The 57671-nt window shown below is 44.0% G+C and carries 47 protein-coding genes and 1 pseudogene (1 of these 48 running past the window's edge); 42 read left to right on the forward strand and 6 right to left on the reverse strand.

All coding sequences use genetic code 11. From position 1 onward, the window contains the following. The first annotated feature begins 86 nt into the window (after window positions 1–86). Both DSM465_RS0109365 and DSM465_RS0109370 read left to right on the forward strand, forming a co-directional pair. Window positions 87–1451: a D-serine ammonia-lyase gene (locus tag DSM465_RS0109365; RefSeq protein WP_029761212.1), complete on the forward strand. Its 1365-nt coding sequence runs from the start codon at window positions 87–89 to the stop codon at window positions 1449–1451. 69 nt (window positions 1452–1520) lie between these two features. Continuing rightward, window positions 1521–2078: a sugar O-acetyltransferase gene (locus tag DSM465_RS0109370; protein WP_008880002.1), complete on the forward strand. Its 558-nt coding sequence runs from the start codon at window positions 1521–1523 to the stop codon at window positions 2076–2078. Window positions 2079–2141: 63 nt separating this feature from the next. Here DSM465_RS0109370 and DSM465_RS0109375 read toward each other — a convergent pair whose 3' ends face one another. From DSM465_RS0109375 to DSM465_RS0109385, 3 genes are all read right to left on the reverse strand, one after another. Then, the gene (locus tag DSM465_RS0109375; RefSeq protein ID WP_029761214.1) at window positions 2142–2792 is read right to left on the reverse strand and encodes a cyclase family protein; all 651 of its coding nucleotides are present in this window, start codon (window positions 2790–2792) and stop codon (window positions 2142–2144) included. 972 nt (window positions 2793–3764) lie between these two features. After that, window positions 3765–4739: an agmatinase gene (gene speB, locus DSM465_RS0109380; protein WP_008880004.1), complete on the reverse strand. Its 975-nt coding sequence runs from the start codon at window positions 4737–4739 to the stop codon at window positions 3765–3767. A 166-nt stretch (window positions 4740–4905) separates the two neighbouring features. Then, complete coding sequence (locus tag DSM465_RS0109385; protein WP_029761215.1) at window positions 4906–6300, reverse strand: sigma-54 interaction domain-containing protein; 1395 nt, start codon at window positions 6298–6300, stop codon at window positions 4906–4908. Window positions 6301–6893: 593 nt separating this feature from the next. Here DSM465_RS0109385 and DSM465_RS0109395 point away from each other — a divergent pair. From DSM465_RS0109395 to DSM465_RS0109410, 4 genes are all read left to right on the forward strand, one after another. Next, on the forward strand, window positions 6894–8231 hold the full coding sequence (locus DSM465_RS0109395; RefSeq protein WP_029761217.1) for an aspartate aminotransferase family protein: 1338 nt from the start codon (window positions 6894–6896) through the stop codon (window positions 8229–8231). Between the two features lie 289 nt (window positions 8232–8520). Beyond that, a complete protein-coding gene (locus DSM465_RS0109400) occupies window positions 8521–9939 on the forward strand; it encodes a sodium:solute symporter (RefSeq protein WP_029761218.1) in 1419 nt (472 codons plus the stop codon). A 122-nt stretch (window positions 9940–10061) separates the two neighbouring features. Further along, the gene (locus DSM465_RS0109405) at window positions 10062–11477 is read left to right on the forward strand and encodes an aldehyde dehydrogenase family protein (protein ID WP_029761219.1); all 1416 of its coding nucleotides are present in this window, start codon (window positions 10062–10064) and stop codon (window positions 11475–11477) included. Window positions 11478–11599: 122 nt separating this feature from the next. After that, window positions 11600–12364 carry an enoyl-CoA hydratase gene (locus tag DSM465_RS0109410; RefSeq protein ID WP_029761220.1) on the forward strand — a complete coding sequence of 255 codons (765 nt, stop codon included), beginning with the start codon at window positions 11600–11602 and terminating at the stop codon, window positions 12362–12364. A gap of 93 nt (window positions 12365–12457) precedes the next feature. On the opposite strand, the gene DSM465_RS0109415 is transcribed toward DSM465_RS0109410, so the two are convergent. Next, window positions 12458–13591, reverse strand: a complete 1134-nt coding sequence (locus DSM465_RS0109415; protein WP_029761221.1) for a GntR family transcriptional regulator — start codon at window positions 13589–13591, stop codon at window positions 12458–12460. Window positions 13592–13916: 325 nt separating this feature from the next. Between DSM465_RS0109415 and DSM465_RS0109420 the strand changes: the two genes are divergently transcribed. The 5 genes from DSM465_RS0109420 (at window position 13917) to DSM465_RS0109440 (ending at window position 22019) form a co-directional block, all read left to right on the forward strand. Beyond that, entirely contained in the window at window positions 13917–15317 is a 1401-nt protein-coding gene (locus DSM465_RS0109420; protein ID WP_011887540.1) for an extracellular solute-binding protein, read from the forward strand. A 73-nt stretch (window positions 15318–15390) separates the two neighbouring features. Continuing rightward, on the forward strand, window positions 15391–16326 hold the full coding sequence (locus DSM465_RS0109425; protein WP_008880013.1) for a carbohydrate ABC transporter permease: 936 nt from the start codon (window positions 15391–15393) through the stop codon (window positions 16324–16326). A gap of 21 nt (window positions 16327–16347) precedes the next feature. After that, window positions 16348–17172 (forward strand): carbohydrate ABC transporter permease, encoded by an 825-nt coding sequence (locus tag DSM465_RS0109430; protein ID WP_008880014.1) that lies wholly within the window; start codon window positions 16348–16350, stop codon window positions 17170–17172. A 40-nt stretch (window positions 17173–17212) separates the two neighbouring features. Further along, window positions 17213–20347 carry an alpha-mannosidase gene (locus DSM465_RS0109435; protein ID WP_029761222.1) on the forward strand — a complete coding sequence of 1045 codons (3135 nt, stop codon included), beginning with the start codon at window positions 17213–17215 and terminating at the stop codon, window positions 20345–20347. A gap of 430 nt (window positions 20348–20777) precedes the next feature. Continuing rightward, window positions 20778–22019, forward strand: coding sequence for a dicarboxylate/amino acid:cation symporter (locus DSM465_RS0109440; RefSeq protein ID WP_029761223.1), 1242 nt, complete (start codon window positions 20778–20780; stop codon window positions 22017–22019). Between the two features lie 86 nt (window positions 22020–22105). Here DSM465_RS0109440 and DSM465_RS18930 read toward each other — a convergent pair whose 3' ends face one another. Next, on the reverse strand, window positions 22106–22237 hold the full coding sequence (locus DSM465_RS18930) for a Mur ligase domain-containing protein (protein WP_230459218.1): 132 nt from the start codon (window positions 22235–22237) through the stop codon (window positions 22106–22108). Window positions 22238–22465: 228 nt separating this feature from the next. Here DSM465_RS18930 and DSM465_RS19430 point away from each other — a divergent pair, with 228 nt between their 5' ends. Continuing rightward, the gene (locus DSM465_RS19430; protein ID WP_008880018.1) at window positions 22466–22627 is read left to right on the forward strand and encodes a hypothetical protein; all 162 of its coding nucleotides are present in this window, start codon (window positions 22466–22468) and stop codon (window positions 22625–22627) included. A gap of 301 nt (window positions 22628–22928) precedes the next feature. On the opposite strand, the pseudogene DSM465_RS20360 reads toward DSM465_RS19430, so the two are convergent. Then, a pseudogene (locus DSM465_RS20360) lies at window positions 22929–23315 on the reverse strand (hypothetical protein); the annotation flags it as partial. Between the two features lie 419 nt (window positions 23316–23734). Here DSM465_RS20360 and iolG (DSM465_RS0109455) point away from each other — a divergent pair. The 30 genes from iolG (DSM465_RS0109455) to arfA form a co-directional block, all read left to right on the forward strand. Beyond that, complete coding sequence (gene iolG, locus DSM465_RS0109455; RefSeq protein ID WP_008880019.1) at window positions 23735–24787, forward strand: inositol 2-dehydrogenase; 1053 nt, start codon at window positions 23735–23737, stop codon at window positions 24785–24787. Window positions 24788–24866: 79 nt separating this feature from the next. Beyond that, on the forward strand, window positions 24867–25856 hold the full coding sequence (locus DSM465_RS0109460; protein WP_051358527.1) for a Gfo/Idh/MocA family protein: 990 nt from the start codon (window positions 24867–24869) through the stop codon (window positions 25854–25856). Window positions 25857–26098: 242 nt separating this feature from the next. Then, window positions 26099–27607, forward strand: a complete 1509-nt coding sequence (locus tag DSM465_RS0109465; protein ID WP_011887535.1) for a sugar ABC transporter ATP-binding protein — start codon at window positions 26099–26101, stop codon at window positions 27605–27607. Between the two features lie 8 nt (window positions 27608–27615). Beyond that, window positions 27616–28605: an ABC transporter permease gene (locus tag DSM465_RS0109470; RefSeq protein ID WP_008880023.1), complete on the forward strand. Its 990-nt coding sequence runs from the start codon at window positions 27616–27618 to the stop codon at window positions 28603–28605. Between the two features lie 50 nt (window positions 28606–28655). Then, window positions 28656–29612, forward strand: a complete 957-nt coding sequence (locus DSM465_RS0109475; protein ID WP_008880024.1) for a sugar ABC transporter substrate-binding protein — start codon at window positions 28656–28658, stop codon at window positions 29610–29612. A gap of 45 nt (window positions 29613–29657) precedes the next feature. Further along, window positions 29658–30668: a LacI family DNA-binding transcriptional regulator gene (locus DSM465_RS0109480; protein ID WP_029761226.1), complete on the forward strand. Its 1011-nt coding sequence runs from the start codon at window positions 29658–29660 to the stop codon at window positions 30666–30668. Between the two features lie 239 nt (window positions 30669–30907). Further along, on the forward strand, window positions 30908–31930 hold the full coding sequence (gene iolG / locus DSM465_RS0109485; RefSeq protein WP_029761227.1) for an inositol 2-dehydrogenase: 1023 nt from the start codon (window positions 30908–30910) through the stop codon (window positions 31928–31930). 69 nt (window positions 31931–31999) lie between these two features. Next, window positions 32000–33919 carry a 3D-(3,5/4)-trihydroxycyclohexane-1,2-dione acylhydrolase (decyclizing) gene (gene iolD, locus DSM465_RS0109490; protein ID WP_029761228.1) on the forward strand — a complete coding sequence of 640 codons (1920 nt, stop codon included), beginning with the start codon at window positions 32000–32002 and terminating at the stop codon, window positions 33917–33919. 83 nt (window positions 33920–34002) lie between these two features. Beyond that, window positions 34003–34899, forward strand: a complete 897-nt coding sequence (gene iolE / locus DSM465_RS0109495; protein WP_008880028.1) for a myo-inosose-2 dehydratase — start codon at window positions 34003–34005, stop codon at window positions 34897–34899. A 13-nt stretch (window positions 34900–34912) separates the two neighbouring features. Next, the gene (iolB, locus tag DSM465_RS0109500) at window positions 34913–35737 is read left to right on the forward strand and encodes a 5-deoxy-glucuronate isomerase (protein ID WP_011887533.1); all 825 of its coding nucleotides are present in this window, start codon (window positions 34913–34915) and stop codon (window positions 35735–35737) included. A gap of 37 nt (window positions 35738–35774) precedes the next feature. Next, window positions 35775–36785 (forward strand): 5-dehydro-2-deoxygluconokinase, encoded by a 1011-nt coding sequence (gene iolC, locus DSM465_RS0109505; RefSeq protein ID WP_029761229.1) that lies wholly within the window; start codon window positions 35775–35777, stop codon window positions 36783–36785. Window positions 36786–36805: 20 nt separating this feature from the next. After that, entirely contained in the window at window positions 36806–38266 is a 1461-nt protein-coding gene (locus tag DSM465_RS0109510; RefSeq protein ID WP_008880031.1) for a CoA-acylating methylmalonate-semialdehyde dehydrogenase, read from the forward strand. A 78-nt stretch (window positions 38267–38344) separates the two neighbouring features. After that, window positions 38345–39232, forward strand: a complete 888-nt coding sequence (gene fba / locus DSM465_RS0109515) for a class II fructose-1,6-bisphosphate aldolase (protein WP_029761230.1) — start codon at window positions 38345–38347, stop codon at window positions 39230–39232. Window positions 39233–39408: 176 nt separating this feature from the next. Continuing rightward, window positions 39409–39591, forward strand: coding sequence for a hypothetical protein (locus DSM465_RS19855; RefSeq protein ID WP_029761231.1), 183 nt, complete (start codon window positions 39409–39411; stop codon window positions 39589–39591). Then, on the forward strand, window positions 39588–39731 hold the full coding sequence (locus DSM465_RS19860; protein ID WP_230459219.1) for a transposase: 144 nt from the start codon (window positions 39588–39590) through the stop codon (window positions 39729–39731). Before DSM465_RS19855 ends, DSM465_RS19860 begins: the two co-directional genes overlap by 4 nt. Window positions 39732–39996: 265 nt before the next feature. Continuing rightward, window positions 39997–40062 carry a hypothetical protein gene (locus DSM465_RS20265; RefSeq protein ID WP_327992886.1) on the forward strand — a complete coding sequence of 22 codons (66 nt, stop codon included), beginning with the start codon at window positions 39997–39999 and terminating at the stop codon, window positions 40060–40062. 321 nt (window positions 40063–40383) lie between these two features. Continuing rightward, window positions 40384–41385 carry a substrate-binding domain-containing protein gene (locus tag DSM465_RS0109525; protein WP_008880034.1) on the forward strand — a complete coding sequence of 334 codons (1002 nt, stop codon included), beginning with the start codon at window positions 40384–40386 and terminating at the stop codon, window positions 41383–41385. Between the two features lie 18 nt (window positions 41386–41403). Then, window positions 41404–43191 carry a cache domain-containing sensor histidine kinase gene (locus tag DSM465_RS0109530; protein ID WP_029761232.1) on the forward strand — a complete coding sequence of 596 codons (1788 nt, stop codon included), beginning with the start codon at window positions 41404–41406 and terminating at the stop codon, window positions 43189–43191. 13 nt (window positions 43192–43204) lie between these two features. Next, window positions 43205–44407 carry a response regulator transcription factor gene (locus tag DSM465_RS0109535; RefSeq protein ID WP_029761233.1) on the forward strand — a complete coding sequence of 401 codons (1203 nt, stop codon included), beginning with the start codon at window positions 43205–43207 and terminating at the stop codon, window positions 44405–44407. 285 nt (window positions 44408–44692) lie between these two features. Further along, window positions 44693–45769: a multiple monosaccharide ABC transporter substrate-binding protein gene (gene chvE, locus DSM465_RS0109540; protein WP_008880038.1), complete on the forward strand. Its 1077-nt coding sequence runs from the start codon at window positions 44693–44695 to the stop codon at window positions 45767–45769. Between the two features lie 73 nt (window positions 45770–45842). After that, window positions 45843–47384: a multiple monosaccharide ABC transporter ATP-binding protein gene (gene mmsA / locus DSM465_RS0109545; RefSeq protein ID WP_011887528.1), complete on the forward strand. Its 1542-nt coding sequence runs from the start codon at window positions 45843–45845 to the stop codon at window positions 47382–47384. Between the two features lies 1 nt (window position 47385). Further along, entirely contained in the window at window positions 47386–48609 is a 1224-nt protein-coding gene (mmsB, locus tag DSM465_RS0109550) for a multiple monosaccharide ABC transporter permease (protein ID WP_029761234.1), read from the forward strand. A gap of 119 nt (window positions 48610–48728) precedes the next feature. Then, the gene (locus tag DSM465_RS0109555; RefSeq protein ID WP_011887526.1) at window positions 48729–49823 is read left to right on the forward strand and encodes a GntR family transcriptional regulator; all 1095 of its coding nucleotides are present in this window, start codon (window positions 48729–48731) and stop codon (window positions 49821–49823) included. Window positions 49824–49914: 91 nt separating this feature from the next. Next, window positions 49915–50601, forward strand: coding sequence for an L-ribulose-5-phosphate 4-epimerase (araD, locus tag DSM465_RS0109560; protein ID WP_029761235.1), 687 nt, complete (start codon window positions 49915–49917; stop codon window positions 50599–50601). Window positions 50602–50616: 15 nt separating this feature from the next. Next, on the forward strand, window positions 50617–52311 hold the full coding sequence (locus DSM465_RS0109565; protein WP_011887524.1) for a ribulokinase: 1695 nt from the start codon (window positions 50617–50619) through the stop codon (window positions 52309–52311). Between the two features lie 16 nt (window positions 52312–52327). Further along, window positions 52328–53818: an L-arabinose isomerase gene (araA, locus tag DSM465_RS0109570; RefSeq protein WP_008880044.1), complete on the forward strand. Its 1491-nt coding sequence runs from the start codon at window positions 52328–52330 to the stop codon at window positions 53816–53818. Window positions 53819–54317: 499 nt separating this feature from the next. Beyond that, a complete protein-coding gene (locus DSM465_RS0109575; RefSeq protein WP_008880045.1) occupies window positions 54318–55625 on the forward strand; it encodes an ABC transporter substrate-binding protein in 1308 nt (435 codons plus the stop codon). 126 nt (window positions 55626–55751) lie between these two features. Beyond that, window positions 55752–56684 carry a carbohydrate ABC transporter permease gene (locus tag DSM465_RS0109580; RefSeq protein ID WP_008880046.1) on the forward strand — a complete coding sequence of 311 codons (933 nt, stop codon included), beginning with the start codon at window positions 55752–55754 and terminating at the stop codon, window positions 56682–56684. Window positions 56685–56687: 3 nt separating this feature from the next. Beyond that, the gene (locus DSM465_RS0109585; protein ID WP_008880047.1) at window positions 56688–57533 is read left to right on the forward strand and encodes a carbohydrate ABC transporter permease; all 846 of its coding nucleotides are present in this window, start codon (window positions 56688–56690) and stop codon (window positions 57531–57533) included. A 39-nt stretch (window positions 57534–57572) separates the two neighbouring features. Next, a protein-coding gene (gene arfA / locus DSM465_RS0109590) for an arabinosylfuranosidase ArfA (RefSeq protein WP_029761236.1) crosses the window boundary here: on the forward strand, window positions 57573–57671 show its 5' end (the start). Its footprint extends 1410 nt past the window's final position; only the first 99 of its 1509 coding nucleotides appear in the window; its start codon is at window positions 57573–57575; the stop codon falls past the right edge of the window.

Here is a 57671-nt window from a genome sequence, read left to right on the forward strand (position 1 = left end):
AAAATCAAGTACATCTTTTGGTGATGAACCTCTATTATACTAGAAATAGATGTTTTTTACATCGCATATGGACAAGGAGGAGCCAGATGGAGAACGGGATTGTGGCAGGCAAAACGATCGAGAAATGGGTAAAGGAACTTCCGTTGCTGGAACAGATGATGCAGACGGAAGAAGTGTTTTGGACAAATCCAAACTATCATTCATTTGATCAAGCTGCTCGACATCTTTCGCTCGGTGAACGCGATGTTAAGGAGGCCGAAGAGCGGTTAGCGCGCTTTGCCCCGTATATCGCTAAAGTGTTTCCGGAAACGCGAAACACTAGTGGAATCATTGAATCGCCGTTAGTGAAAATTCCAAAGATGCAACGATATTTGGAAGAGACGTTTCGGCAACCAATCGAAGGAGAAGTATGGCTCAAATGCGACAGCCATCTTCCTATTTCCGGATCGATCAAGGCGAGAGGGGGGATTTATGAAGTTTTGAAACATGCCGAAGACCTCGCGCTCGCAAACGGCATGATTTCTGTAGAAGATGACTATACGCTCCTAGCTAACGAGGAGTTTCGACAGTTCTTTTCCCGCTATTCGCTTGTTGTCGGCTCGACGGGAAATTTAGGCCTTAGCATCGGGATCATCGGAGCACGGCTTGGATTTCATGTGACGGTTCATATGTCGTCGGATGCCAAACAATGGAAGAAGGAGTTGTTGCGAAGCAAAGGGGTGACGGTGGTCGAACATCTCACCGATTATAACAAAGTGGTAGAAGAGGCGAGAAGACAATCGGCTGAGGACCCAACATCGTATTTTATCGATGATGAGAATTCAACTCAGTTGTTTTTAGGATACGCAGTGGCAGCGTTGAGGTTGAAACAACAATTAGAGGATATGAACATCATCGTCGATGAAGAACATCCGCTGTTTGTGTACCTTCCTTGTGGAGTGGGCGGCGGACCGGGTGGGGTGACGTTTGGCTTAAAACTTGTGTATGGAGATCATGTGCATTGCTTTTTCGCCGAACCGACCCACTCGCCTTGCATGCTGCTTGGGCTGATGACAGGAGAACACGATCGCGTATCGGTGCAGGATTTTGGTATTGATAACAAGACGGAAGCCGACGGACTAGCGGTCGGCCGGCCGTCGGGATTTGTCGGAAAGATGTTGGAAAACGCTATCAGCGGCGTATATACAGTGGACGATTCCACTCTTTATCAGCTGCTTGCGGCGATGATTGATACGGAGAAGATCCGATTAGAGCCGTCGGCATTGGCAGGGGTCGCAGGGCCTGTTCGTTTGTGTCAAGACCAAGCGGCGCACATGTATCTCGAGCAGCACCATTTGAAAGAAAAAATGAACCAAGCCACCCATATTTGCTGGGCCACGGGTGGAAGTATGGTGCCTAAGGACGTGATGGACGCCTACTATAAGGAAGGGAAACGCCGGCAAAGAGGGTGATGCCATCCTAACAAGGCAAGACAGGTTAGGTTTCGCACAGGAAATACGTTTGCAGATGGAGGTTATCTGATGAGCACAGAAAAAGAAAATATGTTGGCTGGCCGCTTGTACAATCCTGCCGATCCGCAGCTCGTGAAAGAGCGGGAGCGGGCGAGACGACTCGTTCGCTTGTATAATGAAACATTGGAAACAGAATATGAAAAGCGGGTTCAGTTGTTAAAAGAATTGTTCGGCTCAACAGGAGAACAGCTGTACATCGAACCGAACTTCCGCTGTGATTATGGATATAACATCCATGTCGGTGAACATTTTTTCATGAACTTTGATGGCGTCATTTTAGATGTCTGTGAAGTGCGGATCGGCAATCATTGTTTTATCGGTCCTGGCGTGCACATTTATACTGCGACGCATCCGCTTGACCCGCACGAGCGGAACAGCGGCCGCGAATACGGAAAACCGGTCACTATCGGCGATAACGTTTGGATCGGGGGCCGGGCTGTGATCAACCCGGGCGTCACAGTCGGTGACAACGCTGTCATCGCCTCAGGCGCCGTTGTGACGAAAGACGTTCCCGCTAACGCGGTCGTTGGCGGAAATCCGGCGAGAGTCATCAAGTGGATCAAATAACGAAAGATAGCGCGCCCCGCATCAAAAAAGATACGGGGCGTTTCATATGTTTGATTCCCTCTGTCACTCCCACTGCACCGCCACTGCCCGAACAGGTGAACCGTCGCAGCCAGGCAAGGAAAGGGGCAGGGCGATAATGTACGGGTCATCAAAATCGATTTGATCAAAGTTTGCGAAATTTTCCCCAATCACCCCATTGGCGCCGAGAATAAGTTCATGGGCGCGAAATGAAGAGCCGTCCGGTGGATCGATGTTCAGGGCATCGATAAAAAATGTGCGAACACCCCGTTCGAGCATCGCTTCAATGACATCCGGCGCGACGTATGGGTGGCGAAAATACCGCTCCGTTCCGACGTATGACGACCAACCGGTGTGAAACAAAACGATCGTTCCCGGCGACAACTTTGGCATATACACGGCGGCATCCATCATCGTCACCGCTTCTCCTTCCGTTTTCCCCGTGGCATCGATCACAACGCCGCGACCTAAAAAATAGGTGAGCGGCACATCATCCAACCGCCAGCCGTGCTCGCAAAAGTGGAACGGTGCATCGACATGGGTGCCGCTATGCGAACCGAGCACAAGGCGGCTGACATGGTAACCGTCAGCGGAAAATGTCGCTATCGGTTCGAGGTGCGGCTTTGGATCTCCCGGATAAACGGGAGTTTGGGATGTCAGCGGCATGGAGAGGTCGATAAGTTTTTTGATGTTCATTTTTCGTCGTTCCCTCCCAACCTCTTTTTGACCAAGAGCTGTTTGTTGCTCACTCATCGTAGTGTGGAAAGCTTTTGTTAATGCTTGACATCGGCACAGATCTAAAGTTGTTTGAACGATTTCTGCTCGCCCATGTATGTTAGCTATGGTCATTTCCTCTCCATCCGCTCCTTAAATCGAAGATAAACGAAAAAAACGGAAAGATGAAGACGTTTCTGTTGGATTGCTTGCATCGATATAAACCGTGTTATGATTGATTACTTGTGCCATGGGGAATTTCATGAAAGGGGGATTCCCAGGCGAGTGAGGCAGCAAGAATCTCGGCCTCGCGAACTGTCAAATATCTGGCTCGTTTCGAAAAAGACACGTCCAACAAATCAGCAGACTGACGCATCCAAGGGCCGTATCCACCAATACTAGTTCGGATTCCGGAGAAAACGAGGCTTTTTCAAAAGGGGGAAATGGACTTTTCGGTCATTTTCGATACAACATAAGAGATTAGTATATATTTTCCATGCATTCGTAAGCTATGTAAGAAATGTTTGAAACAGCTGGCTCATAGGTCGAAAATCGAGTCATCTTATGCCCAAGTCGTCTCTTTAAGTACCCCTGGATTGTAGCGTACAAAATCTTTTTCGCGTTGTATCTCTTTTTTAATAAAACATAATTAGCGAGCACAATGACAAACACAGGAATGAATAATGTGGCCATCAGCATAATGAAGTGAAAGAGGCAGGGGAATCAATCCTTTGTTAATAAACCGTTAAATTTATTTTAATATTAAGAATAAAAAATGCACTGATTTCGTCCTAAGGACGAAATCAGAAGTATGACGGACAACATCCGAGCGGTTTGTTATATTGGCTGATGTTAACATATTTTGTTTCAGGAAAAGCGGCGAATCCTCTTCCTTTGTCCTATTCTTCACTGATGTACGCCAGGGAAGGCCGCTCCTTTTCAACCAAATGGTTTTTATGGTGTTGTCGCTGCTGACAAATTGTTGGCCTGTGACCGCTTTTTCTTTAATGCCACAAGCGTAATCATCTCGTACATAATTGCAGAGGCCAATGCTGCTGTAATTTCTCCGCTGTCGTAAGCAGGCAATACTTCGACGAGATCAAATCCGACGATGTTTAGCCCATCGAGTCCTCTTACGTATTCAAGCGCCTCGTAGCTCGTCGGCCCGCCCACTTCTGGTGTGCCGGTACCTGGCGCAAACGCAGGATCAACAAAGTCTATATCGTAGGAAACGAAAACGGGTTTGTTCCCAACGCGTTGATGAATGCGACGCATCACTTCTGTAAAACCAATTTGGCGGACTTCTTTCATCGGAATGACTTCAAAACCAAGCCGCCGTGCGTCTTCGATATCATCGGCGCTGTAAAGCGGTCCGCGCATACCGACTTGAATGGAATGATCTACATCGAGCAATCCTTCCTCAACAGCGCGGCGGAACGGCGTACCGTGCATATATTTTTCTCCATAGTAATGATCCCACGTATCGCTATGCGAGTCAAAATGAACGAGTGCGACAGGCCCAAAGCGTTCGTAAAAAGCGCGCAAGTGTCCCAATGTAATAGAGTGGTCACCGCCCATGAGAATCGGGATGATATCTTTCTTCAACAATGGGCGCAGCTCTTCAACGATACGATCGTATGTGCGCAGCACATTGCCGGGAACGACATCCACATCCCCGTAATCGACACCCGAACAATAAGCAAAAATATCAATATCCATGTCGGGATTGTAAGGGCGAAGCAGGACGGAAAAATTTCGAATATGCTGCGGGCCGTATCGTTGACCAGTGCGGTTTGAGGCCGCGGTATCAAACGGCACACCGAGCACAACAAAATCCACATGGTCGGTTGTTTTGACCTGTTCTAATCGCATAAAGGTACGAACCCCGCAAAAACGGGGCGACTGGGAAGAATCTTTTGGTTTGTACATGTCCCAACCTCCTTAGGAAGTGAAAATGCTCTCAAATTCGTTTAAGCAAAACACGTGCCAAGAAGGGAAAAACAAACCATTCGCAAACGGCTTCGTTTCTTTAATAATGATGAGCCCGTCTCTTACAGATTTTTGAAACGAAACAACGGGGTGGGAGCTATGAATCTTAATTCATTTTTGAATCAATACGGTACTTTTTTAACTTTCGTACGACCGTCGGTTGACTAATGCCAAGATAATCAGCCATCTCGTATGTTGTTTTGCATTGTTGGGCTGCACGCAGCAGCCATTGCCGTTCTACTTGTTCAACGGCTTCTTTTAGTGTCGATGGTTCACTTCTTTTTTCTGCTAGTGAAGGGGTTGACGCAACCTCTGAATGCTTCTGGACAGAAAAAGGAAGATATTCCGGATAAATGGCTTTTGTTTCGGAAGTAATGACCAATCGTTCGATCATATTTTCCAACTCCCGCACATTGCCTGGCCAGTGATAATGAACGAGATGGTCCACAATGGACGGATGGAAGTATTTATCCATATGGTATTTTTGATTACACTTTTCTAAAAAGTATTGCGCTAACATAAAAATATCTTCTTTTCTCTCGCGCAGGGAAGGGACATAAATCGGGATCACATGTAAGCGATAAAACAAATCTTGGCGAAAAATTCCCTGTTTTACCATCTCCTCTAAGTTTCGATTGGTGGAGGCGATTAAGCGGAAATCAACGGTTCGTTCTTTTACTCCGCCAACGCGTATCACTTTTTTCTCTTGCAGTACTTTGAGTAGTTTGGCTTGCATGGAAAGTGGAAGTTCGCCAATTTCATCAAGGAAAAGCGTTCCTTGGTCAGCTAATTCGATCAATCCTGGTTTTCCGGTTTTTTGTGCGCCAGTAAACGAGCCTTTTTCGTACCCAAACATTTCTGATTCGAACAGTGACTCGGGAATCGCGCTGCAGTTCACTTCAATAAATGGTTCGTTTCGACGGGAGCTGCTAAGATGAAGGAAACGGGCAAACACGTTTTTTCCGACTCCAGACTCACCGAGGAAAAGAACAGTCGCATCGGACTGGGCGACACGGCGCACTAACTTCCAAACTCGTTCCATCGCTTTGCTTTGGATGACAATATTTTGTGGTTTCAATTCCTCGATTTCGGTTTGATAATGTTCCATCTGTTTTCTCAGCTTTTCGTAGTCTTCTTTCAAGCGTTCCAGCTCGGTTAAATCATGGGAAAAGCTGATCACACGTACAATGCGGTTTTGTTGATCAAACACGGGTACGCCTGTCGCCATGACAACCCGCCCGGTTGTGGTTTGCTGCATCAATTGGACCTCTTTTTTCTCTCGTAATACTCTGGCTGTAACGGAAGGACAAAAGATATTTTCTTTTTCCAATTGATAAACAGACTTTCCCACTAAATATGAGACATCTTTTCCGTAAATGGATAAGCAATTCGGGCTGGCGCGAAGAACAATGCCGTTTTCGTCTGTAATCACAATATTGTCTGTGGATGATTTTAATATCGCATCCAACTCTAGTTCCAAGATGTCGGTGACACGTTGCATAGTTTCCCTCCTCGTAAGTCTATCGACCTTTCTATTACTAACTTTATCAAAGAAGTGAAAAACCCTTTTTTCTGGCTGTAGATTTGCCGTGAAGTTTTTTGGGGATTTTTTCTCTTGGAAGTTCCAGTAGAAGAAGTGGCTGCGATCATTATGGAGCCGGTCCAAAGAGAAGGGGGGCGCTATTTGATGGAAATCTAGTTGTACAGTTAAAAAGCTCCAAGAATCACGTCCGTACCACTTTTTCGTGGTACGGTTTTTTCATTTGACAAGCACTATGATGCTAAAGGGGGCTGAAGAAAAAGTGATCTGATATTGATTCAAAAATGAATTTTTTGATTCAAAAACGAATTAGATCGGTTGGTAGGATGTGGGGGAGAGCCATGATAGGAACTGATTAAAGCAGGAGGGATAGGGATCGATATAGAATATTGACTGAAAATATAAAAAAGACAAAAAGATGGCACGAAACTTGCGAATCTGGTCTATGAAAATACACATCCCCCCAACCACCGCTTTTCATGCTTAGATGGGGGAGCAATACTTTGTTCATGTGGGGTTCTATGAATCAATCATTTGATTGAAGGAGGATGTACATGAAACAGGGCAACTGGATGCCTCTCTTTCACAAAATGCATGATTTGCTTGCGCCAACGATGGCGAAAGATCATCCGAACTTGCCGGTGATCAAGGAAGAAGGTTGCTACTATTACGGATTGGATGGAAAAAAATATCTTGATTTTACTTCTGGTATTGCTGTGGCCAATACGGGTCATCGTCATCCAAAGGTGGTGCAGGCCATCAAAGAGGCGGCAGACCGCCTAATGCATGGTCCAAGCGGCGTCATCATGTATGAGTCGATTCTCCGCTTGGCCGAGGAGCTTGCTGACATTATGCCTGAAGGGCTTGATTGCTTCTTTTTTGCGAATAGCGGAACGGAGGCAATTGAAGGAGCCATAAAACTAGCCAAGCATGTGACGCGAAGGCCGTATGTCATTTCCTTTACAGGGTGTTTTCATGGACGATCATTAGGAGCGCTTAGCGTCAGTACATCGAAAAGTAAATACCGGAAATACTTGCAGCCCAACGGCTTGACGTATCAACTTCCATATGCCAACCCAAAACATTGTCCAGCAGGAGAGGATCTGGACGTGTACTTCGCCCGTAAGCTTGAACGTGATGTGGCGTCTTTATTTGCCCATCAAGTGACGCCGGAAGAAGTGGCATGCATGATTGTCGAGCCGGTATTGGGAGAAGGGGGATATATCGTTCCTCCGAAAGGATGGCTACGCAAAATGAGGGAAATTTGCGACCGCCATGGTATTTTGCTTATTTTTGATGAGGTGCAGACAGGATTTGGGCGTACAGGGGAATGGTTTGCCGCTCAAACATTTGGCGTCACTCCGGACATTATGGCCATTGCGAAGGGGATCGCTTCTGGACTGCCGCTAAGTGCAACAGTGGCTTCGAAAGAATTGATGAAACAATGGCCGCTCGGCAGCCATGGGACAACTTTTGGCGGCAACCCCATTGCATGTGAGGCGGCGTTGGCAACGTTAGAAGTATTTCGAGAAGAAAAGTTGTTGGAACGTTGTAGGAAAATGGGGGAATACGCACGAAAAAAGCTGGACGTGTTAAAAAGGAACCATCCAGTCATTGGAGACGTGCGTTCGATTGGACTCATGATCGGCATCGAAATCGTCCATCCGCACACCCTCGAACCAAATGGAGAAGGAGTCATGAATATTTTAAACCGTTGTCTGCAAAAAGGAGTTCTCTTTTATCTATGCGGTAATCAAGGTGAAGTGATTCGTATGATCCCACCGCTGATCGTGACAAAAGAACAGATTGACGAAGGATTAAGCATGTTGGATGAAGCGTTGACAGAATATGAAGCAGAAATCGGTGTACATTCATTCGTGTCTGGAAAATGAAAGAGATTTTTGGGGGCGTGTCATCTACGGCTTAAAGGTAAAAAGCGATAGAACTACTTGGACTGACGGATTCAAGGATGGATATCACACCTCACTCAATGAATGCAGTCTGCCTTTAGAAGCAAAAAGTGTTTAGGAGGGGGCTCACCATCCAACGGTTCTTGAACGAGAGATGGAGAGCACCTTCTATCATTTTCTTCAGCTGAAGGAGCCTCTTTCTTTGATCGCATTGATGATTGAGTCACCGAAAAGGGAGAGGCTTTTGACAAAAGAGGATGGGGGAATGGCGATGAGTACACTGGATACAGGGGTTCTTTTATGTTATTTTCTCGTATTGGTTGTCGCAGGGATTTTGGGGGCAAGGCGTGCGAAGACAGCGGAAGATTTTGCATTGGCGGGACGAAATCTTGGGCTATTTGTTTATCTTGGCTGCCTGTCCGCTGTGATTTTGGGTGGTGCTTCAACGATTGGGACGGCGAAGTTAGGATATCAATTTGGGATTTCAGGCATGTGGTTTGTCTTTATGATCGGCTTGGGCATCACGGTGCTCGGTTTGTTTTTTACGAACCAAATTTACGGCGCCAATGTGACAACGATTAGTGAGCTCCTTGGGCGCCGGTACAACCAGGAAACTCGTTTGATCAGCGCGTTAGTTGCGGCCATTTATACGTTGATGGTGTCTGTGACACAAGTGATTGGGATGGGCACCATCATTCATGCCGTTTTAGGTTGGGACATGACTGTTTCGATGTTAGTCGGGGGCGGAATTGTGTTGTTTTACACGATTCTCGGAGGAATGTGGAGCGTGACGATGACGGACATCATTCAGTTTATCGTCATGACCATTGGTATTTTCTTTATTATGTTGCCGATAAGTTTGTCCCATGTCGGCGGATGGGAATCACTTTTGGACCAATTGCCAGCATCCCATTTTGATCTCACCTCCATGGGATGGGCGAATATTTTCCAATATTTCTTGCTCTATACATTAGGAATGGTTGTATCACAAGATATTTGGCAGCGAGTGTTTACGGCAAGAACGAAGAAAATTGCTCGGAGTGGTGCGGTATATGCTGGGCTATACAGCGTTGCCTATGCACTAGCGTTAAGCGTCATCGGTATGTGCGGCGTGATTGTTTTCCCAAATATTGGCGATCCGCAAAATGTATTTGCCAGCATGTCATTACAGATGTTGCCACACGGTTTATTAGGGCTCATTTTGGCAAGCGTATGTTCCGCTCTTATGTCCACTGCCTCAGGAACGTTGCTTGCTTCCTCTACCCTCTTATCACATGATATTTTGAAGCAGTATTGGTTAAAAGATATCAGCGATCAGAAGTTTGTTCTGTTGTCTAGAATCATGACATTAACGATTGGCATCATTGCGATTGCCTTTGCCATTTGGATTCAAGACGTGCTTGTCGCGTTGGATGTCGCCTATGCCATTTTGTCAGGAGCCATTTTCGTCCCAGTGATTCTCGGTTTTTTCTGGAAACGTGTTACAGCGAAAGCCGGTTTTTATTCCATCGTCCTTAGTTCCATCGTTGTGTTAGTTGGGCTGGCGGTAGAGGGATTAAGTTCAACCTATCCGATTATGTATGGAATTGGAGCGAGCATCGTTTCCATCATTGTTTTGTCCTATTTATTCCCGTCTTCAAATTTGGATACAGGCAATGAGGCTTTAGAGGAGCGTCAAAGCGTCCTTTGACCATTCAAACGGTTTTCGGATTGGAAAGAGGATTCCTTTCAACAAATGACGAACTAAACAATGATGGACATGATATTTTATGCAATACAAGTTTAGAGGGGGATGGAAGAGTAGTGGAAAGAATGAAATTATACATCAACGGCGAATGGCGGGAAGCGAAGTCTTACACTGAACTGAAATCACCGTATTCACGCGAGACGATTGCCGAAATCCCAGCAGCAACGGAACAAGAAGTGGATGAAGCGATCGCTGCGGCGTACGCGAAGCGGCAGACAATGGCCGCCATGCCGGCCTATGAGCGGGCAGCGATTTTAGAACGGGTCGTCGAGCAGCTGAAAGAGCGGCAAGAAGAGGCAGCGAAGCTGATCGCGCTGGAAGCAGCCAAACCGATTACGACGGCGAAAGGAGAAGTCGCCCGCACGATTCAGACGTATAAATTTGCCGCCGAAGAAGCGAAGCGCGTCCATGGGGAAACGTTGCCGCTTGACGCGGCGCCGGGTGGGGAAAATCGCATCGCCATGACCGTTCGTGAACCGATCGGCGTCATCGGGGCGATCACCCCATTTAACTTCCCGATGAACTTAGTCGCCCATAAACTTGGGCCGGCTATCGCTTCAGGCAATACCGTTGTGTTGAAACCGGCTAGCCAAACACCGCTGTCGGCCTACTTTATCGCCGAGCTATTTGAGAAAGCGGGCTTGCCGAAAGGGGCGCTCAACGTCGTCACCGGAAGCGGCCGAACGGTCGGCGATGCAATCGTCACCGACCCGCGCATCAGTATGATTACGTTCACCGGCAGCCCGGAAGTGGGCATCGCGATCCGCAATAAAGCGGGCTTAAAGCGGGTTACGTTGGAACTTGGCTCAAACTCAGCCGTGATCGTCGACGAGCAGGTCGATCTGAATCGCGTCATCCCGCGTTGCGTATTTGGTGCTTTCACGTTCCAAGGGCAAGTGTGCATTTCGCTTCAGCGCATCTATGTCCATGAAAATCGCTATGATGAGTTCGTCGAAAAATTCGTCGCCGAAGCGAAGCGGTTAAAAACGGGAGATCCGCTTGATCCAGCGACCGATGTGTCGGCATTAATCACGCCAGGCGATGTCGATCGGGCGCTCTCTTGGATTGAGGAAGCGAAACAAGGCGGCGCAAATGTCGTTCTTGGCGGTGAGCGTGACGGCAACATTCTGCTTCCGACGGTCATTGTCGATGCCAAACCGACAATGAAAGTGTCATGTCAAGAAGTGTTTGCTCCGATCGTTTTGATCAACCGCATTCGCTCGATCGACGAGGCGATTGCGCTTGTCAATGACTCGCGCTACGGTTTGCAGGCGGGCATCTACACGGATAATGTTCATACCGCGTGGAAAGCGGCAAAACAGTTGCACGTTGGCGGCGTGTTGATCAACGACATCCCGACATTTCGCGTCGATCACATGCCGTATGGCGGCGTAAAGGAAAGCGGATTTGGCCGCGAAGGGATTCGCTATGCGATAGAAGAAATGACCGAGTTGAAGTTGATTATTTTCAACGAAAATTGAAATGTGGGAACAGGGGCGTTCTTTATAAAAAGAGCGTCCATTTTTTTTTCGTGCAGGAAAAGGAGTTTGCCCCTCCGTTAGGGAAATGAAATAAATGAACGATCATTCAGAGGGGGAGAGCGATGGAAACGGTAGTACTGACGTTTGAGCAAAACAAAGCGATTTTGGAGCTGAACCGCCCGCAGGCGCTCAATGCGATGGATATGCAAATGTTAACTGAACTTGTCGATGCGCTGCGGAAAATCAAGGAAAGTGACACTTCGATCGTTGTCATCCGCGGCAAGGGGAGAGGATTTTCCGCCGGCGGCGACATTAAAACGATGCTTTCAGTTGATGATCCAAGCCAATTCCGTACGGTAATGAAAACGATTCAAGAGATGATCATGCTATTGTATACGATGCCGAAAATCACCGTTTCGTTCATCCATGGACCTGCTGCTGGTCTAGGGTTTAGTTTCGCCTTGGCGAGCGATTATCTTATCGCCACGAACGAAGCGCGCCTGGCCATGAACTTTATCGGCGTCGGTCTTGTCCCTGACGGTGGTGGGCATTTCCTCTTGGCGAAGCGCGTCGGCACGCCAAAAGCGAAACAGATCATTTGGGAAGGAAAAACGATGAGCGCTGACGAAGCGAAACAGCTTGGCCTCGTCGACCTTGTTGTCGATAGTGAGGAGCAAGCGGAACAATGGCTCGCTTCCTTGCAAGAAAAACCGCTTCAAGCCATGATTGCCACAAAATTGTTGTATGCTGAGCAAACAAAGGCGGACTTGCTTCGCGTCTTGGAGATTGAAACTGACGCCCAACAGCGCATGCGGCAAACCGAAGACCACCGCGAAGGCATCCGCGCCTTTTTAGAAAAAAGGAAGCCGGTGTTTCGAGGAAAATAAGGATGAAACGGTTAACTCCTGCCTGATTTACACTCATGTGCACCTTGGCAGGAGTTTTCTTTTGAGTGCGAATATTCGTTGTACATGGCACTGTTAATCCACATGTTGATTAGCGCTTGTTTGACATACACCGGTTGAGCTTCTAACAATAAGTTTTGGTGGCACAAAGATTTGCTGACGCTTCTGTAACGGGTTTTCAATTGTCGATATCATGAGTTTTACAGCTTCTTGCGCCAATAATGTTTCTTGTTGCCTTATACATGTGGGCGGAACTTTGTGAAGATGTGAAAACTCATAGTCATCAAACATAATCATAGATAAGTCTTGTGGAATCGTATAACCCATTTCTAAGGCTGCTTCTATCACTGTTAGACCATTATTTACCAAAAATAGGGCCGTGATATCTCGATGGTTAGAGAGGAAGTTCTTGATTTTATCCTTATTTATATGATCGTGCTCCTCAAGTGTAAGATGAAGATCTAAGAGATACAAGCGATGATCAATAGGAATATTATACTCTGTTAGTGCTTTTTCAAATCCTTTAATTCTGTCCTCGATGCTAGTTGTTCCTTCCGGAATACTAGAGACGATCCCTATTTTAGTATGTCCTAGCTCCAGCAAATGTTTTGTTGCCTCGTAAGCTCCTAAAACATTATCTGTGCAGACGCTATTCGCCCCAATTCCCCGAAAATAACGGTCTATTAGGACTAAAGGAAATTTTTCTATCGTTAATTTCAGAATCTCTTCATTATACGTTTCTCCTTCTGCAGGATAAATGATCAGTCCGTCTACTCCTAAACGAAGAACTTCCTTTAATATTTGCGTTTCGAGTTGTTGCGAATCGTATGTTTGGCACAAGATAACACGATACCCATGTTGGGCGAGAAGTTTTTCAATTTCACTCATCATAATAGTGATAAACTGACTGTTTAAGCGTGGAATAATACAAGCGATCAGTTTACTCGAGTTCTGTTGGGAAACGTTGTTTGGATAGATAATATGTTCGGAATCTTCCTTTTTAGCCACAAAGGATCCTCTGCCTTGAATGCGATAAATAATTCCTTCCTCTACTAAAGCATCTAATGCTTTTTTTACCGTAATTCTGCTGACCTGAAATTTTTCGGCCAGTTCGTTTTCAGAAGGAATTTTATCATTAGGCTTCCACTTCCCTTGTTGGATGTGATCCATAATATACTGACGTATTTGCATATAAAATGGGACTCTCACTATAGGTCCCCCTCCTTCACTTGATATATAACAAATATACAACTTGATTGATTTGTTGTAAAGTAAAGAATATTTTATTGTTTTAAAAATAATAAAAAATAGATGTTTACAATGTTACTGAATTTTGATAATATTCAGTTAGAATGTTGAATATACATTATTACAAATTATACAAGTTGGGTGGTGGTTGCTAGGTTAATAAATAAAATGAACAAAGGGGGGCTCACATATTCAAGCTATCGTCTGATTGTTTTCTCTAAAAAGGAAGAATCAATGTCTTGGATTGAAGAAGCGTGTACGATTTTTCAATCATGAAAGGGGAGTGATGGATGATATGTTTCTTTCTCCTACTAAGAGGTTAGTTCCCATGTTGCTCGTTTCTCTTGGATTGGTGTTGGGGGCTTGCTCTAATTCGGCCTCGAATCAGGAAGGAAATAATAAAACTGGCAATTCTAAAAATAGTATTGAAATCGCTTTCAGAGATTTCGGTTCCGGGAGTGTAGGTTTAAAAGAATGGTTAAATGCTGTCAAAGAGGAGTTTGAGCAACAACACTCAGATGTGAGCGTTCGATTTGTACCCATTCAGGCATCAGAAGGAGACTTTTTTGCCAAACTTGCTTTGATGGTAAAGAATGAGCAAACAGCTCCCGATATCGTTACAGAAGATACGTTTATGATTAACTCTGATGCAGCCGCTGGCAATATCGATCCTCTAGATAAGTACATCGAGCAGTGGGATGATTGGAAAAACTTTAATGACAGGGTCAAGCAAGGAGTAACAGCTGTTGACGGAAAGGTATATGGTATCCCTTATAGCACCGATACACGCGGTCTTTGGTATAACGTCAATATTTTTCGTAAAGCGGGCCTTCCGGTACCGTGGAATCCAAAAAGTTGGGATGATGTGCTAGAAGCTGCCAAAACCATTAAAGAAAAAGTACCAGGTGTCGTCCCATTCTGGGCAAACTCCGGCAAGGCGACAGGTGAGGCTACATCAATGCAGACATTTGAAATGCTTTTGTATGGGACAGAGGATACTTTATACAACTTTGACACAAAAAAATGGATTGTGAAGAGCCAAGGGTTTTTGGACTCTCTTGAGTTTATCCATCAAATTTATTCGAATGATCTAGGTCCGGAACTGTCACAAGTATTAACCGGAAAAGCAGGAGATATTGTTCAGACAGAGTTAATGCCGAAAGAAAAAGTAGGTATTGTACTAAACGGGAACTGGGTTCCGGGGGTTTGGAGGGAAGGCGGGCCTTCGCCTTGGCCAGAAGGGACAGAAGTATATAAACTGACGGCAATGCCAACACAGCATGGACAAGATCCTGGCTTTACTTCCATGTCTGGGGGCTGGGCGCTATCGATTCCTAGCAAAGCGGACAATAAGGATTTAGCATGGGAGTTTATTAAATTGGCTACAAGCGAAAAATATAACAAATTGTATGTTCTGAAACAAGGAGATTTAACTCCGCGTCTTGATGTTGCTGAGGATCCAGAAGTGCTTAACGCTCCTGGAAGTGTCACAAAAGAAGCAGCCAGCTTTATTAAATTTACACACTTTAGACCTGGGGTAGATAAATATCCAGCGGTTTCTACTGCTATTCAAGCAGCCGTCGAAGCGGTTGCTACAGGAAGCCTCAGTCCTAAAGAGGCGATGGAGCAATACGCCAGAGAGGTTACGCGTGTAGTAGGTAAGGAAAATGTAGAAGTGCGGAAATAGAGGAGAATAGATAAAAGGTGATCATCGTTATAAGATGATCACTTTTACACCACTTTTTTGGAAGGAGAATGCTATGAATGTTGATGCCCAAAAAAATATTCATGGAAACGTGCAACGTGTCTCGTATCCCCGAAATAGAAAGGATCACCGCTTGATATTAAGATCGATTTTATTCTTATTTCCTGCCTGTTCCCTCTTATTGGTTTTCTTTGTAGGTCCGATTTTACTAACTTTCTATTTTGCCTTTACCAACATGTCGCTTACCGGTACAGCTGCCCAAGCGATAGAGTTTGTCGGTTTTAAAAACTTTATGTATATGTTTTCAGACCCTAACTTTCGAGTCAGTATTGTGAAAACGATCGTTTTCCTTGTGTTTTCTGCTGTGATTGGGCAACAAGTTTTAGGATTTATACTAGCGTTGTTAATGAAAGAAAGAAATCGTACATTTCGGCGTATTATAGGAACTACCGTGCTTGCAGGGTGGGTTACCCCGGAAATTGTGGTCGCATTTGCGTTTTTTGCTTTTTTGAATGAACAAGGCACATTAAATACTATCCTTCAATCGATAGGGATAAAACCAATTGCATGGTTATTTACGTTTCCCATGGTTAGTGTAATCATCGCTAATATTTGGCATGGAACTGCATTTTCGATGTTAGTGTTCCAATCTGCTCTTGACAATGTTCCTAAATCGCTAGAAGAAGCTGCGATTATTGATGGTGCAACAAGGTGGCAACGGTTGTGGAGAATCACTATTCCTGTGATTAAGGGACAAATTGTGACAAACATGGTTCTCGTTACATTACAAACGTTAGGGGTGTTTACATTAATTTATGCCTTAACGGGTGGAGGACCAGGAATGTCCACTCAAACGCTTCCGATTTATATGTACAACCAAGCTTTTGTGAACTACCAGTTAGGGTACGGAACTGCTATTTCATTGGCTATGCTGATCATCGGAATCATTGCAAGCTTACTGTATATTCGTCTGTTAAAAGTGAAAGTGTAAGGGAAAGAGGTGGGAACAAGGATGACTAGGCGTACGTTGGAGAAGGTGATTCCGTACATTGTGCTTAGCTTTTTGGGAGTAGTATTTTTGTTGCCCTTGCTATGGATCCTTTTTTCATCGTTTGACCCGCATGCGACAGTGTCGTTGAAGGTTCCGAAAACGATTAGCATGGAGAACTTTGCTTCCGTTTTGGCAGATAAGACGAATCAACGCTCTCTCTTAATCGGAGTTTTTCTCTCACTTGGTCAAGCAATGATAACAGTAGTAGCCGCTACATTAGCAGCATATCCGTTATCAAGATATCAACTCAAATATAAGAAGCCATTTCTTTTGACTATTTTATTTATGACATCATTACCGATTACTGCTGTAATGGTTCCTGTATATCAATTGTTTATGTTTTTGAATTTACAGGATTCGTTGTTAGGAACAATGTTATTTCTCGCCTCCTCTTCATTACCTTATGCGATTTGGATGACAAAAAACTTTATGGATGCCGTACCGCTTGAATTAGAGGAGTCTGCATGGATAGATGGGGCGTCAGTGTTGAAAGGACTTCAAAAAGTTGTAGCCCCATTGATGATTCCAGGAATGTTTACCGTTGCGATTTTTACTTTTACATTAAGCTGGGGAAATTTTTTCGTTCCGTATATCTTAATACAATCGCCAGAAAAACTTCCGGCGTCTGTAACGATATACCAGTTTTTCGGGCAATACGGCATGGTTGAATATGGGAAATTGGCTGCTTTTTCTCTCATTTATACAATTCCTCCGATTATTCTTTACATGATTAGCCAACGTTTCATGTCAGAAGGGTTTAGTTTTGGTGGAGCAACAAAAGGATAAATGAACGTTGCGACAATAAAAATCAAAGGAGAGACTTAATATGTTTTTAACGGAAGAAAAATTGGAAGCTCGTATTCATGAGTTGTCGGAGCATCGATACCGCGAGGCGATTTTGATTCCTAAGTTTCGCTTTTTGGCAGATGAAAAAGGGGAGGTGGGCGCACGTCTTCCCGAAACAAAAGAATGGGGGGAAATTACGTTAGGGGATTATTGGAGGGGAAGAGATGTCTATGCTTGGCTTCAAGCTGACATTGATATTCCAAAACAATGGATGGGAAAGGAGATAGTAGGTCTATTTGATTTTGGCAAAACCGGTGGGGGAAATAACTCAGGATTTGAGTCACTTTTATATTTAAACGGGGTTCCGTACCAAGGTGTCGATTCCAATCACATGGAAGTATTTTTTCCGAAAGATGCGGCTGGTTCTAAATTGAGTTTAACATTTCGCCTCTGGTCAGGGCTTGAAGGGGGAGGAATTCCGAGAGCGCAGGAACATAAGATCAAACGGGCAGAGGTCGCTTGGCTGGATGAAGTGATTGATGATTTGTTTTTTACTGGAAAAGCTATTCTTCAAACAGTGAAAATTCTTGATCGGCATTCTCCCGAACGGCAGTTGCTTCTCTCATTGTTGGATCGGGCATTTCGGCAAATTGACTGGTCAAAACCGAAATCTGACTCATTCTATCATTCTGTCGCTATCGCTCTTCAAATACTTAAAGATGAATTGAAGAAAATGGAGAAAAAACACCCGGTAACGGTTCGTTGTGTTGGACACACACATATCGATGTGGCCTGGCTTTGGCGCCTTAAGCATACAAGGGAAAAGGCGGCGAGATCATTTTCTACCGTGCTTCGACTGATGGAGAAATATCCAGAGTACATTTTTTTGCAAAGCCAGCCTCAGCTATATGAATATATTAAATCAGATTATCCTGAAATATTCGAGCAAATTCGGAAGCGGGTTGCGGAAGGGCGTTGGGAAGCGGGAGGGGCCATGTGGCTAGAAGCGGATTGTAACATTCCCTCCGGAGAATCATTGGTGCGGCAACTACTTACAGGAACTCGTTTTTTGCGCAAGGAGTTCGGTGTAGAGTGTAAATATTTATGGCTTCCGGATGTATTTGGCTATAACTGGGCTTTACCGCAGATTCTAAAAAAATCAGGGATTCATACATTTATGACGACGAAAATTAGTTGGAATCAATATAATCGAATGCCCCATGATACATTCTGGTGGAGGGGAATTGACGGAAGTGAAGTTCTTACACATTTTATTACAACCCCGGAGCCGAATAAAGATTGGTGGTTTTACACTTATAACGGAGTCATTACGCCGGAGACGGTACAAGGAATTTGGAATTCCTATAGGGATAAGGCCATTAACCAGGAGTTGCTTCTATCATATGGTTATGGAGACGGCGGAGGAGGAGTCAATAGGGAAATGCTAGAGATGCGTCGCCGTCTAAATGACATTCCTGGATTGCCAAATGTAGAAACTGGTAGGGCGGATGAGTTTTTTGAACGGTTACATAAAAAAATAAAAGAGACCGATCAGTATGTACATGTGTGGGATGGAGAGCTTTATCTTGAGTATCATCGAGGAACTTATACAAGTCAAGCTTACAATAAGAGAATGAACCGAAAGATGGAACTTTTGTACCGGGAGACGGAGTGGATGGGGATCGTGTCAACCATGTTAAACGCTGATTGGTCCCATTATCCGTTTGAACAGTTGAACGAAGGATGGAAGATCATTTTGCGGAATCAGTTTCACGATATCATTCCTGGTTCATCCATTCGTGAAGTGTATGAGGATAGTAAAGAGGAATATGAAACGGCCGAAAAGTATGCATTAAGTGCTTGGGAAAATTTGAGCAAGAGTATCATAATTCAGCAAGAAGAGAGCACCGTTACAGTGTTTAACTCTTCTCCATGGGTAAGAACAGATTTCATTCGAGTTCCAGTAACTGCAGAGACCAAAAAAGGGATATGGAAGGATGGATCAGGGAAGGAGTTAAAGGCAGAAAGAGTCGGTGATCATTGGGTTGTATTAGTAGAAGATGTTCCGTCTCTAGGATTCAGTACAATTCGATTTTATGGTGAGGAATCGGGAAATACTTTGGCTCAAACGGATCTATTCCATATTGGCTCTTCGGAAATGACTTCACCGCACTACAAAATTAAATGGAATGATAAAGGACAAATTACCTCCATTTACGACTTCGAGGCAAAACGAGAAGTCTTAGATGACGGAAAATGCGGAAACGTATTGCAAGTATTTGAGGATAAACCTCTGCGCTTTGATGCTTGGGATATTGATATATTCTACCAAGAGAAAAAGAGGGAAGTAGAAGATTTACGACGTGTAAGTGTCAAGGAGATCACCCCGCTTTATGCCATTGTCCATTTTGAATGGGGATATATGGACTCTTCGATTAAACAAGATATGATTGTATATGCACATAGCAGAAGAATCGATTTTAAAACAGAGGTAGACTGGAAAGAGCAAAATCAATTGTTGAAGGTGGCATTCCCTGTAAAGATTCGTTCTACGCTGGCGACTTATGATATCCAATTTGGCAATGTCAAAAGACCTACCCACTGGAACACAAGTTGGGATTATGCGAAGTTTGAAACAGTTGCACATCAATGGGCTGATTTATCGGAAACAGGATATGGGGTTAGTTTGTTAAATGATTGCAAATACGGTTATGACATTAAAGATAATGTTATGAGGCTATCATTGATTAAATCTGCCACCTATCCAGATTACAAGCAAGATCAAGGACATCACATTTTCACTTATTCCTTACTTCCGCATGTGGGCGATTGGGTAGAAGGACAGACAGTAAAAGAAGCGTGGTATTTGAATAATCCGTTGACTTACAGGATAGGGCAACCCGTTAAAGAAACATTTTCATTATTTCGTGTTGATGCAAATAACATCATGATTGATGCTGTCAAAAAAGCGGAAGATACCAATCAAATTGTTCTTCGTTTACATGAATTTACAGGGAGAAGAGGCAAAGTGTGTATCACCAGTGACTTGTCTATCACTGCCTGGCAAGAGTGTGACCTTATGGAAAGAGGGATAGGGGAGAAGAAGACAGATGCGACATTGGAGTTTGATATCAATCCATATGAAATTAAAACATTTCTTATCGATTTAAAGTAGTATAGCAAACGATTGCTATATCCCCTTATGGGCATTGGAGTTTCTCTATGACCATAAGGGGGTATTTGTATATCCGCGTTGTTTTATGTTCCCGAGTTCGAGAGTCACTATGGACAGATGTTTCGCATCCATTTCATGACGACTCTCATAGGAAAGATGGCAACCATCTGATTCGAGTTATGTTTAAGAGGGGCATCTTTAACGGTCGATCACAGGACTCCTGTTGTTCGCAGCGGGATAAATAAAGAGGAAAATTTATGTAAGCCAGTGATTTTCAAAATTGTGAAAAAGGTCTATATATGGAGAATACGTGATGAAAATCAAAAAGTGTAAATTTTTAAGAGAGCATGGAATGATTATTTAATAAGCTATAAAATAGATGCGTATATATCTCTTATCTACATCATATTGAAAAAAGGAGAATTAAAAAATGAAAAAGCTAAAAGCCTATCGTTTTTCTATTATCCTCCTATTATCCATTGCTATTGGTGCAATGATAGGGATAACTTTGAAAGAAAAAGCGGTCGTATTGAAACCGATTGGTGACGTTTTTCTCAATCTGTTATTTACGATCGTTGTTCCTTTGATTTTCTTTACGATTTCTTCTTCGATCGCGAATATGAATGGCGCGAAACGATTAGGAAAAATAATGAGCAGTATGTTAGGGACATTTCTTTTTACTGGGTTAGTTTCTGCCATTTATATGCTTATCATTGTCAAATTGGTTCCGCCAGCTGAAGGAGTTACACTAAAATTAGTGAAACCGGAAACACCTGAAGAAGTTAGTTTGGCAGAACAAATTGTCAAAACGTTTACAGTATCCGATTTTGTTGAGCTCTTTTCAAGAAGTAATATGTTGGCGCTTATCGTCATCTCCATTTTCGTCGGATTTGGTGCTCAATTGGCTGGCGAACGTGGAAAAGCATTTACAACATTCTTGACATCTGGATCTGAAGTAATGATGAAAGTCGTTTCTATTATAATGTATATCGCCCCAATTGGGCTGGGTGCCTATTTTGCTACTTTGATTGGAGAATACGGGCCGCTACTTTTAGGATCTTATGTGAAAGCTGGTGCTGCATATTATTTAGGTTCACTGGCGTATTTCTTTATCGCTTTTACTATTTATGCGTTTATGGCTGGAAGAAAACAAGGAGTAAAAATCTTTTGGAGAAATATGTTAACCCCTACGATTACTTCCCTGGCAACTTGCTCGAGTGCCGCTACCATTCCGGCGAACTTAGAAGCTTCGCAAAAAATGGGGGTTAATAAAGATATTCGCGAAACAGTGATTCCGCTCGGAGCAGCTTTACATAAAGATGGATCTGTAATGGGTGGGGTTTTGAAGATCGCATTTCTTTTTGGTATCTTCAATATGAATTTTTCGGGATTAGGAACGTTATCTCTTGTGATAGGTATTTCTTTATTGGTTGGTGTCGTAATGGGGGCAATTCCAAGTGGCGGAATGATCGGAGAAATGTTGATCCTAACGCTGTTTGGATTCCCTCCGGAAGCACTACCTATCATTGCTGCGATTAGCACCTTAATTGACCCACCTGCTACAATGTTGAATGCCAGTGGAGATAATGTTACAGCTATGATGGTCTCTCGTTTGGTTGAGGGGAAAAATTGGATAAAAACAGCGGAAAAAGTAGAATTAAAAGGAGCTTAAACAGCTCCTTTTAGTGTATTTCCGTACATGCATTCCCGATGATATATCGGCTTTGGAAAATGGGGGAATTTGAATGCCTCTTTGTTCTAATTTTTTTGAGTAAATAGTTCCTCTTTGATATCTGAACCTTGAACTTCATATCTATTATCGAATAAGATTTGCGCCAAGCTGTTCATTCTTGAACCTTTTATCCTGATGAAGTGAAATTTTTCTTTCAACACGTATTCCTCCAATGCTTGCGGAGATTTGAGATTCAACATTGAAAAGAAAAGGTTTTTCCTGAGTATTGACGAAAAAATAACTGATACACAAGAGAGGTGACAATATATTCAAACTTAAAATTTTAGAACCCAGAGAATTCTATGATTATCTAAAGCAAAAACATATTGAACAAAATGAGCAAATTTTTACTTTTTGCACATATCCAACATTGGAGGGTTAATAAGTTGAGATGGATTTTGGCTATCATATTGGTTTTGATTGGGGCTTTTTTGTTTTCATTGACCATTGATCAAATGAGCAATATAGGTCACATCATTATGAGAATTGTAGGATTTGGAAGTATTTTTGTTGCTGGTTTCATTGTTAGGGGGAAGAAAGAAGAATAATAAATAGTCAACTTTTTAATTAACAATGGTTTATTTAAGGAGACTGAAATAAAATGCGAAAACGCTTATACGGTTTTTTAGTATACACCCAATCAGGAGCAATTCTTGAACAAGATTGAATGTTCAACGAGGTGATCGCCGCTTTCAATATTCAAAACGAAGGGATGAGACGTTTCAACGTTGGGCAGCGGAGGGGGGGAGCTTGGTCTATTTCCTCTCAGTGGAGAGAATGATCCACACATCTCACGCCTTTAGTCGGGTGGAGTGTTAAAGTGACTTATTCTCCCAAGTCCGATAGTCACTAGGCAAACAAAATGCCTCTCGTCCCTTGATACAAAAGGAACGAGAGGCATTCGGGCGTGTGAGGGGAGATGCCTGGAATCTTCAGTGATGATTCTAGCCCTATAGCCGCAAAGAGTTGCGCTTATTTGGCTGTCAGTTCAACCCGTTGATACAGGTCGCTGTTTTTGGAAGAAAAATGTCCATGCATAAGACACTAGTGTTCGTCTCTGACATTTGGCCACGATTCATGAGTTTGGATTTCCGCGATCCGAACCAACAAGAGAGCCAGCCGACTAAGAAGGCATATGTGCTCGAATGCGGTCTTCCAAACGGATGAGCCATGCAGGCGTTGCTTGAGTGTCGACGTCAACATTCGAAAGGCCTGTTCGATATTCAACGGTTGCTTATCCTCTGACATCCTCAGACAAAAAAATGTGGTCCATCACGATGATCACATCCCCAAGCTTTTAGTCAATCAAGTCTTGTTTTACCTGTTTGACGTCATGTCCATTGTGTTGTCGCGCCATACCTAAGCGAGAATGAAGATTCCTTCCCACATGGTAGCTGGTCCAATAACGATTGAACCTGAGTAGGGGCGTTGATCTTTCGCAAATCCTTGCTTTTATTGCATTCCTTCAACAAGCTTGCATAGTCTCTTTTGAGCTAATTATCATTTAATTTTGAAAGTAGATGCAATTAGATATTGACTTCGAAATATTTCGATAAGTATAATAGCAGCAAGGAAAGCGTTTACCTAGAAAGCTACGTCTAGTTAGGGTAAGCGCTTAACCTAACAATGGATAAAATGTTAAAAGGCAGGTCAAGATGATGGAGAAAGTAAAAGTGGGGATTGTAGGTTTAGGGAGATTAGGTAGAAGGCATGCGGAAAATTTAGCGTTCAGAATTCCGAATTGTGAGTTATTGGCTGTTTGTAGTGTAAATGCGGAAGAAGTTGAACAGGTCCAACACGATTGGAATATTAAGTACGGTTATACGGATTTTGATAGGATGTTGGAAAATAAGGAGTTAGATGCCATTTTTATTTCGTCTCCGTCTGGGTTTCATTGTGAGCAAATTCAGAAGGCATTAAATGCAGGTTTTCATGTTTTTTGTGAGAAGCCGCTCGGATTATATTTAGAGGAAGCCTTGTTGGTTCAAGAGGTCGTTCGGAAGCACAAAGATAAGGTCTTTATGATTGGTTTCATGAGGAGATACGATAAGTCTTATGCTTATGCGAAAAAGAAAATTGAGGAAGGGAAAATTGGAGAGCCGATTTTAATTCGCTGTTATAGTCTTGATCCGGCGAAGGCAATTCGTGGGTTTATGCAGTTTGCAAAGAGTAATTACAGTGGTGGGTTGTTCTTGGATATGGCCATCCATGACTTGGATTTGGCTCGTTGGTACTTAGGGGCTGAGGCGAAACAAGTATGGGCTGTCGGAGGGGCTTATGCTCATCCGGAGTTTAGGGAACTAAATGACGCAGAAACTGGAGCTGTGTTAGTAAAGTTCGAAAACGATAAAATCGGTATTTTTGTTGCCGGCCGAAACTGTGCGCACGGGTACCATATCGAGACAGAAATCATTGGTACGAAAGGAACATTAAGGATCGGAACAATTCCTGAAAAAAATATGGTCACTGTCTTTGATGAAAACGGTGCTATCAAAGAATGCTCAGATGGGTTTTTAGAGAGATTTGAGCAGGCGTATTTAAGTGAGGCTGAAGAGTTCATTTCATGTATTAGGGAGAATAGACAGCCAAAGGTCACTGTAGAAGACGGGGTAATTTCAACAGCTCTTGGTTATGCATGTAAGAAATCATTTGAAACAGGAGAACTGGTTAATGTTGAATCTCTGATGAACACGGTTGCTTCCTCTTAAGTCTCAGACACTGCTTATAAGCACCTATATATGTGCTTATCAAAGACAACGCTATTACATAAACGGGAGGATAGATAGGGTGAGAATACGTTGGGGGATATTGGGTGCGGCTAATATTGCGTACGACCAACTAGTACCTGCATTACGTCGTTCCAACCGCGCCATAGTATCGGCTGTTGCTTCGAAAAGCAAGCGGAAGGTAGAACGGTTTCAAGTGCCGACCATCTATGAAAGCTATGAAGAACTGTTACAATCTCCAACCATAGATGCCGTTTATATTCCGCTTCCAAATGCTCTCCATGCTGAATGGGCAATAAAGGCGATGAATTGTGGAAAGCATGTTTTGCTAGAAAAACCTGCAGCGTTGACGGAGTCAGAGATGATAGAGATGAAGACGGCGGCCGAGAAAAACGGGGTCGTCTTTATGGAAGCATTTATGTATCAATTTCATAGACAGCATAAACGCATGAAAGAACTGCTTGAATCAGGGATTATAGGAGAATATCGACATGTAAAAGCGCATTTTTCATGGATGTTGCGGGATCGCGAGGACATACGATTGAAGCCGGAACTGGGCGGGGGAGCCATGCGCGATGTTGGATGTTACGGATTGCATGTTGTCACCCAAATCGTCGGCCTTAAGCCTATAAAGATTTCTATGTTTGGAAAGATTCATCCTGAATTCGGCGTTGATACTACATCAACTTGTACGTTGATTGATGAGAAAAATCGCACAGCAGAGATTTCTGCTTCGATGGAGCTACCGTTTATCAATCGTTATGAAATTATCGGTTCGAATGGTTCGATCATTGTGGATTCCGCTTTCCGCCCCGACGTGTCAAATGATGGGTTTGGTAAGATTACCGTAAGAGATGAAAATAGTCATGTGATTTTCTTTGAAAGAATTAAGGATGATCAATATTTAAACCAGGTAGAACATTTCCACGATTGCGTTCTCGAAAACAAAGAGCCGATATACAATGCTAGTCACTCGTTAGAAATGGCTCTTTATTTGGAAAAAGGCTATCAGTCACTTGAAAATCACTCGATAGTGATGGATGTGAAATAAAAATATAGAAAGCGCTTAATCTATCGTTAAAACGCATCACTTAGGAAAATAAAACTCACGTGTAACGCGAGCTATTTATGGGATCATTCTTTCTCGAAAACGGTTGATGGTTTAAAAATTCTAAAAAATACTTTTAAAAATAGTTGAAAAAGTAAGATAAGTTCATTTATAATTTAATCGTAAATAAGGAAAGCGCTTTCCTTAAGGGAGGATGTGGCAGATTGCCAGAAAGGGGTCAGTATATGGCAGTACGTACTGAGAGTCTCCTCGAAATGAAGGGCATCAAAAAAAGCTTTGATCAAAACCATGTGCTTAAAGGAATTGACCTTGATATCAAACCTGGCGAAGTTCATGTTTTGCTTGGTGAAAACGGTGCAGGAAAATCTACCCTTATCAAAATTTTAACGGGTGCTTATCAAAAAGATGCTGGTGAAATTTATTGGGAAGGAAAGCCCGTTAATCTTCAAACACCGATTGATGCTATGAGGTTAGGGATCGCTACCATTTATCAAGAGTTAAATGTCATTCCTCAACTCAAAGTTTACGAAAATATTTTCCTGGGCCGGGAATTAAAGCGCGGCGGCAAAATGTCCATGCTTGACCATAAGGCGATGCGGGAAGAAGCTAAACGATGTTTAGGAATGCTTGGACAAAGCCCGAATCTCGTTGATATGCAACTTGGAAAACTTGGGATAGGGCAGCAGCAACTCGTGGAGATTGCGAAAGCGCTCGCCTTTGATGCCAAGCTGATTATTATGGATGAACCTACTTCTAGTCTTAGTGCTCAAGAGGTAGAGCAGTTATATATGTGTGTGGAACAGTTGAAGAAAAAAGGAATCGCGATTTTGTTTATCTCACATAAACTTGAAGAGATTAAGAGATTAGGTGACCGAATTACGATTCTTCGAGATGGGTTTAAGATTGAAACAATGCCTGTGCAAACAACGGATCCTGATTATTGGATTGAATTGATGGTCGGTCGTTCATTGGATGAGAAATTTCCGAAGCAAACCTTTACACTCGGCAAGGAAGGATTCAGAGTCGAGGGTCTAGAGGTTGCGGGGGCTCCGGAGCCGGTCGGGTTCAGTGTTCGATACGGTGAAATTGTTGGCATCGCTGGACTTGTTGGTGCTGGACGTACTGAACTTGCTCGGGCGATATTTGGAGCCGATCCGAGTCGCAATGGAAAGATTTTTATTGATGGCAAGGAAGTGAAGATCAAATCTCCACGCGATGCCATTGATGCGGGGATCGCCTTGATTACAGAAGACCGAAAAGGGGAGGGGCTTCTCCTCGATCAAACGCTAGATTTTAACATTACGATGGCGAATATGAAAAAATTCGCCAAAAAATCGAGGTTAATCGATTTAAAAGGAATTCGTGAGGAAGCGAAACGGTTTATTAAGGAATTAAAGATTCGCCCGGATAACATTGAGCTCAAAGCTCGTAACTTGAGCGGAGGCAATCAGCAAAAAGTGGTTATTGCTAAGTGGTTGTGTACAAAGGCGAAAGTGTTTATTTTTGATGAACCCACAAGAGGGATTGATGTCGGGGCGAAGGTAGAAGTGTACCGTTTAATGAATGAATTAGTGGAGAATGGTGCTATTGTTATTATGATTTCTTCAGAGCTTCCCGAAATTCTCGGGATGTGCGACCGAGTCCTTGTCATGAGAGAAGGCAAAATAACCGCCGATTTACCGATTGGGGAGGCTACTCAAGAACGGATTATGAAAGCGGCTACAGGAGCGTGAGAATAGGTATGAGTCAAGTGGTAGTGAAAACAAAAAATGAAGTAATGAATGGCACGCTTAAGCGGGTGTTAAGCAAGTTTGGACCACTGATCGGCCTCATCTTGTTAATCATGGTGCTGACGGTCCTATCTCCTAAATTCTTAACGGTCAATAATGTAATGAATATCGCTCGCCAGTCGTCCATCAATGCTCTATTGGCAATTGGTATGCTTCTTCCGATATTAACAGCAGGGATTGATTTGTCTGTCGGTTCATTGCTCGCCCTTTCGATTATGATGATGGGGATTGTTACTGTAAACATGGGAATGTCCCCGTTTTTAGGGATTTTAGTTTGTCTCGCAGTTGGTGCAGGGTTCGGCTGGTTGAATGGTATTTTATTAACGAAATTACGTTTGCCACATCCGTTTATTTCAACGCTCGGTACGATGAATATTGCTCGGGGTATAGCTCTCATCGTTACGGGAGCAGCTCCAATTGCCGGTTTTCCTTATGCCATTCAATTTCTTGGTCGTGAATTCGTTGGTCCGATTCCGGTGAGCTTTTTGCTTGTCATCGTGGTGTATGTGATCTTCCATATTTTCTTAACGAGAACACAGACAGGGCGTTATATTTATGCCATTGGGGGGAATCCAGAAGCTGCCCGTCTGTCAGGTATCAATGTGGATCGAGTATTAATTATTGTCTATACCATCAGCGGTTTAATGGCGGGACTTGCCGGTCTCGTTATGGTTGGACGTGTTAACTCTGCTTTCCCTCTTGCCGGCCTTTCTTATGAACTTGATGCGATTGCAGCTGTGATTATTGGAGGCGCCAGTTTCATGGGCGGGGTTGGCACTGTATGGGGGACATTAATTGGTGCCTTGATTATTGCGGTTCTCAGAAATGGACTTAACCTTTTGAACGTCCCAGCTGATTTCCAAATGACCGTAATCGGAACGGTAATCATTGCCGCTGTATTTGTAGATGTTCTTCGACAACGGAAGAGCAAAAAGGCTTAAATACCATTTTCGCTAGGGCAAAAAAATGGAAAATGAGGAGGATTTATTTTATGATAAAAAAGAAAACAAAGTTGTTCAGCACAGCAGTTGTCTTAACTTGTATGGCTCTTTTGGCCGGGTGCGGTGGTTCTAAAGGGGCAAGCGGGGGCGGAGGCGAGGAACGAGTCGCGGTTGTTTTGAAAACGTTATCTAGCCCTTACTGGAAATATGTCGAGGCTGGAGCAAAGGCTGCAGGTAAAGAACTTGGTGTGGATGTGACTGTTGTCGGGCCAAATGCAGAGTCCGAAGTGATGCAGCAAATCAACATGATCGAAGATCAATTGAACCAGTCACCCGGTGCGCTTGTCGTCTCTCCGTCGCAACCGGATACAGTAGTGCCTGTATTAGAAACTGCGACTGTTCCAGTTCTTCTTATAGATACGGATGCCAAGCTCAAAAATAAAACAAGCTTTATTGGTACTGAAAACTATGAGGCAGGGTATGAAGGCGGGAAGTTACTCTCTTCGCTGCTTCAAAAAGGAGATAAAGTAGCGATCATTTCAGGTGCCCTCGGAAATACAGCGACGGATGAACGTGTGAAAGGAGCCAAAGCCGCTCTCGAAGAGGCAGGGATGGTGATTGTTGCTGAGCAACCTGCTGATAGTGATAAAACAAAAGCGATGTCTGTCATGGAAAATATCCTGCAGAAAAATAACGATGTAAAAGGTGTATTCGCTGCAAATGACGATATGGCCCTTGGGGTTTTACGTGCAGTTGAAGCGAAAGGGCTAGACGTTAAAGTGATTGGTACAGACGGGACTTTAGAGGCAGTGGAATCGATTTTGGATGGAAAACTGGCCGGTACGATTGCGCAAAACCCGTATAAGATGGGATATGAAGGCGTGAAAAATGCACTAGCCGCTATTAATGGCGAAAAAGTTGACAAACGTATCAATAGCGGTGTTGAAGTGATCACGAAAGACAACGCTCAAGAGAAATTAGAATTTCTCAAAACGATATCAAAATAGGTATATTTGGAAGGGAAAGGATTATCTAAGGGGTTTGAACATATTATGAGACCTACTATTTACGATGTAGCTGAACGAGCAGGTGTATCGATAGCGACCGTATCAAAAGTACTTAATAATACGGGGAATATTAGTGATCGAACCAAAAAAAAGGTTATAAAGGTCATGCAGGAGCTTGGATACCACCCGAACAGTTTGGCTGCAGCGTTAACCGGTAAAAAAACATTTACAATTGGTGTGTTAGTTCCTGATATCGCTAACCCATTTTTTGCTGAGGTCTCCCGGGCATTAGAGAATTATGCCCGGGAAACCGGATATGCGATTATATTGTGCAGTACTGACTATCAGCTCGAACGGGAACAGTATTATCTTGATCTTCTTATGAAAAAACAGGTGGATGGCATTATCATTGCTACAGAACCAAAGGATCTAAATGCCTTCCAGACACTCCAATCAAGAGATATTCCATTTTTGATGTTTTCTATTGATCATCTCGCCTTATCTTCGCATGTAGTTACTACTGATGATATAAGGGGAGGGTATCTTGCCGGGCGTTATCTACTAGATAAAGGGCATCGCCGTTTGGCCATCATTGCAGAGTTAAATCGCCCGAGCGGACGCCTGAGATTGGAAGGGTTTAGAAGAGCTCTTTCTGATCACGGAATTGAATTGGATCAACGTTTCATTATTAACTCTATTTCTAAAATTGAAGATGCAAAGATAGCGTCACAAAAAATTCTTCATCTGCCGGAAAGACCGACAGCTGTCTTTGCGACAACAGATTTAATTGCTGTGGTTTTTATGAACGAAGCTCGAAAGACAAATGTATCAGTTCCGGAAGATATTTCTGTCATTGGGTTTGATAATACGATCCATGCAGAAATTGCAGATCCCGGGTTAACGACGATTGCCCAGCCGATTGATGAGTTGGCTCGCTATGCTATCTATAAGTTACTCGAGTCCATTGAAAACCCTCAAATCCCAAGTCATCGGATTATGCTGACACCATCTCTAATTGAACGGGAGTCAGTAAAGGATTTAAACGGTCATTGTTAGTACCATGAAAATAGCACCGATATGTATATTCGGTGTCTTTATTTTCACAAATAAGTAAAGCGCTTACCCTTTGTTCCCTCCCTCGATCTGTTTAAAAGAACGAGAAGTTGGAGGTGAATTTTTAAGAAAGTTTGAATTTGACTTGATATTCTGTATAGAGGTTGTATAATAATGTTAGGAAAGCGCTTAACTCTAATACCCCCGGTTGTGAAATCGCTTTTATAAAGGAGGATCAGTCTATGGCATTGACTGTAGGGGTAATCGGTGCGGGGAGAATTGGGAAATTGCATGTAGACAATTTGCGATTAATCCCGCAAGTTCGTGTAAAGAGTGTTTCAGACGTTGCGATTAACCACCTTGATTCATGGGCAAAGGAAAAGCAAGTTGAAGTATTAACAAGTGATTACCGCGATATATTAAATGACCCGGAAATTGATGCTGTGTTTATTTGCTCCCCAACAAATACGCATGCAACCATTATTAAGGAGGCTGCTGTAGCGGGAAAACATATTTTTTGTGAAAAACCCGTTAGCTTTACGGTGGAGGAAACGAAAGAAGCGCTTGAGGTAGTTGAAAAAACTCAAGTAAAGCTTCAAGTCGGATTTAATCGTCGATTTGACCCGAATTTCCGTAAAATTCGGGAACTTGTCCAAAATGGAACAATCGGCGAGCCGCATATTTTACGTATTACCTCGAGAGATCCCGAACCGCCAAGTATTGACTACATAAAGTCGTCAGGTGGACTGTTTATGGATATGATGATTCACGACTTTGATATGGCCCGTTACATTATGGGAAGTGAAGTCGTAGAAGTGTCCGCTTACGGAGCGGTGTTAGTAGATCCAGCGATAGGGGAAGCGGGAGATATCGATACAGCAGTGGTGACGTTGAAATTTGCCAACGGAGCACTTGGGGTCATTGACAATAGCCGCCAAGCTGTTTACGGATACGATCAACGCTTAGAGGTTTTCGGAAGCAAAGGAGCTGCACGAGCGGACAATAACCGTCCTACAAATGTCGAGGTTTCTACTGCTGAACATGTTTTAAAAGATAAACCGTTGTACTTTTTCTTAGAACGTTATACACAGGCTTATATCCATGAGGTAGCGGAGTTTGTAAAGGCTATCCTTCATAATGAACCTGTGATCTGCAGTGGTTTTGATGGGTTGCAGGCACAACGGATTGCCGAAGCGGCGAAAAAATCGCTAGAAACCGGTGTACCGGTGAAGCTAGAAGAAGTTAATCCAGCAGCTGCTATCTAATCGTTGTTGGTGAAAGCGGATTCGTAGAGAACCTATATTCCGGACAATGGAAGAGGAGGTTAGAAAATAGTGAGTACCATTCGGTTAACCACTGCACAAGCTCTTGTTAAATTTTTGAATAATCAATATGTAGAGTTTGATGGGAAACAACAAAGATTTGTAAAAGGAATCTTTACTATTTTTGGTCATGGCAATGTGCTTGGTCTCGGTCAAGCACTTGAAGAAGATCCGGGGGAATTAGAAGTATATCAAGGGCGAAATGAACAGGGAATGGCTAACGCGGCGATTGCATTTGCAAAACAAAAAAACCGTAAGCAAATTATGGCCGCTACTTCATCTGTCGGTCCTGGTGCAGCGAATATGGTCACATCCGCCGCAACAGCAACGGCAAATAATATCCCAGTACTTTTGCTTCCTGGTGATGTATTTGCAACTCGTCAGCCTGATCCCGTTTTACAACAAATTGAACACACGCATGATTTGTCTATATCTACCAATGATGCTTTCCGTGCAGTTAGCAAGTATTGGGATCGTGTTTGCCGTCCGGAGCAACTCATGTCTGCCATGTTGAATGCCATGCGTGTTTTGACAAATCCCGCTGATACAGGTGCTGTAACCATCGCTCTTCCTCAAGATGTTCAGGGAGAAGCATGGGATTTTCCTGAAAGCTTTTTTGCCAAGCGTGTCCATCGGATTGAACGTCGACAACCGTCTCTCGAAAGTGTTCGAGATGCAGTGAAACTCATTCGTTCCAAGAAAAAGCCGTTGCTCGTTTTAGGTGGTGGCGTTCGTTATTCAGAGGCAGCTGACGCTTTCGTGAAATTTGCAGAAAAGTTCAACATTCCGTTTGCTGAAACGCAAGCTGGAAAAGGTACGATTGAAAGCTCTCACCCTCTTAATCTAGGAGGAATAGGGGTGACGGGGAACTTAGCGGCTAACACCATTGCCAAACAGGCGGATTTAATTATTGGAGTCGGTACTCGTTTCACGGATTTTACGACTGCTTCTAAACAGTTGTTCAGCAGTGCGGAAATTTTAACGATCAATGTTTCAGAATTCCATGCGTCGAAATTAGACGCGGTGAAGGTAGTTGCTGATGCAAAGGCTGGACTTGAGGCCATAGCTGAAGCGTTGGAAGATTATGTTTCTGCTTATGGAAATGAGATTTCCGAAGCGAAGCAAGCATGGAACAGAGAATTAGAACGTCTTTGCTCTGTTGCCTATGGAGAAAACTTTACACCGGAAATTGCTGGCCACTTAGATGAAAAACTGCCTGAATATAGAGAAGCGTTTGGTTCGGAATTGACACAAACCGGCGTAATTGGCAAAGTCAATGAATTGATTGATGATGACGCTGTGATTGTAGGGGCTTCGGGCAGCCTTCCTGGTGACTTGCAGCGAATGTGGGTGTGCAAAGACCGCAATACCTATCATATGGAATATGGTTATTCTTGCATGGGCTACGAAATCGCTGGGGCGTTTGGTGTCAAGCTTGCTGAACCGGATAAAGAAGTGTATGCAATGGTTGGAGATGGAAGCTTTTTAATGCTCCACTCTGAACTGGTAACAAGCCTGCAGGAAGGGCAGAAAATTAATATTATCTTGTTTGATAACTCTGGGTTTGGATGTATCAACAACTTGCAAATGGAAAATGGCATGGGCAGCTTTGTTACCGAATTCCGTAAACGGAACCTGGAGACCGGGCAACTCGATGGGCCTATTATGACGATTGATTATGCAAAAGTGGCAGAGGGCTATGGTCTAAAAACATATTCTGTCCGTACAATGGAAGAACTTGAGACGGCTCTTATCGACTCCAAAAAGCAATCCATCAGCACACTCATCGATATTAAAGTGCTGCCTAAAACAATGACACATGGCTATGGATCTTGGTGGCACGTTGGCGTTGCAGAAGTGTCGACAAAAGAAAGTGTTCAAGCTGCCTATCGAAATAAACAAGAAAATCTTAAACTAGCACGCAAATACTGATATAGCATGCGCTGCAAATAGGGATTAAAGGGGGGAGTTAGAGTTCTGTCCGCAGCTTAGAAGAAAACGGAGGGAAGGGGAATATGTTCAAAGAAAACAAAGTGAAGCTTGGTATTGCTCCAATTGGGTGGACGAATGATGATATGCCTGAGCTGGGGGGTGAGATTACATTTGAGCAGTGTATTAGTGAAATGGCGCTCGCCGGTTTTGTTGGTTGTGAAGTCGGCAATAAATATCCCCGTGATACAAAGATTTTGAAAAAGGCCTTATCCTTACGGGGCTTAAGTATCGCCAGTGCTTGGTTTAGCGCTTTTTTGACCTCAAAACCATTTGAGGAAACAGCGGAAGCATTTAAAGCACACCGAGATTTTTTATATGAAATGGGCGCAAAAGTCATTGTTGTTTCTGAACAAGGTAACAGCATCCAAGGACAAATGGAAACACCATTGTTTGATAAAAAGCCAGTTTTTACGGAAGAGGAATGGGATCTACTGATCGATGGGTTAAATCGCCTCGGTGATCTGGCTGCAGAAAAGGGAATGAACATTGTCTATCACCATCATATGGGGACGGGTATTCAGACCACAGAGGAGATTGACCGCTTAATGGAGGAAACAGATCCAAAAAAGGTGTCACTTCTTTATGATACAGGCCACCTTGTCTTCTCAGGGGAGGATCATTTACATGTCCTAAATAAGCATATAAATCGTATTCGTCATGTTCATCTCAAGGATGTACGAATCGAGGTCGCGAATAAGGTTCGCGAGGAAAAAATGAGCTTCTTGCAGGCGGTGAAAGCTGGAGTATTTACTGTGCCTGGCGATGGTGTGATTGATTTTAAACCAGTATTCGAAGCATTAGATGCCGCCGGCTATGAAGGATGGTTTGTTGTAGAGGCAGAACAGGATCCAGCCATAGCGAATCCGTTTGAATATGCGTTAAAGGCACGCCAATACATTCGTGAAACATGCGGTTTATAAAGGAGATGAAATGATGAGCCGATTCATTATTTCCAGCCATTCGCCGAATGAAGAGGGGAACGTCGTCCGCGTAACGCCGGAATCGGCGGGATGGGAGTATGTTGGATTTGAAGTGTATGCGTTAACAAAAGGACAAACATTGCGAAAAGAGACGATCGATCAGGAAGCCTGCCTTGTTCTTCTCAAAGGAAAAGCTAACATACACACAAGACATGAACGGTGGGAAAATATTGGATTGAGAATGGATGTTTTTGAGAAAATTCCGCCATACTCCGTCTATGTCCCGTCCAATGATGTTTATGAAGTTCAAGCATTGACTGATTTGGAATTGGCCGTTTGTTTAGCGCCAGGGAAGGGAACGTATCCAGCCCGTTTGATTCCGCCAAGCGAAGTAGGAGTGGAAATGCGCGGGGCGGGAAACATTGAACGGCGGATACATAATATTCTTCCGGAGTCTAAACCGGCTGACAGCTTGCTTGTCGTTGAGGTATTTACGCCGGAAGGAAACTGGTCGAGTTACCCACCGCATAAACATGACCAACACAATTTGCCGCATGAATCTTATTTAGAGGAAACGTATTATCATCAAATCAATCCGGACCATGGTTTTATGGTGCAACGGGTCTATACTGATGACCGTTCCATTGATGAAACGATGGTCGTGAAAAACGGAGATGTTGTTTTGGTGCCGAAAGGCTATCACCCGGTTTCGGCTCCCCCGGGTTATGAGGGGTATTACTTAAACGTCATGGCCGGGCCCGTACGGACGTGGAAGTTCCGCAATGATCCGGACCATGAGTGGGTGATGGAAAGCAAACTCGCGGCCAAACAGAAGTAGAAACGATCTAAAAAGACGACAGGAAAGAGGCGGTTCGATGAATTTACTCCCATTTGACGAGCAAAAACCGTTGGATTTTATCGCTGTCGGCCGACTATGCATCGATTTAAATGCCAATGAGATTCACCGGCCGATGGAAGAAACGGTGACGTTTACGAAATATGTCGGCGGATCTCCGGCGAATATTGCCATCGGCATGGCCCGGCTTGGCATGAAAACAGGGTTTATCGGCCGAGTGGCCGACGACCAAATGGGCCGATTTATCGTTCAATACTTAAAAAACAATGGCATTGATACATCCCATGTCATTACCGACAAGTCCGGCAGTGTAACAGGCTTGGCGTTCACCGAGATTAAGAGTCCGACCGACTGCAGCATCCTCATGTATCGCGATAATGTCGCTGATTTGAAACTGGAACCGAACGACATTCATGAAGACTATATTCGGCAGGCAAAATGCTTATTGATTTCCGGGACGGCTTTGGCGAAAAGCCCGTCAAGAGAAGCGGTGTTTTTAGCGTTGGAATATGCAAGACGCCATGGAGTCGTTGTCTTTTTCGATTTGGATTATCGCCCTTATACGTGGCAATCCAAAGAGGAAACGGCGATTTATTACAACTTGGCCGCCGAAAAATGCGACGTGATCATCGGCACGAGAGAAGAATTTGACATGATGGAGCAGTTTGCTGTTCATCAGCATGATGACGAGAAAACGGCGCAAAAATGGTTTGATTATCACGCGAAAATCGTCGTCATTAAACATGGCAAAGATGGATCGATCGCCTATACGAAAACAGGGGAAACGTTTGTCGGTACGATTTTTCCGGCGAATATTGTCAAAACGTTTGGAGCAGGCGATTCTTACGCTGCTGGGTTTATCTACGGATTAATGAATGGATGGCCGATTCCAAAGGCGATGGAATATGGTGCAGCTGCTGCTTCGATTGTCATCTCGAGCCATAGTTGTTCCGATGCAATGCCGACGTTAGATCAAATTGAACAGTTCATTCAACAACATAAAAGCAGCTCGACCGCTGCAAAATCATAAATGAAAGGGGATCGACGAACATGACAATGACAACGGGAGTACAAACTTTAAAAAACTATATTGGTGGGCAATGGGTGGAATCTCGTTCTGCGAAGACAGAAGCGGTTCCAAACCCTGCGACAGGCGAAGTGCTCGCTTACGTTCCGATTTCGACCCGCGAGGATTTGGATCGTGCGGTTGCGGCAGCAAAAGAAGCGTTCAAGACATGGAGCAAAACGCCAGTGCCGCGCCGGGCGCGAATCTTATTCAAATACCAGCAGTTGCTTGTTGAACATTGGGAAGAGCTGGCCCGGTTGGTGACGTTAGAAAACGGCAAAAGCTACAACGAAGCCTATGGGGAAATTCAGCGCGGAATTGAATGCGTAGAATTTGCGGCAGGTGCGCCGACGCTCATGATGGGAAGACAACTTCCTAGCATTGCGACCGGCATTGAATCAGGAATGTACCGTTATCCAATTGGTGTCGTTGGGGGCATCACGCCGTTTAACTTCCCAATGATGGTGCCTTGCTGGATGTTCCCGCTAGCGATTGCGTGCGGAAACACGTTCGTCCTAAAACCGTCCGAACGCACACCGATGTTGGCCAATCGTCTAGCTGAACTTTTTAAAGAAGCCGGGCTTCCAGATGGAGTACTCAACATCGTTCACGGGGCGCATGATGTCGTGAACGGACTTTTGGAGCATCCAGATGTGAAGGCGATCTCGTTCGTCGGTTCCCAACCAGTCGGCGAGTATGTGTACAAAACAGCAGCGGCTCATGGCAAACGCGTTCAGGCGTTGACAGGAGCGAAAAACCATTCGATTGTCATGCCGGATGCAGACTTGAAAGTGGCTGTCCGTGAAATTATTAATGCGGCGTTCGGCTCGGCTGGAGAGCGGTGCATGGCGGCGTCGGTCGTTGTCGCGGTTGGGGACATTGCTGATGAATTAGTTGAGAGATTAGTAGCGGCCGCAAATGAAATTAAGATAGGCAACGGATTGGAGGAGAGCGTCTTTTTAGGCCCGGTCATTCGCGAAGCTCATAAACAACGGACGGTCAACTATATTGAACTGGGAGAAAAAGAAGGAGCTATTTTAGTGCGCGACGGGCGAAAAGATGCTGCTGTCCAAGGCGAGGGATACTTTATCGGACCGACCATCTTTGACCGAGTCACCACCGACATGACGATTTGGAAAGATGAAATTTTTGCTCCTGTTCTTTCGATTGTGCGGGTTAGCACGTTGGATGAAGCCATTGAAGTGGCCAACAAGTCTCCATTTGCCAACGGGGCATGCATTTACACAAGAGATGGCGGAAATGTCCGTAAGTTCCGTGATGAAATCGATGCCGGGATGTTAGGGGTCAACTTAGGGGTCCCAGCACCGATGGCCTTCTTCCCGTTCTCTGGGTGGAAGAATTCGTTCTACGGCGATCTTCACGCTAACGGCATGGACGGTGTGGAGTTTTATACACGTAAGAAAATGCTCACTGCTCGCTGGTAAGAGCGATGGAAAAACGATCAGGCGCCTTAGGGCGCTTGATGCTTTTTCACGAATGTGTAAACAGAAAGGGGAATCGAAATGCCGCTTGTCTCAATGAAGGAAATGTTACAATGTGCTTTACAGGGAAACTATGCTGTCGGCCATTTTAACGTGAACAACTTAGAATTCGCCCAAGCCATTCTCCTAGGGGCCGAAGAAGAGGAAGCACCCGTCATTTTGGCTGTGAGTCCGGGATATATCGGGCATCTTGGTGGACTTGGGACGGCAGCGGCCATGGTTAAAGAACTCGTGAAAGAATACCGCATTACTGTACCTGTCGCTCTCCATTTAGACCACGGCTCCTCCTATGAGCAATGCCTCGAAGCGATGGAAGCTGGGTTTACATCCGTGATGATTGATGCTTCCCATTTCCCTTTGGAAGAAAATATTTCGATGACAAAAAAAGTTGTTGAGGCGGCTCGGTTTTTTGGTGTCTCCGTTGAAGCAGAGGTCGGAAGAATCGGAGGACAAGAGGATGACGTAGTGGTCGATGAAGCGGAAGCGATGTACGCCATTCCGGAAGAATGTGAGCGGTTAGTCAAAGAAACCGGAGTCGACTGCCTAGCACCGGCATTAGGTTCGGTTCACGGTCCGTATAAAGGGAAACCGAAATTAGGATTTGCGCAAATGGAACAAATCCAGCGCTTAACTGGCGTGCCGCTTGTGCTGCATGGAGGAACAGGAATCCCCTTGGAGGATATTCGCAGAGCCATTTCGTTAGGAACAGCTAAAATTAACGTCAACACGGAAAATCAATTGGCGTTTACTAGGGGAGTTCGTTCTTTACTCAATGAGAATAACGGCCTGTATGATCCGAGAAAATACCTTGGGGCAGGAAGAGAAGAAGTAAAACAGACCGTAAGACAAAAAATTCGCGAATTCGGTTCGGTAGGGAAAGCAAAAGAAGGGGTGTTGTTTTCATTGTAAAAAGAACGATGCACAAGCTGTCACGCCGGAAGCCAAGCGGTTCGAACAGGCGCAAAGCCCGCTGAAAAGGGGCCAAGCTTCATGAGAAAATCACCAACTGCCGGAACGATTCCCCGAACAAACTGTCCACCCGCTTGATCGGCGAAAATCAAGTAGTGTGCATGGAGGACTTGTGCGTGCCGAACATGCAGAAGAATCGCAAACTGGCCAAACGCATTTCCGATTCCGCATGGGGGACGATCGCTCAGGGGAGTGGAATATATAGCGAAATGGTACGGGCGGACGGTGATCCGTGTCGGCTGCACGTTTTCATCGAGTTAATGGTGCTCGTGGCTGCGGGCATTGGCAGGTGGAGGTGAAATCGTTCAACATCCGTTCGAGGGCGTGCCGAAACTGCGGAGTCGAACGCGACCGGGATCACAACGCTGCTCGAAATATTTTGCAGGAAGGGCTTCGTTTGCAGTTATTGAACTGCGGGACGCACAGGGTGGTTTGGTGAACCGCCTGCCGTAGGGTGGAAGTTCCCAAGAATCTCTCACTTCTAGGTGTTAGCGTAGGCGGGCGAGCGTTCAATGTCTAGAAGGGGCGGATAACCCAGAACCGTTATATGCGATTTCCCTTCCGAGAACTTCAATACTACAAGCACAATTTGATGAGCGTTTGCTCGGAGGAATGGTAAAAAGAGCAGGTCAAGCGATTCTGATTGGGACGGAGGATTATATCGAAATACTCCACCTACTGCCAAACCGTTCGAGTTTACAGCTATCCCTTATTACGTATGGGATAACCGGCAGCCGGGTCAAATGATTGTCTGGATTCCTGAAGCATAACAAGATAGTAGAGGGAGTCACGACAAAGGGTGTTTGCTCCTTCTCAGAGAAACAAGAGATATAGAATTATGAATCTGTTGATACGTATATTGTATATTTATAGTAGTGACAAAGGGGTGTCTCGCTGCTTTTGAGACACCCCTTTTGTTTTGGATTTTGATGCTAAGACATGACACATGAATAAGGAGCGCTTCCACTTCCCCTATTGCACTTAGAATAAACGTCACCTATACTTAGGGAATAATACGTCATCCCATTGGTTTCGATTGATGAAAGTTTTTATTAAAGAGATTTAAGAATATTGCAGGGGGGAGGGTTAATATGAAAAAATTAGCAATTATTTATGTCTGCTTGATTGGTTTGTTTCTTCTTTATATATATCGCTATCATTTCGAAATTTCTCACCTTCGTTTATCCTCCCAAGAAGAGACGGCATTTCAAGGCCAACCTAACGAAAAATACGTCATGATCACCTTCCAATCAGGAATGGATTATTGGAAGCGCTGTCTCAAAGGGTTTGAAGACGCCGCCGAGGAGTTGAACGTCTCTGTAGAATATCGCGGAGCGACACAGTATGATGTCAATGAACAAGTGACGGTGCTAGAACAGGTGATCGCAAGGAAGCCGGCGGGTATTGCTATTTCGGCGATTAATCCGACAGCGTTGACGAAAACGATCAACAAGGCAGTGGAGAAAGGAATTCCAGTTGTGTTGTTTGATTCGAATGCTTCGGGAAGCAAGGCGTTTTCGTTTTTAGGGACGAATAACTATAATGCTGGAGTGACAGCAGCTCATGAAATGGCGAAACTGTTGGGGAATAAAGGGAATGTCGGGATCATTACTTCGCCTTATCAGCTTAATCACCAAGAGAGAACAAGAGGGTTTGTCGAGACAATTTATCAAAAATACCCACAAATGCATGTGGTGGCTGTAAAAAATGGGAAAGGGGATGTTAGGGCTTCCAAACAGGCGGCGATAGAGATCTTAGAGGATTACCCAGATGTGCAGGGGATCTTCGCAACGGAAGCGAATGGGGGAGTTGGCATGGCCGAGGCCGTTGTGATGTTGAATAAAAAGCATGTAAAATTGATTAGTTTTGATACGGAAAAACAAACGTTAGATTTGGTGAAGAAGGGTGTCATTGCTGCGACATTGGCGCAAGGAACATGGAATATGGGATACTGGTCGTTGCAGTTTTTATTTCAACTTCATCATCGCCTTACGTCTTCTTCGCGGTCAGGGGATTTGCCTCTGCCGGTGTATGTCGATACAGGGATCACGGTTGTTACGAAAGAAAATGTGGATCGTTTTTATGCCAGATAAAGAAGAAATGAGTGATCGATGTTGGGAGTACGAAAACGTTGGCGAGTTCGTCATTGGCCGATACGGTACAAGTTTGTTTCCTTGTTGCTGATTTCTATGATTGTCCCTGCTCTCGGGCTTGGAGGCCTAGTGAGCTGGGCGGTTGACCGAATCATCGAGCGGCAAGTTAACGAAAATACGTTACAGTTAATTAGCCAAGTCAATAGAACATTAGAGTTTTATGTTAATAATATGCAAAATATTACGTATTTAATTGCATTTAATCCTGAGACGAAAGCATTTTTCGACCGCTCCACCTCTAGTGATGAGTATGAGATTCGTCAGTTTTTGCAAGGGATTACAACGTTATATCCTGAAATTGCTGGAATCTTGGTTGTCAACCAATATGGCGATTATATTAGCAATGAAATGTACAGCCGCTCCTCGCAACCGTTGACAGAGGAATCGTGGTATCAGGAGGCGGTTAAAAATAAAGGGATTTTTAAAATGATTGGCCATCCTGGTGGGCGAAATGTCCTTTCCCATGCCAATTATTCAAGCGAAGAGGTCGTATCCGCAGTACGGGCGATTTTAGAGCCTGAGACGCAAAAGGTGAAGGGAGTCGTGCTTATTGATTTAAAGCTGCGAGTCATTGCAGAAGCGACAAAAAACGTCCGTCTTGGGAAATGGGGACATTTGCTAGTGATAGATGAGCGAGGCGAGAGTATTTATACTCCAAGCCCATCGCCGCTTCGAACAATTCCGCTGCGATGGGTTCAAGGGAATAGTGGTACGTTTTCGAAAGAAATAAACGGACAACATATCCAGTTGATTTATCAACGCTCCCCGTTTACCAATTGGACGATTATCGGAGTATTTTCTGGCAATGAATCGGCGTTAGAAGTGATGGAAATCCGTTTTTATATCATCAGCTTCATCTTTTTCGTTTGTTTTATTGCGCTCGGCGCCTCGTATTACTTATCTTTTTCGTTATCGCGCCCAATCAGCCAGCTAACAGCTTTTATGAAAAAAGCGCAAGCAGGCGATTTAACGGTCCGTTATCATGATGAACGTATGGATGAAATTGGGATATTAGGCCGAAGCTTCAACCATATGTTGGATCAAATGCAACGTTTTATTTCTTTGGCAGAATGGCAGGAGCGACAGCGTTGGGAAGCGGAGTTGCGGGAGCTGCAGGCCCAGATTAAGCCGCATTTCCTTTACAATACGTTAGATACGATTCAGTGGATGGCGCGAAAAAAAGGGGCGGATGATGTAGCGGAAGTGGTGGGTGCGCTGGCAAAGCTGTTCCGCATCGGGTTGAGCAAAGGAAGGAACATGATTCTTTTCGCTGAGGAGATCGAACATATAAAAAGTTACTTGCACATTCAGAAAGTTCGTTATAAAGATAAGTTAAACTACACATTTGATATTCCTGAACATTTGCAACAGTTCTATGTGTTAAAATTGTTGTTGCAGCCAATTGTGGAAAATGCTATTTATCATGGCATTAAACAGCGAAGAGGACCGGGGCATATTTCGATTCAAGCAGAAGAGCGAGATGGAACGATGTATATTCGCGTGAAAGATGATGGGATTGGAATGTCCCGGGAGCGGCTTGAGGAGCTGCGGAAAAGTCTAACGATTGACTTTACAGCGGGAGATCAGGAAGGCAAGATGAGAAATATAAAAGGATACGGAATGGTCAATGTACAGGCTCGGTTGCAATTAACATTCGGTCCGTCTTATCGGTTGTATATTGACAGTGAAGAAGGGAAAGGAACGACCGTGATGATTGTGCATCCAATGATCATGAACCTCTCTTAGGAGGGACGAAGAAATGTGGAAAGTGCTAATTGCGGATGATGAGATGATTATTCGTGAAGGAATTCGAGAATCGATCGACTGGGATCAATTCAATATGGAAGTGATCGCGGAAGCGGAAGATGGGGAAGAGGCGCTAGAATTAGCGATAAAGCATGAAGTGCACGTATTATTTGTAGATTTGAGCATGCCGATTATGGACGGGCTGACACTTATGAAACATGTGCGAGAGAGGCTGCCGCACTGCCATATGATCGTGATTACTGGTTACGATGAGTTTTCATATGCGCAAGAAGCACTCCGTCTCCAGGTGGATGATTACTTGTTAAAACCAACGGACCCAAAGCAATTGCGCGAAGTAGTGGCGAAGGTGAAAGAGAAACTTGAACGTGAGCATCAGGAGAGAGGATATGTAGAGCTATTAACGAGTCAAGTACAAAAAAATGTCCGGTTGCTTCGCCAGCAATTAGGAGTCGAATGGGTAGAAGGAAGATTGACGGAAGAGGAAATGATGAGACAGTTGCCTTTGCTTGGCCTTCCATCATTTTGTCCTGTTCAAGTTGTTGTCATTCAATGGTTCTCGTTTAAAAATCAACCCATTATGAACGATCGGGATCGACACATTCTTTTGTTTGCGATAGAAAACATCGTGTCTGAATTGTTGGTGAATCACGAAATGTTGGTTTTTCGCGATTCAAATGGGTTCGTTGTTGTCATAGTTTGGACACCGATTAGTGAAGAACAGCGTAGGGGGATTGAAGCCGCATTAAAGCAATATTTGTACATTGGAGCTAGCGCTTATATGGAAATGGTAGAGGGAGGGGTGACCGGGGTGATTTCGGCGTATGAAAAATGTAAGAGGAAGATGGAGGAAGAAAAGCGTCTTTCTCCGGTTGTCCGCCGCGCCAAACAGTATATACAGACACATTTTAGCCAGTCAGAACTGACACTTGAGTCGGTTGCTCAATTTCTCAATGTCTCTCCCATTTACCTGAGCCGAATGATCAAGCAAGAGCTAGGCATTTCTTTTGTTCACTTATTGACGAAAATTCGACTGACGAAGGCGGTTGAGCTACTTTTATCTACGGAACTACCTATTCACGAAATTGCCGAGCGAGTCGGCTATGATACACAACATTATTTTAGCACGGCCTTTAAAAAAGCGATGGGAGTGCCTCCAAACCAATATCGGAAGATACATCTAGAACGTGAGGCATAGCTAGTAGCCAAAACAGATCACGTTTTCATTTTGCGGGAGCTGACCTCAAAAGCCGCCTGCCTTCCACAGACATACTAGATATCGATTCAAGGAAGATTCATTGTTTACATATGGTAATCAAAAAGGGTGTCCCAATTTGTAGGGACATCTTTCTTTTTTTGAAAACGCTTCAATAAAGTTAAATTTTTATAAAAATCGTTAATTGATTAAAAAGACGTACAATTTAATCAATGATATAGTAAAAGCACGAAGAAAATATACGTACAAATTTTAGGAGGGGGAAAAATGAAAAGATTTTTATCTACACTAACGTTACTGTTCCTTGTATTGGCGTTGTCTGCATGTGGCGGCATCGGAACGAGTGGCGGAAAGAACGCTGGGTTTGTCGGTATTTCGATGCCAACAAAGTCATCGGAGCGATGGGTGCGTGATGGGGAAAGTATGGTGAAAGAGTTTGAGAAGCTCGGTTATAAGACGGATTTGCAATATGCTGAAGACGTAGTCGAAAACCAGGTATCTCAAATTGAAAATATGATCACCAAAGGCGTTAACGTGTTAGTCATTGCACCGATTGATGGGGAAGCGTTGACCGACGTATTGGAAAAAGCGAATAAACAAGGGATTAAGGTGATTTCGTACGACCGCTTAATCAAGAATAGCAAGTATGTGGACTACTATGCGACATTCGACAACTTTAAAGTTGGTGTGCTGCAAGGCCAATACATTGAACAAAAGCTTGGGCTTAAAGAAGGAAAAGGCCCGTTCAATATTGAGTTGTTTGCTGGATCTCCAGATGACAATAACGCTTATTTCTTCTTTGATGGAGCCATGTCGATTTTAAAACCGTACATCGATTCAGGAAAGCTAGTGGTAAAAAGCGGTCAAACAAAATTCGACCAAGTTGCAACACTCCGTTGGGATGGGGCGACAGCTCAAGCGCGTATGGATAACTTGCTGAGCGCGCATTATACGGACGCTCGTGTTGATGCCGTACTGTCTCCGTACGACGGTATTAGCATCGGGGTCATTTCTTCCTTAAAAGGGGTCGGTTATGGGACCGCGAGCAAACCGATGCCGGTAATCACGGGACAAGATGCGGAATTGGCTTCAATAAAATCGATTATTGCTGGTGAACAAACACAAACGGTATTTAAAGATACGCGGGAATTGGCGAAAAAAGCTGTTGAGATGGCTGATGCAGTATTGAAGGACAAAAAGCCGGAAGTAAACGACACCAAAACATATGATAATGGGGTAAAAGTCGTGCCGTCTTACTTGTTGGAACCGATTTCCGTCGATCAATCGAATTATGAAAAAGTGCTAGTCGATAGTGGCTATTACAAAAAAGAAGATTTGAAATAAGCTTGAGAGAAAAAGCGGATATAAGGGCTGCTGTCCCTTATATCCGTGCTCTCTTACGAGGAGGCGGGGGAGTATGTGTGCATTTATTTTGGAAATGAGGGGGATTACGAAACAATTTCCCGGAGTGAAAGCGCTTGATAATGTGAATTTAAAGGTGCGAGAAGGAGAAATTCATGCGCTTTGCGGGGAGAATGGGGCAGGAAAATCGACATTGATGAAAGTGTTAAGTGGCGTTTATCCATATGGGACGTATGACGGGGAAATTTTATTTAAAGGAGAAGTATGCAAATTTAAAGATATTAAACAGAGCGAGCAATTAGGGATTGTCATCATCCATCAAGAGCTTGCCCTAATCCCCTATTTGTCCATTGCTGAAAACATTTTTTTAGGGAATGAACGGGCGAAAAAAGGAGTCATTAACTGGAACGAAACGTTTGCACAAACAAAAGAGCTGTTGCAGAAAGTTGGATTGGATGAATCCCCCCACACGTTGGTCGGTCAACTTGGAGTCGGCAAACAGCAATTGGTGGAAATCGCGAAAGCATTATCCAAAGAAGTAAAATTGCTTATTTTGGATGAGCCGACGGCGGCATTGAATGAAGATGACAGTGAAAATTTATTAAACTTGCTTTTAGAGTTTAAAAAACAAGGTTTGTCTGCCATTATTATTTCTCATAAGTTGAATGAAATTGCCAAGGTCGCCGATTCGATCACGATTTTACGGGATGGAAAAACGATTGAAACATTGGATATGAAGCGCGATGAAGTGACCGAGGATCGAATCATTCGCGGAATGGTGGGGCGTGATTTAACGAACCGTTATCCGACAAGAACGCCGAAGATCGGTGAAGTTATATTTGAAGTAAAAAACTGGACCGTACATCATCCTGTTTATCCCGAACGCAAAGTAATTGATAATGTTCATTTGTCAATTCGCAGAGGAGAAATTGTGGGAATCGCCGGTCTCATGGGGGCAGGTCGAACTGAATTGGCCATGAGCATCTTTGGTCGATCATACGGAAAGAAAATCAGCGGTGAGATATGGAAAAATGGGGCCAAAATCGATGTAAGCGATGTTAGTAAAGCCATTGCCAACGGGATCGCTTATGTAACCGAAGACAGGAAAGGAAATGGCCTTATCTTAATGGAAGACATTCGGAAAAATATTACGCTTTCTCGCTTAGGAAAAATCTCGAACCATTTTGTGGTCGATGAAAATAAGGAAATTATTGAATCGGAACGATTCCGTAACCAATTCAAAATTAAAACGCCAAGCGTGTTTCAAAAAGCGGAAGCGCTTAGTGGTGGAAATCAGCAAAAAGTCGTTTTAAGTAAATGGATTTTTGCCGAACCGGATATTTTGATTTTGGATGAACCGACAAGGGGAATTGATGTAGGGGCGAAATATGAAATTTATACGATCATTCATCAGTTGGCGAATGCAGGGAAAGGCATTTTAATGATTTCTTCCGAGCTTCCAGAAATTCTCGGGATGTGCGACCGGATTTACGTGATGAGCGAAGGACGCATCACTGGTGAAGTTGTACGGGAAGAAGCGACACAGGAAAAATTAATGAGACTAATGACAAAAACGGCTATTCGGGAGGGAGTATAAGATGGAAGCACCGATGCAAAAAACAGTACACCAACTTTCAAAGCGGTCAACAAAGGACGAACGGTTAACTTTCAAACAGATGATAAAAAGCAATATGAGAAGCTATAGCATGGTGATCGCTCTCGTCTTGATCATGTTATTGTTTCAATTATTAACGGGAGGCATTTTATTAAGGCCGCTAAATATTACGAACTTAATCTTGCAAAACAGTTATATTTTAGTGTTGGCTGTTGGAATGATGCTTGTCATTATTACTGGACATATCGACTTATCGGTCGGATCGGTGGCAGCCTTTGTCGGGGCTTTGGCTGGCATTCTTATGGTTCAACATCATGTACCGGTTTGGATGACAGTTCTCATTTGCTTAGTGCTAGGAGCCTTGATTGGGGCATGGCAAGGATTTTGGGTTGCCTACGTGAAAATCCCGGCGTTTATTGTGACGTTGGCAGGCATGTTACTGTTTCGTGGGTTGACGATGGTCATTTTAGAGGGGCAATCAATCGCCCCGTTTCCGAAAACATTCCAAAATATTAGTTCTGGGTTTCTTCCGGATCTATTTAATGGGGGATCTCTTCATCTTTTCACTCTTGTGGTCGGTTTAGCGATTTCTGTCTTATTTATCGCATTGGAATGGCGAAAACGAAACAGCCAAAAAAAATACGGCTTTGCGGTCAGTCCTGCCCCGGTGTTTGGGATAAAAATGGCCGTCATTGTTGCCGTTATTATGATCTTCTCTTATATTTTGGCGACGTACGAAGGAATTCCGACAATCTTAGTTATTTTGGCTGCGTTGATCATCGCTTATTCATTTGTCGCTAATCGAACGGTCGTTGGGCGTCACATTTATGCTATTGGCGGCAATGAAAAGGCAGCCCAACTGTCAGGGATTAAAACAAAACGTGTCACTTTTTGGGTGTTTGTGAATATGGGGGTATTGGCCGCTTTGTCCGGACTAATTTTTGCTGCCCGTCTCAACGCAGCGACGCCAAAAGCAGGAAATTTGTTTGAACTCGATGCCATCGCGGCATGCTTTATTGGAGGTGCATCTGCTTATGGCGGCGTCGGTACGATCGGTGGGGCGATCATCGGTGGTCTTGTCATGGGCGTAATGAATAACGGGATGTCCTTACTTGGACTGGGCATCGACTGGCAACAAGCCATTAAAGGACTTGTTCTGCTTGCCGCTGTTGCCTTTGATATTTACAACAAAAACAAAGCTGCGTAAGCAAAACAAAGGGTCAAGCCAATCTGCTTGGCCCTTTGTTATTAAAAATAGATACGAACAAATGAGAATTGCTATAATAAAATTAATTTGTATCTCATTTTTGTCGTTGAGGTGGACTTATGAAGGAGAAAATGGTGCCAAAATATGTGCAATTAAAGCAAGAAATTTTATCTTGGATCGTGTCTGGAAAAATGAAGCCGGATGAGAAAATTCCAACCGAGCATGAAATCGCCAACCAGTTTCAGTTAAGTCGTCATACGGTTCGGCAGGCGCTCGGGGAGCTCGAGAAGGAAGGGTGGCTGTACAAAATTCAAGGGAGCGGCACATTTGTGTCCCGGCCGAAGTCAAAAGAACAAGTGGATACGAAAACCATTGGGATCATCACTACTTATATTTCCGACTATATTTTTCCGCATATTGTCCGCGGGGCGGAGGAGACGCTGCGGGAAAAGGGATACCGTCTTTTGCTGGCCAGTACGAATAATGATAAACAGCGAGAGAAAGAGCAGCTTGAGGAGATGATTCGAGAACCATTAAGTGGGTTGATCATCGAGCCAACCAAAAGTGCACAAGGGAATCCGAACCTAGGCTACTACTTGTCGCTCAATAACCTCCATATTCCGTATGTCATGATTAACGCTCGCTATTTGGAAGTGAGCTGTCCATGCGTGAAAATGGATGATGAGCAGGGCGGATTTTTATTGACCGATCATCTTATTCGTTTAGGGCACCGCCGGATTGCTGGTTTCTTTAAAACCGACGATTTGCAAGGAGTGGACCGTTTGCGCGGCTTTATTCGCGCTCACCAGCAGCACGAGATGCCTGTTGCAACAGACTATCTTCTTTCTTATGCAACAGAGGAGAAAATGACAAAACCGCTTGAGGTGGCAAGACAGTTTTTGCAACGCCCAAAAGGGGAGCGACCAACTGCCTTTGTCTGCTATAACGATGAGCTGGCGATTTTACTTCTTGAGGTGATTCGTCAACAAGGATTATCCGTTCCTGATGACCTTTCGATCGTCGGGTTTGATGACTCGACGTTTGCGACAGCGACGGAAGTGAAGTTGACGACGATCCGTCATCCAAAAATGGAAATGGGGATCGAAGCAGCGCAACTGCTTATTCAAATGATCGAACAGCCAACGGCTGAAACGATCAGGGATATTATTTATAAACCTGAGTTAATTGTCCGGAACTCTACTAAAGAAATATAAAAATATGTCCAAAATACAGAAAAAAGTATGGAAAAATTGTACGTACAAAATTATAATGGAGGTGAAGAGACTTTTATAGGGAGTGGGGGTTATGCTTGAGGAGCTGAAACGGGCTGTATTTGAGGCCAACCTGCAGCTCCCACAATACCGCCTTGTGACATTTACATGGGGAAATGTGAGCGGGATTGACCGGGAGCGCGGGTTGGTTGTCATTAAGCCAAGTGGGTTGGCGTATGACAGACTGACTGCGGAAGATATGGTGGTCGTGAATTTAGACGGCGAGGTGGTGGAAGGAGAGTGGAAACCGTCATCGGACACTCCGACCCATCTCTGGCTGTATAAACAATTTCCGGGAATCGGAGGAATTGTGCATACCCATTCGACTTGGGCGACTGTTTGGGCGCAGGCCGGGAAAGGGATTCCTCCGTTGGGGACGACGCATGCCGACTATTTTTATGGCGAAATCCCGTGCACTCGGCCGATGACCAATGAGGAAATTCAAGGGGAATATGAACTCGAAACCGGCAAAGTGATCACCGAAACGTTCCACTTCCTCGACCCGTTGCAAGTGCCAGGCGTTTTGGTGCATGGCCATGGACCATTTGCCTGGGGAAAAGACCCAGCAAACGCAGTCCACAATGCCGTTGTTTTGGAAGAAGTGGCGAAAATGGCGGCAAGAACGTACATGCTCAATCCAAATGCACAGCCGATCAGCCAGTCGCTGCTTGACCGTCATTATTTACGCAAGCATGGTGTAAACGCTTACTATGGACAATAAGGGAGGGAGACTGCGATGGGGAAAAAGTACGTCATCGGTATTGACTATGGGACGGAATCGGGGCGCGCAGTTCTCGTTGATCTAGAGGGAAACGAAATTGCGGATCATGTCACTCCGTATCCTCACGGAGTCATTGATGAAGTATTGCCGGAATCGAACGTACAATTAGAACCAGACTGGGCACTACAGCACCCAGGTGATTATATCGAAGTGTTGGCGACTGCTGTTCCGGCTGTATTGCAAAAGTCAGGGGTCAACCCGGCGGATGTGATTGGGGTTGGTATTGATTTTACCGCTTGCACGATGCTGCCGGTCGATGCTTCCGGTGAGCCGCTTTGCCTGAAGCCCGAATTCAAGCATCGTCCACACAGCTGGGTGAAATTGTGGAAACATCATGCTGCCCAGGATGAAGCGAACTTGCTCAATGAAATCGCGGCGAAAAGAGGCGAAGCATTTTTGCCGCGCTACGGTGGAAAGATTTCATCTGAATGGATGATTGCGAAAATTTGGCAGATTCTGAACGAGGCGCCTGATATTTACGATCAAACCGATCTTTTTTTAGAGGCAACCGACTGGGTAATCTTCAAAATGACCGGTCAAATGGTGCGAAATAGCTGTACGGCCGGCTATAAATCGATTTGGCATAAACAAGACGGCTATCCAAGTAAGGAGTTTTTCCGGGCGCTTGACCCGCGGTTGGAACATTTAACAGAAACGAAACTGCGTGGTCCGATCGTTCCACTCGGCACAAGAGCCGGAGTGTTAACAAAGGAAATGGCTGCCATGATGGGGCTCCTTCCCGGAACCGCCGTTGCGGTCGGAAATGTTGATGCCCATGCGGCTGTACCGGGTGTCGGGGTCGTTGAGCCAGGCAAATTGGTGATGGCGATGGGAACATCGATCTGCCATATGTTGCTTGGTACGGAAGAAAAGTATGTGGAAGGAATGTGCGGGGTTGTCGAGGATGGCATCATTCCGGGATATTTCGGCTATGAAGCCGGGCAGTCAGCGGTGGGCGACATTTTCGCTTGGTATGTTGAACAAGGCGTTCCGGCTTATGTGAAAGAAGCGGCGGAAAAAGAAGGGGTTAGTGTCCATGAGTGGCTGGAAAAGCGTGCTGCTGCTTACCGGCCGGGGGAAACCGGATTGCTCGCTTTAGACTGGTGGAACGGGAACCGTTCGGTATTGGTCGACACCGATTTAACCGGGTTGATCATTGGCTATACGCTGCTAACGAAACCAGAAGAGGTTTACCGTGCATTGCTTGAAGCAACGGCCTTTGGAACACGCAAAATTATCGATGCCTTTGTTGAAAACGGTGTCAACGTGGATGAACTGTACGCATGCGGCGGATTGCCACAAAAAAATAAGCTACTCATGCAAATTTATGCCGATGTGACCAACCGCGAGATTAAAATTGCGGCGTCGAAGCAAACCCCGGCAGTGGGGGCTGCCATGTTTGCGGCGGTCGCGGCCGGCAAAGAAAACGGTGGATATGAGTCGATCGTTGAAGCAGCACAAAACATGGGGAAAGTGCGTGAAGAGACGTTCAAACCGATTCCGGAGAATGTCGCCATTTATGAACAGCTGTATCAAGAATATACGAAACTGCATGACTACTTTGGCCGCGGAGAAAACGATGTGATGAAACGGCTCAAACATTGGAAAGAGACCGCGCGGGCGGCGAAAGAATCTATGACTTTATCGTGAATGGGGAGAGGCAATCATGTTATCATTACGTCCTTATGAATTTTGGTTTGTGACAGGAAGCCAGCACTTATACGGGGAAGAAGCGTTAAAACAAGTTGAAGAACATTCAAGAACGATCGTCAATGAGTTGAACCGTGATTCGGTGTTTCCGTTCCCGCTCGTCTTCAAACCGATCGTCACAACCCCAGAAGAAATTCGCAACATTTGTCTTGAGGCGAATGCGAGCGAACAATGTGCCGGCGTTGTCACATGGATGCATACGTTCTCGCCAGCGAAGATGTGGATTGGCGGCCTTTTGGAGTTGCGAAAACCGTTATTGCATCTTCACACTCAGTTTAACCGTGATATTCCGTGGGACAGCATCGATATGGACTTTATGAACTTAAACCAATCGGCTCACGGTGACCGAGAATACGGATTTATCGGTGCGAGAATGGGAGTTGCCCGGAAAGTCGTCGTTGGTCATTGGGAAGACCCAGAAGTCCGCGAGCGGCTGGCGAAATGGATGCGGACGGCCGTCGCCTTTGCGGAAAGCCGACATCTTAAAGTTGCGCGTTTCGGCGATAACATGCGTGAAGTGGCGGTAACGGAAGGGGACAAAGTGGGAGCGCAAATTCAATTCGGCTGGTCGATCAACGGTTATGGCATTGGGGATTTGGTGCAATCTATTCGCGATGTTTCTGAACAAAGCGTCAACGAACTGCTTGATGAATATGCTGAACTATATGACATTGTACCTGCTGGCCGTCAAGATGGACCGGTTCGTGAGTCGATCCGTGAGCAGGCGCGGATTGAGCTTGGGTTAAAAGCATTTTTGCAAGACGGGAACTTCACTGCCTTTACGACGACGTTTGAAGATTTGCACGGCATGAAGCAACTTCCAGGACTAGCGGTTCAACGGCTTATGGCAGAGGGATATGGATTTGGCGGCGAAGGCGACTGGAAAACGGCTGCTCTCGTTCGGTTGATGAAAGTCATGGCGGATGGCAAAGGAACATCGTTCATGGAAGACTACACGTACCACTTTGAGCCGGGCAACGAAATGATTCTTGGCGCTCATATGCTCGAAGTATGCCCGACGATCGCGGCAACGCGACCGCGCATCGAAGTTCATCCGCTTTCGATTGGTGGAAAAGAAGATCCAGCCCGTCTCGTGTTTGACGGCGGTGAGGGCGCAGCGGTCAATGCTTCGCTGATTGACTTAGGGCACCGTTTCCGTCTCATTGTCAATGAAGTCGATGCGGTGAAACCGGAATACGACATGCCGAAATTGCCGGTTGCCCGTATTTTATGGAAACCGCGCCCGTCGTTGCGTGATTCAGCTGAAGCATGGATTTTAGCCGGCGGTGCTCATCACACATGCTTCTCGTTTGCCGTCACGGCTGAACAGCTGGAAGACTTTGCGGAAATGACCGGCATTGAATGTGTCGTGATCAATGAACATACTTCCGTCTCGTCATTCAAAAACGAACTGAGGTGGAATGAGGTATTTTGGCGAGGGAGGTAAGGTTAAATAGCACGTAATTCATATAGCGCGAAATCAAGGACACGGGTTGGAAGAAGAGCCCGTGTCTTTGTTTTTTAACAACTAATGTTATGTAAAAAGTTGCTGATCAATAGAGGAAGTAAGCTCTAATGTTTAATAAAAGTAATCAATGTGAGAGAAGTTATATGGACATGTTTTAGCACCATTTTGAGGCGTAAAAAAACATTTACTGACTTTTTTAAATTTTTGGTTGAAAAAAATAGACATAATGGTACAATTAAGTTAAAAGTTATACGTACAAAAAATCATACAACCAGAAATGGATATTTATTTGTAAGGTCAAATTGTTTTCGGATCCTTTAAAAAGGATTTGAAATAAACTTCAGAGGAGGGGTGGTTAATTTTAAAAGCGTTTTCAACAATAGCGGCAACATATAGTAAGTAGAAATCATGTCTTCAAGAGAATTGTTGCTGATAGGGGTCATTGATCCGCGTTCGAAATCAGGGGGGAGGTAAACCGATGAAGAAGTTGTCTTTATTACTACTAGTATTCATTATGGCTGTATCAGCGTTTTTAGCTGGTTGTTCAAGTGACACAAGCAATTCCGGTCAATCAAGTAAAGATACAAATGGTGCTAATAAACTAACATTATGGACATTTGGAGAGCAACATGCTGAGTTTTTTGAGCTTATGGCTGATGAGTGGAATAAAACACACCCTGACAAAAAGATTCAGCTCGAAACTACCACTTATCCGTATGATGACATGCATAACAAACTGCTTTTATCTTTGCAATCCGGAGTAGGAGCGCCGGACATTGTAGATATTGAGATCTCTCGTTTCTCCAACTATTTAAAAGGAAAGCCGCAGTTAGTAGAGTTAAATGATATTATAGACCCCGTGAAAGACAAAGCCATTCAATCGAGATTCGACATCTACTCTAAAGATGGAAAATACTATGGAATTGATTTTCACGTAGGTGCAACCGTCATTTACTATAATAAAGAATTATTGGATAAAGCAGGGGTAAATCCCGATGAAATCGTTACGTGGGATGATTTTAAAGAGGCGGGTAAGAAGGTAGTTAGCGCCACAGGGAAGCCTATGATTACAATTGAAACAGACGGTCCATGGACTTACTGGCCTCTAGTTGTACAACAAGGGTCTGATTTTTACGATAAGGATGGGAATGTAATTTTAGATAACGATATCAACATAAAAACATTAACATTTTTGAAACAACTGTTAGATGAAAAAATTGCTATAGCTGCTCCGGGTGGGGATCATCATGCAGAAGAATATTATGGGTTTATGAACAAAGGGGGAGCTGCCTCTGTTGTGATGCCGATGTGGTACATGGTGCGGTTTACGGACTACATGCCGGACTTAAAAGGAAAGATAGTGATTAAACCAATGCCAAAATGGACGGCAGATGGAAAACGTTCAGCAGGTATGGGCGGTACTGGAACCGCTATCACTAACCAATGTAAGAATGTAGAGCTTGCAAAGGAGTTTTTAGCGTTTGCTAAATTATCTAAGGAAGCCAACATTCAAATTTGGAAAGAGCTTGGGTTCGACCCGATTCGTTGGGATGTTTGGAGTGATCCTGCGTTGAAAGAACCAAACAAATATACAGAATACTTTGGAGATTATATTTTCGATGTTCTTATGAGCATGAAAGATGAGATCGATTCGCCGACAGTTACCGAAAATACTCCAAAAATGAATGAGTTAGTTGTCCAAACTGTGTTGTACAAGGTTTTAAAAGAGAAGAGCATGTCCCCGGAACAAGCTTTGAAAAATGTCGCAAATGAAATGAGAAAGTAATAAGCAAAAGTGGTTTGGATTCTCGAGGGAAGATTCGAGTGACGCCATAGCTTTGAGTCTTCCCTCGCCATTTAATGTTTCCCGGCTTGGGAAGAGTATAACATTGGGAATAAGGGGGGACTATCGGTGGAAAATAAATTAGACTACTCAGTACAGGCAGTACCCCAGAAACGAAAAGGAAATGGGATTATTTTTTCTCAAAAAGTTGCTCCGTATATTTTTGTATCGCCGTTTATCCTGTCCTTTTTAATATTTTTCCTTTATCCTTCCATTTCGACGATTATAATGAGTTTTCAAGAAGTATTACCTGGTGAAACGAAGTTTATTGGGGTAGAAAATTATAAAAAACTACTCAATCCACATTTTTATGCAGCTTTGCGTAATACAACAATTTACACTATTTGGACACTAATTATTCTAATCCCACTTCCTTTAGTGCTAGCGGTCATATTGAATTCTAAGGCTATACCAGGACGTAATTTTTTTCGCTCTGCCTATTTCATACCGGCCTTAACTTCTACCATTGTAGTCGGGGTAGTGTTCCGCTTAATCTTTGGAGAGTTGGAATCGGCGCCTGCGAATGCGCTATTGAAATTGCTAGGACTGCCAGCCCAACAGTGGACGATGCATTGGGGAACAGGAATGTTTTTAATGGTATTTTTAGCTTCTTGGAAGTGGCTAGGGGTGAATATTTTGTATTTTCTCTCGGGGTTGCAAAGTATTCCGAAAGAACTCTATGAGTCGGCAGAGATAGACGGAGCTGGGATGTTCAGGAAGTTTTTTTATATTACACTTCCACTTTTAAAACCCGTAGTCATCTATGTGTTAACGATTAGTATTTTTGGCGGGTTCAGAATGTACGAGGAAAGTTTTGTGTTTTGGCAAAATCAGTCTCCTGGTGATATTGGACTTACTTTAGTAGGTTACATTTATCGGGAAGGGTTTATAAATAATGACATGGGATTCGGTTCTGCTATCGGGATCGTGCTTCTGATCATCGTGTTTGTTATTAATATCATTCAGTTGAAGGTTACTGGCGCCTTCAAGAAGGAGGGGTAAGGTTTGACGCAGACGGCCAAAATCCACCCGATCGCAAAGGTGATAGTTGTATTAATACTGTTGTTCTTAGCTATTGTTGCACTTTTTCCGTTTTTTGCCTTATTACTTGCATCCTTTAAGCCATCTACGGAGTTGCTCAGATATGGCTTAAATTTAAAATTACAGGCACATTTGCTGTCATTTAAAAACTATATCTACCTTTTCCAGGAAGGGGCAAAATATCTGGCTTGGTATAAAAATAGTTTGATTATTACCGCTGTGGGAACTGTGTTATCTTTACTCTTTTCTTCTATGGTTGGGTATGCATTGGCAGTGTACGATTTCAAGGGTAGGAATGCAATTTTTATTCTTGTTTTGACTGTAATGATGATTCCTATCGAAATTTTGATGTTACCTTTATACAAATTGATGGTGTCCTTCAAAATGATTAACACATACTGGGGGGTTATTGTCCCCACCATGGTAGCCCCTATTGCTATCTTCTTTTTTAGGCAATACGCATTAGGATTGCCAAAGGAATTGCTTGATGCAGCTAGAATAGATGGATGTTCCGAATTTAGAATTTTTTTCAGCATTATGGTTCCGTTAATGAAGCCTGCGTTTGGAGCGATGGCTATTTTACAGGCAATGGGTTATTGGAATAGCTTTCTATGGCCGACCGTCATTCTGAGAACAGAGGATATGTTCACGTTACCAATCGGCTTATCAGGGTTGTTAACACCTTATGGTAATAACTACGATATTTTAATTTCTGGATCTTTGTTAACGATTCTCCCGATTATTGTATTATTCATGTTTTTCCAACGTTACTTTATTTCTGGTTTAACGGTAGGAGGAGTGAAAGGTTAATAGCAATGATTTAAACCATATGGAAAGGATGTATTAATTATGAGTGTGAAAAGAGCCCAAATGATCATCGAAAAAGACTTCAAAATCGCTGAAATCGACAAACGGATTTATGGCTCTTTTATCGAACATCTCGGCCGC

The organism is Geobacillus thermodenitrificans subsp. thermodenitrificans DSM 465 (assembly GCF_000496575.1).
GTDB classification, from domain to species: Bacteria; Bacillota; Bacilli; order Bacillales; family Anoxybacillaceae; genus Geobacillus; species Geobacillus thermodenitrificans.

What these genes read in the sequence shown, in the direction of transcription:
- iolG (WP_008880019.1), top strand. Translation starts at nt 23,735, where the DNA reads ATGATGGAGAAAGTAAAAGTGGGGATTGTAGGTTTAGGGAGATTAGGT.
- speB (WP_008880004.1), bottom strand. Translation starts at nt 4,739, where the DNA reads ATGTACAAACCAAAAGATTCTTCCCAGTCGCCCCGTTTTTGCGGGGTT.
- mmsA (WP_011887528.1), top strand. Translation starts at nt 45,843, where the DNA reads ATGTGTGCATTTATTTTGGAAATGAGGGGGATTACGAAACAATTTCCC.
- DSM465_RS0109430 (WP_008880014.1), top strand. Translation starts at nt 16,348, where the DNA reads ATGACTAGGCGTACGTTGGAGAAGGTGATTCCGTACATTGTGCTTAGC.
- DSM465_RS0109440 (WP_029761223.1), top strand. Translation starts at nt 20,778, where the DNA reads ATGAAAAAGCTAAAAGCCTATCGTTTTTCTATTATCCTCCTATTATCC.
- DSM465_RS0109420 (WP_011887540.1), top strand. Translation starts at nt 13,917, where the DNA reads ATGGATGATATGTTTCTTTCTCCTACTAAGAGGTTAGTTCCCATGTTG.
- DSM465_RS0109475 (WP_008880024.1), top strand. Translation starts at nt 28,656, where the DNA reads ATGATAAAAAAGAAAACAAAGTTGTTCAGCACAGCAGTTGTCTTAACT.
- DSM465_RS0109480 (WP_029761226.1), top strand. Translation starts at nt 29,658, where the DNA reads ATGAGACCTACTATTTACGATGTAGCTGAACGAGCAGGTGTATCGATA.
- iolE (WP_008880028.1), top strand. Translation starts at nt 34,003, where the DNA reads ATGTTCAAAGAAAACAAAGTGAAGCTTGGTATTGCTCCAATTGGGTGG.
- iolG (WP_029761227.1), top strand. Translation starts at nt 30,908, where the DNA reads ATGGCATTGACTGTAGGGGTAATCGGTGCGGGGAGAATTGGGAAATTG.
- araA (WP_008880044.1), top strand. Translation starts at nt 52,328, where the DNA reads ATGTTATCATTACGTCCTTATGAATTTTGGTTTGTGACAGGAAGCCAG.
- iolB (WP_011887533.1), top strand. Translation starts at nt 34,913, where the DNA reads ATGAGCCGATTCATTATTTCCAGCCATTCGCCGAATGAAGAGGGGAAC.
- DSM465_RS0109565 (WP_011887524.1), top strand. Translation starts at nt 50,617, where the DNA reads ATGGGGAAAAAGTACGTCATCGGTATTGACTATGGGACGGAATCGGGG.
- DSM465_RS0109435 (WP_029761222.1), top strand. Translation starts at nt 17,213, where the DNA reads ATGTTTTTAACGGAAGAAAAATTGGAAGCTCGTATTCATGAGTTGTCG.
- fba (WP_029761230.1), top strand. Translation starts at nt 38,345, where the DNA reads ATGCCGCTTGTCTCAATGAAGGAAATGTTACAATGTGCTTTACAGGGA.
- chvE (WP_008880038.1), top strand. Translation starts at nt 44,693, where the DNA reads ATGAAAAGATTTTTATCTACACTAACGTTACTGTTCCTTGTATTGGCG.
- DSM465_RS0109510 (WP_008880031.1), top strand. Translation starts at nt 36,806, where the DNA reads ATGACAATGACAACGGGAGTACAAACTTTAAAAAACTATATTGGTGGG.
- iolC (WP_029761229.1), top strand. Translation starts at nt 35,775, where the DNA reads ATGAATTTACTCCCATTTGACGAGCAAAAACCGTTGGATTTTATCGCT.
- DSM465_RS0109370 (WP_008880002.1), top strand. Translation starts at nt 1,521, where the DNA reads ATGAGCACAGAAAAAGAAAATATGTTGGCTGGCCGCTTGTACAATCCT.
- DSM465_RS0109400 (WP_029761218.1), top strand. Translation starts at nt 8,521, where the DNA reads ATGAGTACACTGGATACAGGGGTTCTTTTATGTTATTTTCTCGTATTG.
- DSM465_RS0109405 (WP_029761219.1), top strand. Translation starts at nt 10,062, where the DNA reads ATGAAATTATACATCAACGGCGAATGGCGGGAAGCGAAGTCTTACACT.
- araD (WP_029761235.1), top strand. Translation starts at nt 49,915, where the DNA reads ATGCTTGAGGAGCTGAAACGGGCTGTATTTGAGGCCAACCTGCAGCTC.
- DSM465_RS0109525 (WP_008880034.1), top strand. Translation starts at nt 40,384, where the DNA reads ATGAAAAAATTAGCAATTATTTATGTCTGCTTGATTGGTTTGTTTCTT.
- DSM465_RS0109410 (WP_029761220.1), top strand. Translation starts at nt 11,600, where the DNA reads ATGGAAACGGTAGTACTGACGTTTGAGCAAAACAAAGCGATTTTGGAG.
- DSM465_RS0109425 (WP_008880013.1), top strand. Translation starts at nt 15,391, where the DNA reads ATGAATGTTGATGCCCAAAAAAATATTCATGGAAACGTGCAACGTGTC.
- DSM465_RS0109575 (WP_008880045.1), top strand. Translation starts at nt 54,318, where the DNA reads ATGAAGAAGTTGTCTTTATTACTACTAGTATTCATTATGGCTGTATCA.
- DSM465_RS0109385 (WP_029761215.1), bottom strand. Translation starts at nt 6,300, where the DNA reads ATGCAACGTGTCACCGACATCTTGGAACTAGAGTTGGATGCGATATTA.
- DSM465_RS0109465 (WP_011887535.1), top strand. Translation starts at nt 26,099, where the DNA reads ATGGCAGTACGTACTGAGAGTCTCCTCGAAATGAAGGGCATCAAAAAA.
- DSM465_RS0109535 (WP_029761233.1), top strand. Translation starts at nt 43,205, where the DNA reads ATGTGGAAAGTGCTAATTGCGGATGATGAGATGATTATTCGTGAAGGA.
- DSM465_RS0109555 (WP_011887526.1), top strand. Translation starts at nt 48,729, where the DNA reads ATGAAGGAGAAAATGGTGCCAAAATATGTGCAATTAAAGCAAGAAATT.
- mmsB (WP_029761234.1), top strand. Translation starts at nt 47,386, where the DNA reads ATGGAAGCACCGATGCAAAAAACAGTACACCAACTTTCAAAGCGGTCA.
- DSM465_RS0109470 (WP_008880023.1), top strand. Translation starts at nt 27,616, where the DNA reads ATGAGTCAAGTGGTAGTGAAAACAAAAAATGAAGTAATGAATGGCACG.
- DSM465_RS0109375 (WP_029761214.1), bottom strand. Translation starts at nt 2,792, where the DNA reads ATGAACATCAAAAAACTTATCGACCTCTCCATGCCGCTGACATCCCAA.
- DSM465_RS0109365 (WP_029761212.1), top strand. Translation starts at nt 87, where the DNA reads ATGGAGAACGGGATTGTGGCAGGCAAAACGATCGAGAAATGGGTAAAG.
- DSM465_RS0109530 (WP_029761232.1), top strand. Translation starts at nt 41,404, where the DNA reads ATGTTGGGAGTACGAAAACGTTGGCGAGTTCGTCATTGGCCGATACGG.
- DSM465_RS0109395 (WP_029761217.1), top strand. Translation starts at nt 6,894, where the DNA reads ATGAAACAGGGCAACTGGATGCCTCTCTTTCACAAAATGCATGATTTG.